The sequence below is a fragment of the Leifsonia sp. Root112D2 genome, assembly GCF_001424905.1.
GTDB lineage: Bacteria > Actinomycetota > Actinomycetes > Actinomycetales > Microbacteriaceae > Root112D2.
Map to the genome: position 1 here is coordinate 398,900 of NZ_LMCU01000002.1, position 50,398 is coordinate 449,297.

A 50,398-nucleotide genomic window follows, 5' to 3' on the forward strand; every position below is an offset into this window, starting at 1 on the left:
ACCTGCACCGAGACGGTGCGCCCCGGTCGCACCGTCACCTCGTCCTCGACGGCCACCGGATTGCGGGCGCCGTCGAGCTTGGCGGCAATACCGACCCGCACGATGCCGCTCGCTCGAGCGCCGAGCGCGTCGACGACGCTGTAGCCAAAGGTGTCTGTGCCCGCGGAGTATTCCCCGGCCTGGTAGTCGATCCAGTCCGTGCCCACGCCGGTGACCGCGCCCTTGCTCGGGTTGCTGTCCTGGCCGATCAACTGCACCGAGTCACCGTCGGGATCGATTCCGCTCAACGGGATGGGAATACGCACCGTGTCGCCGGCGAGCACCCGGGCCGTGACCGTCTTGGGCACCGGCGGGTTGTTCGTGGACTCGTTGAGCTCGCGCACCGCGATGGTCACCTGCGCGCTGGCCCATTGACCGTCGGGAGCCGTCACACGATAGGTCGCGGTGAAGTTACCGGTCTTCTTCGGTGCCAGGTAGCGCAGCACATCTCCGGAGGCGAACAGCAGGCCCGCGCCCTCGGGCAGCGGCTTCACGAGCGTGGGATCGAGGGTGAGATCGTCGCCGTCGGGCTGGCTGTCATTGGCCAGCACAGGAATGTCTATGGCATCGCCGACACGCACCGACACCGTATCCGGGTTGGCAATAGGGGGCTGGCGCACCGCGGGCTGCGGAATCTGAATGACCGTGACGGTGCCCTGGGTCTCGGCCAGACCGTTGCTGATGCGGTAGTTGAAGTCCACCGGTGCGTCCAGGGGCCGGGTCAGCGTCACGCGCAGAATGCGCTGCTGCAGAATCTCGACGCGCAAACCGGATGCCGCCGGCACGTTCGACACACCGGTGATCAGCAGAACACCACCGGCTGGGTCGATGTCGCTCGCGAGAACGTCGACCTCCTGCGTGCTCTGCGCGTGGATGAACGCCGTGTGCGGAACGGCGATGGGCTGCGTCTTCGCCTCGGGCGGCGCCTGAACATCGACGCGAACGAGGCCGGTGGCCGTGGTGACGCCGTCGGTCACCGCGTAGTCGATGTAGTGCGTACCGACGCTCGTGCTGGAGAAGCGGAACGTGCCGCCCTCGTAGTCGGGGGTCAGCGTCGCATCCGTCTTGGCGGGCACGGAGCTGAGCCGTACCGTGCCGGTGCCGCCGCGCACGTGGCTGAGCGGGGAGATGGTCTTCTCCTGGCCGGAGATCACCGGCACCGCGAACGGCTCCGCGATGATCGGAACGCTGCCGGCCGGCCGCACCGTGACGGCGAAGACGCCCGTGCCGTCTGCCCTCGAATCCGAGACGACCAGGTTCACGTTCTTGAGCGTGCCGCCCTTGCCCTTGTCGGAGTAGACGACAGTACCTTGCGGGGTGAAGGTGACCGAATCGGGTGCGGCAACGCTGGCCACGGCGAGGTAGAACGGGTCACCGTCGGGGTCGTACCAGTCGCCGAGAACCTGCGAGGTGATGCGTCCGCCGGCCTGCACAAGACCCTTGGTGCGCCGAATCTGCACGGGCGGCGAGTTCTCGTCGGGTGTGCGCACGGTCACGCTCACGTGTGCGGTCGCCGAGCCGCCGCGCCCGTCGGTGATCGTGTAGTCGAAGCTGATGACGCCGCTGGCTGTCACGGGCAGGGTCAGCTGCAGTTGCTGCCCGCTGTTGACCACATCGAGCCGACCGGTCTCGGCGGGGATGCCCGTGGTCGAACTGATCACCAGCACGTCGCCATTGGGGTCGTAGTCATTCATGAGAACCGGCAGCGGATTCACCCGGCCTGGGCGCGCGCCCAGCTTGTCATCGACGGCGACGGGCGGCAGCTGGTTCTTCTCATACTGCGGCGGGGTATCGACGTTGTTCTGCTCGATCTCCTGGGTCTTGTCTTTCTTGACGACGAGCTCGTCCCAGTTGTCGATGAGCGCATTGCCGCTCTGTACCGCCCAGGAGGTGCCGCTGGCCGTGTCGTTGAGCACGGCGTGTGCCCCGTTGATGCGAAAGGAGAGCTCGGCGTTGGCCGGCATCTGCGGCAGCGTGTCTCGTGTGCCGTCGCTGGGCTGGCCGCAGCTCTTCCAGCTCTCTCCGCCTGCCCAGGCCGCGTACATGCATCCGCCGATCTCGATCGGCTGCGCGGGGCTGCCCAGGGTTCCCGCGGTCACGACTCGTGCGCCGCCGTCGGCGAGCCCCACCGCGATGAGCCCGTTCGAGGAGGCGATATACACGGTGTCGCCGGCGACGCTCGGCTTCTGAAGCACCGCGCCGGATGCCCCGTCCAGCGCGGCAGAGAGATCCACCGTTCCGCGCGCCAGGTAGAGCTTTTTCTCACTGGCAGAGAACAGCGCCCACTGGCCATTCACGCTCGTGAGCGTCTCGTCACCCGGGCTCGCCGCACTGTTCAGTGTGGCCACCGACTGCACCGCCTGGCTCGTGGCCGTGTCGACCCGCCGCAGCTGGTGCGTCTCGGGCAGGTAAGCGTAGAAGGTGCCGTTGTTGTCCATCGACATGATTGACTGGCCGCCGAGATCGAAGGTCGGCTGCCCGACGGCGCTGAACTCGGGCAGCTGGCCCACGCCGGTCATCCAAACCTGCCCTGTCGCCTCGGAGCCGATGGACACCCGGTTGCCGGCCAGCTGCACGACGGGCTCGCGCGGGGGAAGCGGAACGCTCTTGCCCGCCGTGGACGTGGCGGGGTCCACGCGACCGACCGTGTTGTTGCCGAGGTCGACCATGAGCACGTTCTCGCCGCTCTGTACGACGTCGACCCGCTTGCTTGCCGAGGCCAGCACGGTGTTCAGCTGGCTGATCTCCGTATTGGCTCGCCCGAGCAGTTCCCGCGACTGGCTGGTGACCCAGACGGCCGCGTCACCGAGATCCAGACGCTGAGCCGGATAGCCCCCGGAGACGAGTGCGACCGTCGTCACCAGCGCGACGACGGCCGTTCCGCTGACCGCGGAGACGGCGAGCGATTTGTGGGCGGCAAGCCACGAGCCGATCATGAGCCGCCCGCCGGGTTGACGCACTTCTGCGAGCTCGCCGGCCCGGTTCGGCCGTCACGGTTCACGGCGATGGTGATGCACACGGGGGTGGTGCCCGTGGCATCCACCTGAAACTGGGTGCCACGCTGGATGCTGGGCGGGGCGTCCCCGACCCGTACCTGATAGCTGTCCTGGGTCAGCAGACCGGGGTCGTCCCAGGAGAAGACGATGGTGCGCCCCGAGAGGTGGCCCGAGACGTCGCGCACCGTGGGAATGTCGTTCACCGATGCGGCGCGCACGAGCACGACGGTTGCCGTCGCCCCGAGCGCGAGTACGAGCACCGCACAGGCGACCAGCGTCCATACCAGGGTGCGCATGTGCCCGCTGTGCACCTCGATGGGTGTTCGGGAGCCGCTGGCGGCGGCGCTGCCCGCGCTTTCCTTCGTTCTCGGGCGAGTAGTCATGCGTGAGACGGTCGGCTTCGGCTTGCGGGTACGCCGACGCGGGCCGGAAGGGTCGACACTCACGAGGCCCTTGATGCGGGTGCGGTCTTCCGGGTCGGCGACGGTGGCGAGAGCCCAGTCGTCCATCGCTACCTCGATGGGCGTCTGCGCGAGGCCCAGTTCTGTCTCGACCGATTGCAGTTCGCGAATCAGTTCCAGCACGCTGCGCTGGCGGGCATCCGGTCGCTTCGACATGGCTCTGGCCAGGATCGTCTCGAGCCGGGCCGGCACGTCGTCGCGCCCGAGTGGCGCTACCCTGGCCTTGGAGATGCGGCCGATCAGGTCGGCCGGGGAGTTGTTCTTGCCCACGATCTCGAACGGCGAGTGCCCTGCCAACAGCGAATACAGCGTGGCCCCGAGAGCCCACACCTCGCTCGCCACGCTTCCTGGGGTGTCGTCGAGCAGCACCTCGGGCGCCGACCACGGAATGGAGAGCCCGGCCGCTTCGGTGAGTTCGACCTCCCCCAGCGTGGCGGCGATGCCGAAGTCGCTGAGCACCGGATGCCCGTATGCCGTTGTCAGAATGTTCGACGGCTTGATATCGCGGTGCAGCACCCCGGCGCGGTGAGCGGTCTCGACTGCGCTGGCGACCCGGATGCCGACGCTCAGAACTTCGGGAACGGCCAGCGGCTGCGCGCGGTAGCGTTGGCCGATCGAGGCCGAGCACAGTTCCATGACGATATACGGGCGACCGTCGGACGACACGCTCGCCTGATAGACCGTGAGAATCGATGGGTGCGTACTGAGCTGCGCCATCAGGTTGGCCTCGGCCTGGAACATCTGCCGCACCTGCGTGGTGGCGACCTCGGCGAGCATCACCTTGACAGCGACCTGACGTCGTGGCATGTTCTGCTCATAGAGGAACACGTCGGCGAATCCGCCGGAGCCGAGCACGCGCACATAGGAGAAGCCCGGCAGAACCGGCGGCTGCGAAGGCAGTCGTCTGGTCATGTCGTCACCCCCGCAGGCTCAGGCACGAACGCAATAATGTACTCCCAAAGTCGCTCGACGGCGTCGGCCGCACCGCAAGCGCTTCCCCATTCTAGGCAGGCGCATCCCGCCTTTTGTCTCGTAATCCCGCACTGGGGACAACGCGACACACCCCCAAGACGGGGGTCATCTGGTTCAGTGCCGGCGCGAATCGCCCCGTGCCTCGGCATCGACGCGCTCACCATCGGGAGCCCCGAGCACGTCAACGACTATCACCGTGACGTTGTCGCGGCCGCCGTTGCCGAGAGCCGCCTCCATGAGCAGCTTCGCCGCGGCGAGCGCCGAGGTTCCGTCGGTGAGGAAGTGCCGAATGCCATGCTCCGTCAACTCCTTGGTGAGTCCGTCAGAACACACCAGCAGGCGCGCGCCCTCGACGATGGGAATCAGCCAATAGTCCGGAATGGGCTCCTCGTTGAACCCGACCGCCCGCGTGATGACGTTACTGTGTGGATGCACTTCCGCCTCGGCCGGCGTGATGGCCCCCGAGTCGATCAACTCCTGCACTATCGAATGGTCGATGGTGAGCTGATCAAGCACGCCGTCGATGAGCTGGTAGACGCGTGAGTCGCCGATATTGAGTACCAGCCAGTGGGCCACGCCGTCGACAAGGGTGAGGGCGATGCCCGTCACGGTGGTGCCGGTGCCCAGATCTGTCGTGCCCACACCCCTGGCGATGTCATCGACGGCGGCATGCAGGGCCTGGTTGATGGCCTCGCGCCCGACGAAATGCTCGGAAACCTTCTCGGCCAGCCGCGTGACGACGGCGGCGCTGGCGAAGTCACCGGCGGTGTGGCCGCCCATGCCGTCGGCCACCACGAAGAGCGGGGATCTGGCGAGCAGGCTGTCCTCGTTGGCGGCCCTGCGGTATCCGGTATCGCTGAGCGCGGCCCAGGCCAGGCTCACGCGACCACCTTCCGGTGCGGGCACGAGAACGTTGTGACGCCTATTGCTGCGTCCGATCTGGGTCACACGAGTCCTCTCGCCATGGGGGAAGGCGGACAGGCAGTCATTTCTCGTGTCGGGGGGACACAATCTCGATGATATTACCGTCGCCGATGTCGACCGTCGTTCCGGGAAGCACCACCCGCGACTCCCCCGGCCGCAGGCGGGTGCTTGGGATGCCTGGTCCGCTCACAACCGTACCGTTGGTTGAGCGCAAATCGGTCACCACAACCGAATCTCCCGATTGTTCGATGCGTACATGCGTGCTCGAAACCTCCTGGGTGGGCGAACTGACGGTCACCAGTCGTGGGGTGACACCGGATGCTATCGCCGGCGTGCGCGGGCTGCGACCGAAGAAGGTGGGGGCGTCGAGTTCGTAGCTGTCTCCCGGAACGATGCGAAAGCCGAACCGGCACGGCTCGGCGGCTCGCGGGGTCGCGGGTGCAATAGCGACGGCAGGAGTGGCCGGGGCCGGGCCGGGGCGAGTGACACGAGGCGGAGTCGAACGGGGTGCCTGCGCGGGAACAGACGGCTGGGTGGCAACAGGCGTGGGAGTCGCGGCCGGTCGCTCGTCACGAAGGATCGTGTCTTCGTCGGCGGCAGTCGGGTCGACGGAAGTCACGTCGACGGCGCTCGAGCCGACGGCCGGTGAGTCTACGGCGCTCGAGTCGATGGCGCCCACGCGGCCGCGAATGATGGTCTCGTCGAGATCGACATCGTGCTCACTCGATTCGGGAGTGAGAGCAATCGAGCCGCGCCGAAAGACCACCGTCCTCTCGAGTTCGACGATGTCTGTCTGCCTGCCGAGGCCGATGGCGGCGAGTTCCTTCTCGGGTTCGTTCTGTGTCCAGAATGCCCTCGCGGTGCGCACCACTCCTTCGCCCAACGGGAAGGACGCCCCGGTTGCGCGAGCGGTCAGCGCGGCGGGCGCGTTCTCCGCGCCCATCACGAACCCTGTCACGGAGCGGAAGTCGGCGAGCACCCAGGGCTGCACGCCCGCGGCGGAAAAGCGCCGCGCCCCGCCGACGGAAACGACGTCAACGCAGGCCGTACCCCGCACCACGGCGGTAACGGTGCAGCCGTCGGTGCCCGAGACATCCGCCGGAAGGCTCACGATGGCGAACGATCGCACACCGCCCTCGCCGGTGAGCGGGATGGCTCCCACGACGGATTCGATGCGTGCCGATGCCTGGCGACCGAGTCGCCACAGCTCGTCGAGCACGTTCGCTGGGGCGCCTGCCGCGAGACCGGCGATGAAACTCCGACCACAAATGAGGGTCCACGATGTCTGGTCTTCCGCAGGCACATACTGCGTATACCCGAGAGTCACCAGCGCATCCTCGTACAGTTCTCTTTCGCTCAGTTGCACGGTGTTGAGACGAGGGCCACGGCCCCTGCGCTGAGCTACACCATGAGGTGACTCATGATGTGACTCGCGACGTGCTTCACCCGAGTGTAATCTTCGACGCCATGTCTGCGGGCTATTCCCCGCCCTCCGGAATCGTAAAGGCCCACTCCGGCAGCATTCCCGTATCAAGAAGCGTCGCCAACAGTTGCGCCATGCCGTAGTGTTCGTCGATCGTCAGGGCGTCGTCGATGAAACGGCCGGCCACGCTGCCACGCCCGAGACTCCAGCTCAACCAGGCGAGCATGCACAACGGGGCCGGTCGGTTGCTGCGGGGAGCCAGCGCCACAAGCTTCTTGAGCAGCTCGATCGCCCGCTTCACCCGGTCGACGTTCGGGCGCTCGCCCGTCTGGCCCATCATCATCTCACCGATGAGGCGATCGTCAGGGTGCTGGCCCTGGGCAGAGTCGATTTCGGCGGCCACGATGTCATCCATGGACTTTCCTGTGGCCCGCTGGATGTCGGCGTGCTCCCGATTGGAGCGTTCGGCCGCCGCCCCGACGCCAGCGCCGAAGGCGAATTGAAGCATCGTCGCATCGCGGTTGGGCGGCCCTTGCAGTACGAAGATCATGACGGCGGCCCGCACGGCATCCAGTGTCTCGGGGTTCCAGCCGAGCGCCTGCTCGGCCAGGTTCACCGGGTCGAAGAGTGGCCCTGCCTCGTCTTCGAGCTCGTCCAGGGCCGCGGCAAGGCTCAGCGGAAGCGTCGCCGCTTCTTCATCGCCGACCTCCACGCTGAAATCCAGCAGCCTGCGAAGTTGCTTCATTGCGCGGGCGACGTTCTCGGTCTCGGCGAGATTCACGGTGGGAAGTCGGGCGAGGTCGTCGGGGGTGGAGAGCGCGGTGAGTGCAGACGGCGGCAGGCGATCGGCGACGGACGACTCGGCGATCAGCGACAGCGGATGCCCGTGCTCGGGTAGTTCCGCATCCAGGTAGGAGCCCCACCCATCCGCGGCCACGCAGAGCGCATCGCGCACGGCAAAGCCGCCAAGCTCGGCCCGGTCGATCAGCTTGCGCACGAGTTCGTCATGCGGGAGCGTGCCGCGGGTCTCGACACTCTCGTCGGTGTAGATGACCGGCACCACGGCATCCGCACCACGAATCTTGCAGACCATGCCGATGAGGGTGTTCGCGATGCGCTTGTGTACGGCGCGCGCGCCTGATTGCGGAAGATCCAGACGCAGGGTTCCGCAGGTGCGGTTTCCGCGGAACGCGACAAGCACGAGGCTGCGCTCGGGTCTGAAACTGACCAGGCGCGGTACGAAGGCGAGAAAATCCTGGGCGTCGGAGGCTTTGACGATGCTGTGCATTCCGCCATGTTGCCGTTGATGGTCGATATCGAGGTGGCGCATCGGCCGATCTGTGGAGAACGGCCTCAACTCATCCGCTGTGGATAACCATCGTGGCTCGCCGTGTGCAGCCTGTTGCTACCAGTTCTCCTCGAGAATTGCGGCGCGGCGGCGCAGCGCGGCGATCACAGAAACGACGGAAGAGACACCGCTCGGCACGCTGCGGCGACCAGCCGGCCCTTCTCCCGGGCTGCTCAACTCCTCGCGAAGCGCAGCGTGACCAGTTGGAACGGTCTCAGCAGCAGCGACACCGCATCCGCCGATGTCAACGTCATCGCCCGCGGGCCCGAATCTCGCTCGAGCAGGTCGGTCTCGCTCACCGCCGTCCAGGCGAAGCCGGGCACGACGGCCACGCGCGCCCGGGTGCCGAACGCCTCATACAGGCGCACCACCATGTCGCCGGAGCGGTCGCCTGCGAGCTTCACAGCCTCCACCACGACCGCAGGGTTGTCCACGCTCAGCAGCGGATCAATAGCCACAGCTCCGCGCAGGCGGCGCAACGGCAGGTTGAGGCGGTAGCCCTGTGCGACAGCCTCGGCGATGTCTGCACCGACGCGCAGCGACACCGTGAACTCGTGCTCACCCTGATCCGCATCGGGGTCGGGAAAGAGCGGTGCGCGCAGCAGCGAGACACGCACGACCGTTGCCGTGCCGCCGCTCGCAAGCGCGGTGCTGCGGATGTCGTGTCCGTAACTGGCATCGTTGGCTATCGCCACACCGAATCCCGGCTCTCCGACATGCACCCAGCGGTGCGCGGCGGTCTCGAAGCGAGCGGCATCCCATGAGGTGTTCATGTGCGTCGGTCGAAACACGTGACCGAATTGCACCTCGGATGCCGCACGCTCGGCGCGCACATCGAGCGGAAACGCCAGCTTGAGCAGCTTCTGTTTCTCGTGCCAATCAACGCGCGTACGAATGTCAATCGCGCCCGATTCGGTGTGCAGGCTCACCCGCTGTTCGATGCGGGAGTCACCCGTGGTTCGAACTATCACGACGGCGTCACCAGTCTGCGCGATCTGGATGCTTTCCGCGTCGGTCAACTCGCGAACGGTGCGCTTGTCCTCCTCGTCGATGTCCCAGGCATCCCACTGCCGCGGTGTGTCCCGAAAGAGCTGCAACAGGTTCGCCGGCGCGTCCTCGGGTATCGCCTCGCGCCCGCTTGCGAGGTCGATGGCGGAGACGAGCAGGCCGCGCGCATCAAGGCGGGCGCGCACGCGAGAGTTCTCGAGCACGAAATATCCGTCGATCTCGCGCACCGTTCCAACTTCCGCGGGCGCCGCGTTCGTGTCCACTGCGACAGCGCCGAGCGCTGGTATTCCGTCGCGGGCATATGGGCCGGCATTCACCATCATGTCCGTCTCGCCGGGACCGGTGAGGCTCGCCAGAGACGAGGCAATCCGCGCCTCGAGCGTCTCGGCGACCTCGGCATACGCCCGCTCAGCCTCCTGGTAGACCCACGCGATGGAGGAGCCGGGCAGGATGTCGTGGAACTGCTGCAGCAGAACTGTCTGCCAAACGGCATCCAGCTCCTCATACGGATACGCGTCGCCGCGCCGTACCGCCGCTGTCGCTGCCCACAACTCGGCCTCACGCAGCAGATGTTCGCTGCGACGGTTGCCGCGCTTGGTGCGAGCCTGCGAGGTGTAGGTGCCCCGGTGGAACTCGAGATAGAGCTCGCCCGACCACACGGGCGGGGAGGCATATTCCGCCTCGGCCGCCTCGAAGAACGCCCGTGGGCTGCTCAGCTCGACCCGGGGCGAACCCTCGAGATCGTGCGCACGACGGGCCGCGGCCAGCATCTCCCTGGTGGGCCCTCCCCCGCCGTCGCCGAAGCCGAACGGCACGAGCGAACTGTTTGCGGCGCCCTTCTCCGCATACTGGCGCTCGGCCCTGGCGAGTTCGAGCGCGGAGAGCTCGGAGTTGTACGTGTCCACCGGCGGAAAGTGTGTGAAGATGCGCGTGCCGTCGATGCCCTCCCACATAAAGGTGTGGTGCGGCATGCGGTTGGTCTCGTTCCACGAGATCTTCTGGGTCAGAAACCAGCGCGATCCGGCCGCTGCCACGATCTGCGGGAGCGCCGCCGAGTATCCGAAGGAGTCGGGCAGCCACACCTCCTCCGGTTCGACACCGAATTCGTCGAGGAAGAAGCGCTTGCCCATGATGAACTGGCGCGCCATCGCCTCACCACCCGGCAGATTCGTGTCCGATTCCACCCACATGCCGCCGACCGGCACGAAACGCCCCTCGGCCACCCGCTCGGCGACACGCGCATAGAGCTCGGGGTAGTACTGCTTGAGCCAGGCGTACTGCTGCGCACTGGAGGCGGCGAAGACGAAGTCCGGGTCCTCATCCATCAAAGCCAGCACGTTGGAGAAGGTGCGCGCGACCTTGCGCACGGTCTCGCGCACCGGCCACAGCCAGGCGCTGTCGATGTGGGCGTGACCGACGGCGCTCAGACGATGCGCGCTGGCGTAGGCAGGGCTGGCGAGTACCTCGGCGAGGGCGGCACGGCCAGCGCCCGCGGTGCCTGCAACATCATCCGGATCCATCTCATCGACGACCCGTTCGAGCGCACGCAGAATCTGGGCCCGGCGCGGCAACCCGGCAGGCAGTTCGCCGACGAGTCCGGTGAGGGTGCGGATGTCCTGCAGCAGCTCCCACACGGTCTCATCCAGCAGGGCGAGTTCGAGGCGCCGCATGCGATACGCCAGCGCGGTGCCTGCCGTCTCGGGGTCGCCGAGTTCTGTGGGCGCGAACGTCCAGGCACCGGCAACCTCCGGATTTGCCGCCGCCTCGATGTACAGATCGACGGATGCGCCGGGCGCGCCCACCGGAACGTACGGGTTGCGCGGTTCCACCGCCTTCACGATGGTGCCCTCGGGCGTCCATGCCGTGGCTTCGGCCTGAAAGCCGGGTGCCGAATCAGAGAATCCCAGATCGAGCACGAGTTCGGGGCGCGTGCCCTCGAGCGCCCATTCCGCGGGAACCTCGCCGCGTACGCGAAACCATACGGTGCCCCATGGAACACCCCAGGCGTCTCCGACGGCAAAAGGCTCAAAGGATGCCTGCACGGCGTCGGCGAATGACACGGGTTCACCCGGCGCCGCCCATGCCGTCAACTCGACGGCGTGGGTGTCGCGGTAGAGCGCGGCAACAAGCCTCTCCCGCACAAAGCGGGCTATTCTCAGTTCGGCGAGCGCGGAATCATCGTGCACGGGCTGCCCCTTCCGTTCCACGGTGCCGCGCAGCGTCGTCGCCAGCCTTCCGCACCCAGTGCACTCAGACTAGCGACGCGCCTCGCGAGCTACACCTCGTCGGTGACCGCGGCCGCGAACTGCGCGTTGTAGAGGTTGTAATACGCGCCGCCCGCAGCCAGCAGTTCGCTGTGCGTGCCCTGTTCCACAATGCTGCCCGACTCCATCACGAGAATGAGGTCGGCGTCGCGAATGGTCGAGAGTCGGTGCGCGATCACGAAACTTGTGCGATCCTTGCGCAGCGCCGACATGGCGTGCTGCACGAGCAGTTCGGTGCGCGTATCGACAGAACTTGTCGCCTCGTCCAGGATGAGCACACTCGGCCGAGCCAGGAACGCACGTGCGATGGTCAGCAGCTGCTTCTCCCCCGCGCTCACGTTCGAGCCCTCGTCGTCGAGCACGGTGTCGTAGCCGTCGGGCAGCGAATGCACGAAGCGGTCCACATAGGTGGCCTTCGCCGCGTCGAGAATCTCCTCTTCCGTCGCATCCGGCCGGCCGTAGGCGATGTTGTCGCGAATCGTGCCACCGAACAGCCAGGTGTCCTGCAACACCATGCCCATGCGGCTGCGCAGGTCACGACGCGTCATCGAGGCGACATCCACGCCGTCGAGCGTGATACGCCCCGCTCCCACCTCGTAGAAACGCATCATGAGGTTCACCAGCGTGGTCTTGCCCGCGCCCGTCGGGCCCACGATGGCGACCGTTTGTCCGGGCTCGGCGACCAGCGACAGGTCGTCGATAAGGGGCTTGTCCTCGCTGTAGCGGAACGACACGTCCTCGAACACGAGGCGGCCGCGCGTGCCGACCGGGCTCTCGGCGGGCGAGGGATCTTCGGACTGCTCGTCGGCATCCAGCAGCTCGAACACGCGCTCGGCGGATGCGACACCGGACTGCAGCAGATTGGCCATCGAACCGAGCTGCGCCAGCGGCTGGGTGAACTGCCTCGAGTACTGGATGAACGCCGTCACGTCACCGAGCTGCATGGCACCGGATGCCACCTGCAGCCCGCCGACAACGGCGATCGCCACGTACATGAGGTTTCCCACGAACGTCATCGACGGCATGATCAGCCCGGAGATGAACTGCGCACCGAAGCTGGCCTGGTACATCTCCTCGTTCTTCTGGCGGAACAGCTCCTCCACCTCGCGATGCCGCCCGAAGACCTTGACCAGCGCATGTCCGGTGAAGGCCTCCTCGATCTGGCCGTTGAGCTCTCCGGTGTGCTTCCACTGGTTCACGAAGTGCTTCTGCGAGCGCTTGGCGATCAGCACCGTGATGCCCAGCGTGAGCGGAATGGTGATGATGGCAATGAGCGCCAGCAGCGGCGAGACCACGAACATCATGATCAGCACCCCTATCACCGTCAGCAGCGAGGTGAGCAACTGGCTCATGGTCTGCTGCAGGGACTGCGAGATGTTGTCGATGTCGTTCGTGACGCGGCTGAGCAATTCGCCGCGCTGCATCGTGTCGAAGTAGCGCAACGGCAGGCGGTTGATCTTGGTCTCGACGTCTTCGCGCAGGCGGTAAACGGTGCGCTGCGTGATGCCGTTGAGAATGTAAGCCTGCAGCCAGCTGAAGACGGATGCCGCGATGTAGAGCGCAAGTACCCAGAACAGGATGGCACTCAGCGCACCGAAATCGATGCCGAGGCCCGGCGTCAGGTGCATGCCGCTGAGCAGATCTGCCTGCTGACCCTTGCCATCGGCGCGCAGCCCGGCGATGATCTGCTCGGCGGGCACCCCCTTCGGCAGCGACTTGGAGATGGCTCCGGCAAAGACCAGGTTGACGCCGTTGCCGAGCAGCTTGGGCCCGAGCACCGAGAACGTGACACTGACCACGGCCAGCACGGTCACCAGGATGACTCCCAGTCGCTCCGGGCGCAGCCGCCCGACAAGGCGCTTAGCGCTCGGCCCGAAGTTCATCGATTTCTCGACAGGGCCGCCCATTCCTCCGAACGGTCCACCGCCGCGCCGCGCCGGCGGACGCACCGGGGCCGGGCGTTCTTCTTCTGCCGTGTCGCTCATGCTGCCTCCTCCGCGGTGAGCTGCGACGAGACGATCTCGGCGTAGGTCTCGGATGATTCGAGTAGTTCTTCGTGCGTGCCGCGTGCGACGATCCTGCCGTCCTCGAGCACGAGAATCTGGTCGGCATCGACGATGGTCGACACGCGTTGGGCCACTATGACGAATGTGGCACCCTGAACCTCGCGTTTCAGCGCGCGCCGCAGCCGTGAGTCCGTAGCCAGGTCCAGTGCCGAGAACGAGTCGTCGAAGATGTAGATCTCCGGCTTCTTCACGAGCGCACGGGCTATCGCCAGCCGTTGGCGCTGCCCGCCCGAAACGTTCGTTCCGCCCTGCGAAATTGGAGACTCCAGCCCGAGGGGCATGTCCTCGACGAAGTCCCGGCCCTGCGCGATTCGCAGCGCCTCCCACAGCTCGTCATCCGTGGCATCCGGCTTGCCATAGCGCAGGTTGCTCGCGACCGTGCCCGAGAACAGATACGGTTTCTGCGGCACCAGTCCGATGCGTGACCAGAGCAGATCGGGGTCGAGCTCGGCAACATCCACGCCGTCGACCATCACTATGCCGCTCGTCGCGTCGAAGAGCCGGGGCAGAAGATTGACGAGTGTGGTCTTGCCCGCACCGGTCGAACCGATGATGGCGGTGGTCTTGCCGGTCTCGGCCAGCAGGCTGATGTCGCTGAGCACGGGCTGTTCAGCACCCGGGTAGGCAAAGCCCACGTCGAGCAGCTCGATGGTGCCACGGCCGTTCAGCTCGGTGATGGGGTTCTCCGGCAGCCGCACACTCGAGTCGGTGTTCAGCACCTCGGCGATGCGATCGGCGCAGACCGCCGCGCGCGGCACCATGACGGCCATGAAGGTGGCCATCATGACGGCCATCAGAATCTGCATGAGATAGCTGAGAAAAGCGGTGAGGGTGCCGACCTGCATCGATCCATCCTCGACGCGGAATCCGCCGAACCAGATCACCGCGACGCTGGAAACGTTCAGCACCAGCATCACGATGGGGAACATGAGGGCGAACAGGCGCCCGGCCCGCAGCGCGGTATCGGTCACCTCGTCGTTGGCGACGCCGAAGCGCTTGGTCTCGATGTCTTCACGCACGAAGGCGCGCACCACGCGGATGCCGGTGAGCTGTTCGCGCAGCACCCGGTTCACGTTGTCGATGCGCTTCTGCATCAGCCGGAACAACGGAACCATGCGCACCACGATGAAGCTGATAGCAATGAGCAACACCGGCACGCTGACGGCGATGAGCCACGACAACTCGAGGTCCTGCTGCATGGCCAGCACGATGCCGCCGATGGCCATGATGGGCGCCGAGACGAGCAGGGTGCAGGTCATGAGCACGAGCATCTGCACCTGCTGCACGTCGTTGGTGTTGCGCGTGATGAGTGAGGGGGCGCCGAAGTGCGACACCTCACGCTCGCTGAACTCGCCGACGCGGTGGAAGATGGCGCCGCGCAGATCGCGGCCGAGGCGCATGGCGGCTTTGGCTCCGAAGTAGACGGCGGCGATGGAGCACAGAATCTGCAGAAGCGTGACCCCGAGCATGAGCGCGCCCGTCGACATGATGTAGCCGATGTCACCCTTGGTGACCCCGAAGTCGATGATGTCGCCATTGAGCTTGGGCAGGAACAGCGAGGAGACGGTCTGCACGAGCTGGAACACCACGACGGCGACGAGCAGCTTCCAGTGCGGCCGCAGGTAACGACCGAGCAGTTTGAGCAGCATGGAGCTTCTTTCTGTAGTGAGTATCAGGTGTCACGTTTCGAGGCGGATGCCGGCCGGCTGATTCCGTGCAACAGCAGGGCGGTGATCTCTGCGGCGTCGAACGGAGCGCCGTCGCTGAGCTGCGGCAGGGTTGCCGCGAGGGTGACCGAGCGAATCATCTGTGCAATGCGAACCGGTTCGAATGCCAGTTCGCGCTCGTGCGGTTTGAGCAGGCGATCAATGATGAAGGCGAAGTCTCGTCGCGCATCCGGTTCGGGCGGCCTGGAGAACTCGCCGAGGGCGGCCATGAGGTGGAAGACCGCCTCGAAGCGATACCGCAGCAGCGTGACGAGCGTAAACACCTTGTCGTCGAGGCTGAGGGACACATCGATGCGCCGCAGCTCGGCGCGAAACGGCTCGGGGTCGAGATGCTTGGCGGCGACCGCGGTGATGAGGCTCTCTTTGTCGCCGAATGCTCGAAAGATCGTGCCCTCGGCCAGACCCGCCGCCTCGGCGAGCTGCCTCGACGTGACGGCACGGCCGTATTCGATGATCACCGGGGTGACCGCCGCGATGATCATCTCCTGACGGTCCTCGACGGAGAGAGGCTGCGCGCGTCTGGTGGCTGGGGTCACCCGTTCACACTAAATGAGTGAGCGCTCACTCGCAACATGACAAATGTCACGAATCCGTGCCGGGCGGCCTCAGTACCAGTAGTCGTGGCGCAGCCGCGAGTATGCCCCGAGGTAGCGGTGCTCCTGCGTGTGCCACAGCTTCTGGGTGCCGCGCAGCGGCAGCTCCACGGCGGGCAGATAACGCACGGTCGAATCTGAGAACGCAGTCTTGAAGCGGTAGAGACCCGCCGACGAACTGGACTCCACCGCATCCGGAGCCGGGATGTTGCCCAGTTCGTAGCGCGTGACGCCCCTGTTGCGCAGATCCCGGATGATCTCCCACTGCAGGTAGCGCGGCGCCATCAGCTTGGGCTTGGACCGCGTCGAGCCGCCGTCTTTGTACCAGCCGGTGGTTCCATACGTGAACACGAAGGCGCCGGCGAGGATCTCGCCCTCGTGACTGGCGAAGTACAGCGCGCCCTGGTCGTGGCCGGCAAAGGCGTTCCACGCGGTGCTCAGATAGTTCCTGTCGCGAAAGAATGCGCCGGAGCGGTCCTTGGTCACGTTGACCAGACCGACCATCGTGGAGATGTTCTCCTCGGTGAGAGGCACGCGCTCCACCGTCACGCCCGCCTTCTCTGCCGAGCGCACCTCGTAACGCGCCCGCTTCTTGAAGCGAGCGAACGCCTCCTCCTCGGTGCCACTCACATCGAGCGCCACGGCAAAGCGATACTGCGAGGCCCGCGTGCGCATCCAGCCGTTCTCCAGAAAAGTGGCAAGCACCTCGTCGTCGTCATGCTGGAAAAACTCCAGCTTGACCGCGAAGTCCTTCGCGCTCGCGTGCCTGCGCACGGCCTCGGTGAGCGCGGGAACCGCATCTTTTTTCACCCCGGCCACCCGCGGGGCGTGCAGAAGCGTCCCGAGCGCGGGCACCCCCCGGCGAAAGAGCTGCACGGGCAGCGGTGACGCATCGGCTCCCAGCCGGGAAACCTTCCAGGGCGTGTGAACCTTGGTGTCGGCCCAGGCATCCGACTGCATGAAATGGGGGTCTGGCTGGCCGGCGAGCACCGCCGAATCCCAGGCCGAGGGTGCGGCTGGCGTCGTCTCAGACGATGTCATCGAGTGGTCTCCTCACCGTTCGCACGTTCGAGAGACACTACGCGAAGATCTGCGAGATGGTCGAAATCTGCTCGGCCGACGGATGCCACGCGGTGGCGGCATCCGCGTTCGCCGTGATCTGCTCGGGCCGGGTGGCCCCGGCAATCACACTCGTGAGCGACGGCTGGTTCAGCAGCCAGGCGAACGTGGCCTCGAGCATGCTCACGCCGCTGTCGTCGCAGAACGCCTGGTAGCGCTCGATCTTCTCCCACGGCGCGCCATCGAGCAGGTGCTTGCGCGTGTGCATGATGCGGCTGTCGGCCGGGCCGCCCTCGCGCGTGAACTTACCGGTGAACAGCCCGTTGTAGAGCGGAAAGAAGGGAAGAAAACCGAGACCATACGCGCCGACCGCCGGCAGAACCTCGCGCTCGGCGTCGCGAGCGAGCAGGCTGTATTCGTTCTGGGCCGAAATGAACTTCGGATGCCCGGCCGCCGCGGCCGTGAACTCGGCCTCGGCGATCTGCCAGCCGGCCAGGTTGGAGTGGCCGATGTAGCGGATCTTGCCCTCGGTGATGAGGTCGTCGAGGGTGGCGAGCGTCTCCTCGATGGGTGTGTTCGCGTCCGGGTGATGCAGCTGGTACAGGTCGATCCAGTCGGTCTGCAGGCGCTTCAGCGAGGCCTCGACGGCAAGGCGGATGTACCGCCTCGAGCCGCGCGCATTCCAGTCGGGGCCGTTGGCGCCGGCCATGTCCATACCGAATTTCGTGGCGAGCACGATCTTCTCACGCTTGCCCTTCAGCGCGTTGCCCATCAGGGTCTCGGAGAGACCGCGTTGCCTGCCGTAGATGTCTGCGGTGTCGAAGAGGGTGACGCCGGCCTCGATCGCCGCGTCGATGACGGCATTGGTGCCCTCCTGCGTTTCGGTGGCAGTCTTCTCGCGACCGAAGTTGTTGCAGCCGAGGCCGATGGTCGAGACGATGAGGCCCGACGGGCCGAGCGGACGGTATTCAATCTGAGCCATGCCCCCAGTCTATTTAGCTTTGGGCGACTGCCCCTCTCCTGCACAGCGGATGCCCACCCCGCTTTCTCGACAGGGGCCCCGCGCCGCGCCGACGCTGTCGGCGCCCGTCGTTACAGTGAAAGCACCGAGACCGAGGAGCACGCCATGACGACCGATCCCACCACCATTGAAGCCGTGAACACCGCGGATGCAAGCGATGCAGCCGCAGTACGGCCGGCACTGGTGACCGGCGCGGACGGCCGCGCGCGCTGCGCCTGGTCGGCATCCGATGACGAGTACCGCCGTTATCACGACGAGGAATGGGGGCGGCAGCTGCGCGACGACCGCGCCTTGTTCGAAAAACTCTGCCTCGAAGGCTTCCAGGCCGGGCTCTCGTGGATCACCATCCTCAAGCGCCGGCCAGCGTTTCGCGAGGTCTTTCACGGCTTCGAGGTCGAGCGGGTTGCCGACATGACAGAGGCGGATGTCGAGCGCCTGCTGGGCGACGCCCGCATCATCCGCCATCGCGGCAAGATCGAGGCCGCCATCGGCAACGCCCGAGTGACCCGCGAGCTCGGCGAGAGTCTCGCCGAGCTCATGTGGGGCTTCGCGCCGACCGCCGACGATCGCATCCGCCCCGCCGCCTTTGCCGACATTCCGGCCGTCACCGCGGAGTCGACCGCACTCAGCAAGGAACTCCGACGCCGCGGCTACCGCTTCGTCGGGCCCACCACCATGTACGCCCTGATGCAGTCCGCAGGCATGGTCGACGATCACGTCGAGGGCTGCTGGCGCGCGGCCTGACTGCGCCCGATTCACGTCGTTTTTGCAACGCATCCCCGCCCGGGCAAGGGTGCATTGCGAGACCGGGGTGAAATGTGCCCGCTGGCACGAAGTGAAGCCGGGCCGACGATGGCTTTGACGTTTCGCATGTAGACGCAATGAATGACCAGTGCCCGCTCGTGCCCGACCGCAGGCGGATTCGCAACTGTCACCACGTGCCCATGCTGTCAATCTCAGCGCGATTGGAAAACGCTGAGCCACCGATACGCCGGCCCGACAGTCTGTGGGAGGGGTATTTCGACCTGAAGTACCATCACAACGAGGGCGCTCAGGCATCATCTCCTTGGCTTCGCCCTCCTTTGGTCGGTGCACAGTGCTCAGACTGTGTTCGCGATGAGCCCTGATTGAGCATATCTCACTTTTCTGGCAAGAGCACTAGTCCCGGGCTAAAAAAGGTTCACAGCTTTCTGCGCATCGCCACAGGAATCATCGCCGAGGCTGGCGCGACCAGCTCCAACTCCCCCGCGGCGCCCCACGTGAGGTCGAAGCCGACTGACTGAGCCCAGTCGATCAGTTGCGGCACACTCTGCATGGCCACTCCGCCCTCCAGAAGCGCGCGGGCGAAAAGCCCCTTACTGCGCTTGTTGAAATGGTTGAGTGCCCGCCTGCCGTCGTCATCGCCCGAGACCACCCGCAGATACAGCGAGTTCTCGTGTACGGGCGCCGGACCAAGTTTCGTGTACCCCTCCGAGCGCAGATCCAGAACCAGTCCGGCTTCACCCTCGAAGGCGGATGCGACGGGGCGCGCCCACGTCGCCGCGAGCGAGAGTGCGTTCGAACCTATCGCCAGCCGTGAGTCCCAGGAGAGCCGATACGCGGGGATGCCGTCCAGCGCAGCGACCGGCCCCAGCAGCGCTGAGTGCACGACAAGGTGTTCATGCGCGAAAGCCCGAGCATGCTCGTTCAGGGTTGCCGGCTCCAGCGCGTCGAACAACACACCGGTGTAGCGGTCGATGGCGGGCATCGTCGGGGAGCTTGTGATGGCACGATTGCGTGCTACCTCGTCGTGCTGTCGCGGTCCGAGCTTCAGCGCGGCGATCATGGCCGCCTTATCGCGGGCCAACGCGCGCACCGAGCGCAGAACACGTGATCGCACCGGCGCGAGGCTGGCGAATCGGAGGCTCTTCAGCAGTAGTGGGGCGTCGACATCACCGCCGTCGCGTTTGGTCTCGGACGGCGGAAGCAGAATGAGCACGCGGTCAGCCGGTGAGGAAGGCGAGGGCGGTATCGACGTTCTCGCCAAGCGGGGCGACGGTGTCGACGGTTACCCGCGGCAACGCTGCGCTCTTGCCCTTCCACTCGTCATAGCCCTCGACGCTCTGCTCGACGGCTCGCCACGAGACTTCCTCGAAGTGCGGCAGATTGCGCACCCGCTTCTCCAGCCGAGCCCGATGCACATCCGCATCGGAGCAGACCACCTCGACCACCCGCAGCCTGACGCCGGCACGCGCGGCCAAGTCCCGCCACTGCAGCCTGGCCGGTTCCACCGCATTCACGGCGTCCACGACGACCGTGCGACCCGACGCAAGAGCCTGCTCTGCCATGGTCTCGGCGACCAGGTACGCCGCAAGCCCGGTCGGCTGGTCGGCTTCGATACCCGCGCTGAGAATGGCGGATTCGATCGGATCGACAGACACGATGACCGCGCCGAGCCGAGCACCGAGAACCTCGGCGATGGTCGACTTGCCCGTGCCGGGCAGGCCCGCCATGGCGACCAGAGTCGGAATGCTCAGATCTCCGAAATGGCGCTCGATCGCAGCCCCCGATGCGTCGGCCATGATCGGCTAGACCAGTTCTGCCCGACGGGCCACGATCGTGACCGTGTCGTTCTCTACGGAGACAAAGCCATCTTCGGCCTCAGCCTTGATTGCCGCGCCGTCCACGAGCGTGAGCCGCACCTCGCCGGAGGCGAGAATCGCCAGCAGGGGCTCGTGACCGGCAAGAATACCGATCTCACCCTCCACCGTCTTGGCGACGACCATGCTCGCCTCGCCGGACCACACCTCGTGGTCCGCCGAGACGACGCTCACCTTCAGGGGCGAAGCCATGCTTAGCCGTTCTCCTTCTGAATCTGAGCCCACTTCTCTTCGACGTCGGAGATCGCACCGACGTTGAAGAAGGCCTGAACCGCGACGCTGTCGAAGTCACCACGGGCGATGGCGTCGAACGACTCGATGGTGTCCTTGAGCGGAACCGTCGAACCCTCGACACCCGTGAACTTCTTGGCCATATAGGTGTTCTGCGACAGGAACTGCTGGATGCGACGCGCACGGTTGACCGTGACCTTGTCTTCCTCAGACAGCTCATCGACACCGAGGATGGCGATGATCTCCTGGAGTTCCTTGTTCTTCTGCAGAATCTGCTTGACCGTCGTGGCCACGCGGTAGTGGTCCTCGCCCAGGTAGCGGGGGTCGAGGATGCGCGAGGTCGAGGTGAGCGGGTCAACCGCGGGGTACAGACCCTGCGATGCGATCTCACGTGACAGCTCGGTAGTGGCGTCAAGGTGCGCGAAGGTGGTCGCTGGCGCCGGGTCGGTGTAGTCATCCGCCGGCACGTAGATGGCCTGCAGCGAGGTGATCGAGTGACCACGCGTCGAGGTGATGCGCTCCTGAAGCACACCCATCTCATCGGCGAGGTTCGGCTGGTAGCCCACCGCGGACGGCATGCGGCCGAGCAGAGTCGAGACCTCGGAACCGGCCTGCGTGAAGCGGAAGATGTTGTCGATGAAGAGCAGCACGTCCTGCTTCTGCACATCGCGGAAGTACTCCGCCATGGTCAGCGCAGAGAGCGCCACGCGCAGACGCGTGCCCGGCGGCTCGTCCATCTGGCCGAAGACAAGCGCTGTCTTGTCGAAGACGCCCGCCTCCTCCATCTCGTGGATGAGGTCGTTGCCCTCGCGGGTACGCTCGCCGACACCGGCGAACACCGAAACACCACCGTGGTTCTGGGCGACCCGCTGGATCATCTCCTGGATGAGCACCGTCTTGCCGACACCGGCGCCACCGAACAGTCCGATCTTGCCACCCTGCACATACGGGGTGAGCAGGTCGATGACCTTGATGCCGGTCTCGAACATATTCGTCTTCGACTCGAGCTGGTCGAATGCGGGTGCCTTGCGGTGGATGGGCCAGCGCTCGGTGATCTCGAGCTTCTCTCCCGGTTCGGTGTCGAGCACGTCACCGATCACGTTGAAGACGTGACCGAGAGTGACATCGCCGACGGGCACCGAGATCGGGGCGCCGGTGTCCCGCACCTCCTGACCGCGAACGAGACCGTCGGTCGGCTTCAGCGCGATGGCGCGCACAACATCGTCACCGAGGTGCTGGGCAACCTCGAGCGTGATCTCCTGGGAGTCCTCGCCGATGGTGACCGTGGTCTTCAGCGCGTTGTAGATGCCAGGGATGGAGTCATGCGGAAACTCGATGTCGACGACGGGGCCCGTGACGCGAGCGATGCGGCCCACTGCAGCGGCGTCGGACTCGGTCGCAGCCTGTGTTTCGGCGGGTGCGGTCGGTGTCATTGCTCTTCTCTTCTCTCTACGCCAAAGGTATTACTTCGATGAGGCCAGTGCATCGGCCCCACCAACGATCTCGGAAATCTGCTGGGTGATCTCGGACTGGCGAGCGTTGTTCGCGAGCCGGGTGTAGCTGGTGATGAGCTTGTCGGCGTTGTCGCTGGCCGACTTCATCGCCTTCTGGGTCGCCGCATGCTTGGATGCCGCCGACTGCAGCATCGCATTGAAGATGCGGCTCTCGATGTACACCGGAAGCAGCGCGTCGAGCACCGTCTCGGCATCCGGTTCGAATTCGTACAATGGCAACACATCGCTTTGAGCGGGCTCTTCCATGCCCTCGACGACCTCGAGTGGCAGCAGCCGAACGACCTCGGGAAGCTGCGTCAGCATGCTCACGAAACGGTTGTAGATGACGTGAATTTCGTCGACGCCGCCATCGGATGCCTCGCGCAGGAACGTTGCGAGCAGCGCCTCGCCGATCTCCTGGGCCGTGTCGAACTGCGGTGCGTCCGTTCCACCGATCCACGTGCGCTCGGAGGCACGCTGACGGAAGGTGAAGTACCCGGCCGGCTTGCGCCCCACGAGAAAGTAGATGACCTCTTTGCCCTGGCTGCGCAGAAGCTCAGCCAACTTCTCGGATTCCTTCAGCACGTTGGAGTTGAAGGCGCCAGCCAGACCGCGGTCGGAACCGAAGATGACTATCGCCGCGCGCTCGATCTTTTCCGGCTCGGTCGTGAGCACGTGCTCGACGTTCGAATACGTGGCGACGGCCGACACGGCACGAGTGATGGCGCGCGCATACGGGGTGGATGCCGCAACCCGAGCCTGCGCCTTCTGAATGCGCGAGGCCGAGATGAGCTCCATGGCCCGAGTGATCTTCTTGGTCGTCTGGGCAGACCTGATCTTCTGCCGGTAGACCCGAAGTTGCGCTCCCATGTCTCTCCCGTTGTCCTTAGTAGTTTGTTATTCGGTCCCTGAGCCTGTCGAAGGGCCTAGCGGCGGCCCTTCACGATCTTCTCCTGGTTGACGTCTTCCTCGTCGATCGCATCGAACTCTTCCTTGCCGGCCGAGGCGAGCGGCTTGCCCTCGCCCGTCTGGAACTCGAGCTTGAACTTGTCGATCTCGGTGCCCAGCGTCTCGACCGTCTCGTCGCTGAGCGCGTTGGTCTCGCGCAATGTGTCGAGCACCTGAGTGTTGCGCCGCAGGTGATCGAGCAACTCACTCTCGAAGCGCAGGATGTCTTCGACGGGAACCTCGTCGAGCTTGCCATTGGTGCCGGCCCAGATCGAGACGACCTGCTCCTCGACGGGGAACGGTGAGTACTGCGGCTGCTTGAGCAACTCCGTGAGCCGGGCGCCGCGGTCGAGCTGGCGGCGGCTGGCCGCATCCAGGTCGGAGGCGAACATCGCGAATGCCTCGAGCGCACGGTACTGGGCGAGCTCGAGCTTGAGCGTTCCCGAGACCTTCTTGATGCTCTTGACCTGCGCATCGCCACCAACACGAGAGACCGAGATGCCGACGTCGACAGCGGGGCGCTGGTTGGCGTTGAACAGGTCGGACTGCAGGAAGATCTGGCCGTCGGTGATCGAGATCACGTTGGTCGGAATGTACGCGGAGACGTCGTTGGCCTTGGTCTCGATGATGGGCAGACCCGTCATGGAGCCGGCACCGAGCTCGTCGGAGAGCTTGGCACAACGCTCGAGCAGACGGGAGTGCAGATAGAAGACGTCACCGGGGTAAGCCTCGCGGCCCGGCGGGCGACGCAGCAGCAGCGATACGGCGCGGTAGGCCTCGGCCTGCTTCGACAGGTCATCGAAGATGATGAGAACGTGCTTGCCGCTGTACATCCAGTGCTGGCCGATGGCCGAGCCGGTGTACGGGGCGAGGTACTTGAAGCCGGCGGGGTCTGACGCGGGGGCGGCGACGATGGTGGTGTACTCCATCGCACCGGCATCTTCGAGCGCACCCTTGATGCCGGCGATCGTCGAACCCTTCTGGCCGATGGCCACGTAGATGCAGCGCACCTGCTTGTTCGTGTCGCCGGACTCCCAGTTGGCCTTCTGGTTGATGATCGTGTCGATGGCGATGGCGGTCTTGCCGGTCTGGCGGTCGCCGATGATCAACTGGCGCTGTCCGCGGCCGACGGGGATCATGGCGTCGATGGCCTTGATGCCGGTCTGCAGCGGCTCGTGCACGCTCTTGCGCTGCATGACGCCGGGCGCCTGCAGTTCAAGGGCACGACGCGCATCCGTGGCGATTTCGCCGAGGCCATCGATCGGTGCACCCAGCGGGTCGACGACACGGCCGAGGTAGCCGTCGCCGACGGCGACGGAGAGCACCTCACCCGTGCGGGTGACCTCCATGCCCTCGACGATGCCCGCGAACTCACCGAGCACGATGACGCCGATCTCGTTCTCGTCGAGGTTCTGGGCCAGGCCCAGGGTGCCGTCGGAGAAACGAATGAGCTCGTTGGCCATGACGCCGGGCAGGCCCTCGACGTGCGCGATGCCGTCAGAGGCGTCGATGACGTGGCCGACCTCGGTGGCCGCCGCCTTGTCCGGCTCGTACGAGCCCACGAAGTCCTTGAGAGCGTCGCGGATCTCATCGGGGCTGATCGTTAGTTCTGCCATCTTTCGTTCCTCTTCTTATTTGGGACCGTGTCCCGCATGCGTGTGTAAATACCGGAATGACCTTGGGCAGGTCAGCCCGCAAGTTTGAGTTTGACGTCGCCGAGGCGCGAGGCGATGGTGCCGTCGATCACGTCGTCGCCGATCTGCACGCGCAGCCCGCCGATGACCGCAGGGTCGATGACCTGGTTGACGGTGAGATTCGCCCCGTATCGCTTCGACAGTCCAGATGCGAGTCGCTCGAGCTGAGCGGGCGCGATGGCCGTCGCAGAGGTGACGGTGGCGATGGCTTGACCGGCCTGGTCCGCCACGATGGCCGCCGAACGCTGAAGAGCGACGCGCAGGCGCCGTCCCCGCGGCTGCGACACGAGCTGTCGCACGATCGCCAGCGTGCCATCGGCTGCCTTGCCCGACAATAGCTTCTCCAGCACCGCCGTCTTGGCCGAGGGATCGCCCAGCTTGCTGCCCAGTGCGAGCTCAAGCTCAGCATTGGAGGTTACTGCCGCACCGAACGCGAACAACTCCGACTCGATCGAGGTGTCTTTGCGGGCCGAGGCGGCAACCGCACGAATACCCAACTCCTCGATGCCGGCAAGCACATCGTCCTGGTTCGACCAGCGCTGTGCTGCCACGGTTTCCAGCAGTGAGACGGCAGGCTTGGAGAGCTGCGACGCGAAGATACGCGAGATAAGCGCGGACTTGCCCGCCGCATCCGCCGACGGGTCACTGATCACCGCACGCAACTGCGCAGAGTCGCCGATGGCCCGAGCGGCCGCAAACAGATCTTCTGCCGTCGCCAGATCGGCCGTGGTGCCCAGTGCGGCCAGAGCCGCCTTCGAGCCGGCCAGTGCTTCTCTGGTGGCGCTGCCCATTAGTTACTCGACCCAGCCTTATTCGAGCCCGCCTTGCGTGCCTCGTCGGCCTCGATCTCGGCGAGGAACCGGTCAACAATGCCCGATGCCTTCGAGTCGTCGTTCAGGCTTTCGCCGATGACACCGGATGCCAGGTCAAGCGCGAGCGAACCCACCTCGCTGCGCAGCGAGACCACTGCGGCCTGACGCTCTGCCTCGATCTGGGCCTGGGCGTTCGCCGTCACGCGGGCGGCCTCTGCGGTCGCCTGCTCCTTGAGCTCGGCGAGAATCTTCTTGCCGTCTTCACGGGCCTGCTCACGAATCTGACCGGCCTCGACCCGCGCCTCGGCAAGCTGAGCGGTGTACTCCTCGAGCACGGACTCGGCCTTCTGCTGGGCCTCGTCAGCCTTCGCGATATTGCCTTCGATGGCCGCCGAGCGCTCGTCGAGCAGCGTGATGAACTTCGGCAGCGCGATCTTCCAGAAGAAGAACAGGATGACGAGAAAGCACAGCGTCGCCCAGATGAGGTCAGCGGGCTCCGGGATCAGCGGATTGTGCGTTGCCTCCGCTGTCTTCAGTAGCGCGTGAAACATCATGTCTCCTCTAAGAATGTCGATAAAAGGGTGCGCGGCTTTACGGCATGAAGAAGTAGGTAGCGATACCGATGAACGCGAGCGCCTCGGTGAATGCGATACCGATGTACATCAGAACCTGCAGGCGACCGGCGAGCTCAGGCTGGCGAGCAACGCCCTCAATGGTCTTGCCGACAACGAGGCCGATGCCGACACCGGCGCCGATGGCCGAGAGACCGAATCCGATGGTTCCGACGTTTCCGCTGACGGTGTTGGCCGCAGCGAGAATGGTTGGGACGTCCACGTGATTTTCCTTCCGTAGTGATGAATGCGGCGGTTGCCGAATTCTTCGTTAGTGCTCTTCAGCCAGCGCGAGCTGGATGTAGACGGTGGTGAGTATCGCAAAGATGTAGGCCTGCAGAACGATGATCAGCAGCTCGAACACCGTGAAGGCGAAGCCGAAGACCAGCGTTCCGGCGCCGAACAGCTTGAACAGACCGGGTGCCTCGAAGAGGAACCACTGGGTGCCGGTGAAGAACAGCACGAGCAGCAGGTGCCCGACGATCATGTTCATCACGAGACGAAGCGTGAGGGTGAACGGCCGCACCAGGAAGGTGGAGACGAACTCGATCGGGGTGATCAGAACGTAGAGCCCCTTGGGAACCCCGGGCGGGAACAGCGCGTTCCTGAAAAAGTTGCCCGGGGACTTCTTGACGCCCGCGTAGATGAATGCGATGTATGCCACGACGGCCAGCAGCAGCGGCACACCGATGACGGATGTTCCCGCGATGTTGAGCAGGGGAATGACGCCGGTCACGTTCATGGCCACGACCATGAAGAACACCGTCGTGATCAGGGGCAGGAAGCGACGGCCGTCTTTGCGACCGAGCAGGTCTTCCACGATGTTCACACGAACGAAGTCGAGACCCATCTCGACGATGCTCTGGCCACGGGTCGGAACAACCTTCATGCGCCGCGTACCGAGCCAGAACACGACAAGGATCAGGGCAACCGCAAGGAAGCGGATGATCATGATGCGGTTGATCTCGAAGGCGGTGCCCTCGAAGAAGATGGCAGGCGGGAAGAACTCATTGATCGAGGGACCGACGAAGGGCGGAACGTCATTCGCGGTCTGGACCAGCAGGTTCACAGCGTTAGCTAACAGCGCTATCTCCTGTTTCAGGGCGTCGAGCTAAAGCTCAAAGCGACGATGAGTATTGTGACACCGCGAGCATCCATTTGTGACATGGAACGTGGTGGGGAAACTCCGTTTACTCTACAAGAATTTCGGGCCGAGAACGAATCGAAGTGCTTCAGCCGCGCTTCTCGTCGCCCGGCAACCGCGCGTCACTGGCATACGGAAGTCGACTGCGCATGATGACGATCAGGTCGACGGCAAGCGAGCCGATCACCCCCGCCACGAGGCAGATGAAAGTCACGGTGGGATTCAGCCAGGGCTGCCCCTTCAGGCTCACGAGCAGCACGAAGAATGCGACGAATTTCACCATCCAGGAGCCGAGCACAATGCCAAAGAAGGCCCCGAAGAACATCTCGGATCCCATGAACCGATTGGCTATCAGGATGCTGATCGCCGTGATGCCGAGAAAGACGACGGCCATCGCCGTGCCCACGAGCGCACCGGCGACTCCCGTCCAGCCGACGAAGATGTAGCCGAGAACGGCGCCGACAACGGCGATGCCCAGCGCGAGCAGCGCTCCGTACCGCAGCACACGGGCCAGCACCGCGTTGGAGGCCGGAACAATCCTGGTGGGGGCCGCAGGCGTGGTCGGTGGCCCGGCGTCTGGTGCGGGTGACGGTGGGGGCTGGGTCATGAGGTCTCCTTGTGGGCGGATGCCGCGGCATCCGTCTGCGGCGCAGTCGTTGCGACGGCGGGCTCGGGGGCCTTCTCGAGTGCATCGAGATGGGCGAAGGCGGCTGTCTCGAGGGTGTCAAGCGGGGCGCGCTCGGCTCGTATCTGCTCAGCCTTGCGGCGGCTCAGTGGAGCGAAAGTAATGACCGCACAGATCACGAGGCCGACCGCCATGAAGGCGATGGCCATCCAGTACGGGGGAAAGAAGAACAGCAGGCAGCCGATTGAAAGCACGGCCGTCCAGCCGTAGAAGATCAACACGGCGTGCAGGCGCGTGTGCCCCATGTCGACAAGCCGGTGGTGCAAATGCTTGCGGTCGGCACTGAACGGCGATTTTCCCGCCCGCAATCGCCGGAACACCGCGAGCGCGAAGTCCAGGATCGGCACGATCAGCACCGCCAGCGGCAGGATGATCGGGATGAAAGCGGGAACCAGCTGCGAGCGACCGACCTCGGAGAACGCCGATGGGTCGATGTTGCCTGTCACCGAGATGGCGGATGTCGCCATCAGCAGACCTATCAGGTATGCCCCGGCATCGCCCATGAATAGCTTCGCCGGATGCCAGTTCAGTGGCAGGAATCCCGCGCAGGCACCCACGAGAATCGCCGCAATGACCGAGGCGAGGCTGAAGTAGTTGCTCGGGCTGGTCTCGCGGTTGAGCAGGTAGGTATAGACGAGGAAGACGCCGTTTGCGATGAGGCTCACGCCGGCGACCAGGCCGTCGAGGCCATCGATGAAGTTGATGGCATTCATCACGAAGACAATGGCGAAGACGGTCATCGCCAGGCTCATCCACGAGGATCCGACGGTGCGTTGCCCGCCGATGGGCAACGAGTAGATCTGCACACCGAGCCAGGCAACGAGTCCCGCCGCCACGAACTGTCCGGCGAGCTTGGTCACCCAGTCGAGATCCCAGATGTCGTCGGCCACACCGATGACCACGATGAGCAGTGCGGCGCCGAGAATGGCGAACACGGGCGACGGATCGGCGAAGACCACGTTGAGGGTCGGAAACTGCGACGCGATGGCGAAGGCCACCCCGAACGCGCAGAGAATGCCCACGAACATCGCAATGCCGCCGAGCCGCGGGGTCGGCAGCGTGTGCATGTCACGGGCCCGGATCTTCGGGTACAGCTTGTACTTGAGGCTCACCCGGTACACCACTATCGACAGGCCGAAGGTGATGACGCCCGTGAGGAGTGCGAGAACCAGGAGAAGGATCACGAGGTGACCGGGTCTTCTCGCACCGCGTCCTCGCCGTCGGTGTCTTGATCGCCGGTGCCCTGATCGTTGTCGGTGTCGTCGCCGGCAGCGCCCTGGTCGTCGTCGCGCTCAAGGGCGTCGCCGACGACAGCGCGGATTCGCTCGGCCGAGATCGTGCCGTGACGCAGAATGCGCAGGGGGCCCTCGCCCGCTGCGAACGCCGTCGCGTCCACGATCGTGGACGACAGGCCGATGACGGCATCCGGGTCGACTTCGGCCGGAACGGTGCCCTGCAGGTAGACCTCGACCGCGTCACCGAGCATGGCCTCGGCGCCGGCGGCATCGATGGCGGCAGGCTGGCCGGTCAGATTCGCGGATGAGACGGCCAGCGGCCCCGTCTCGGCCAGCAGCTCGAGCGCCAGCTTGTCTGCCGGCATACGCAATGCCACCGTTCCCCTGGTCTCCCCCAGGTCCCATGACAGCGATGGCTGTGCGGGAAGCACGATAGTGAGCCCCCCGGGCCAGAACTCGGCGACGAGGTCTCTCACGACATCCGGAACGCTCGCGGCGAGCGCGTCGAGCGTCGGCAGGCCAGGGATGAGTACGGGCGGCGGCGACTGGCGACCACGACCCTTTGCATCGAGCAGCCTCTGCACGGCCTGCGGGCTGAATGCGTCAGCGGCCACACCGTAGACGGTGTCGGTGGGGATCACGACGAGCTCGCCGCGACCGATTGCGGTGCGCGCGAGCCTCATACCGGTCAGGAGATCTGCCTCGAGGGAACAGTCGTAGATGGGAGCCATGTCGGGCCTAATGATAGTTGGTGAACCCGGGCCGATCCTGTCAACTGTGAGACTGCGGCGCGCCCGGGGTGAGTTTTCGCCGCCGTTCAGGGTTGGGCGTTCCAGCGCTCCATAACGCGCAGCCCGTGTTCGAAGCCGAGCTCGCTGAGCGCGGCGGTACTGAGCGTCAGCAGCGCGCCGTCGGCTGCCGGCAACCCCAGCCAGCGCGCCGCCAGAATGCGCAGCACGTGAGCATGGGCGAACAGCAGGGCATCCTCGCCCGCCGCCAGCACCGGCGCGAGACGATCAATGACCGCGTCGACTCTCGCGCCGACATGCTCGACCGTCTCCCCCGCAGCGGGGTATGTACTCGTTCCGCTCTTCCAGACGGTCCAATCCGCTCCAAGATCTGCCTGGATCTCGCCGGTGCTGCGCCCCTCGTACACGCCGTAATCCCACTCGACGAGGTTCGCATCGGTCTCGGCACCAGCGAATCCGGCCAGCTCGGCGGTGCGGACGGCGCGTCGGCGCGGGCTGGTGAGCACGACGCCGAAGCTGCGGCCGGCCAGTGCGGCGCCCGCCCGCCTGGCCTGCTCCTCGCCTGCCGGGGTGAGGTCGATATCCGTGACGCCGGTGTGCCGGTTATCGCGACTCCATTCGGTTTCGCCGTGCCGCACGAGCACGAGGCTTCCCGGTTCAGGTGTCGTCGCCGGCAGCCTGCTGTTGTCACTCACGATGATGTTCGCCCCTGACGCCGTACTTTCGAAGCGGCAGCGTGAGTACGCCGCCGCATCTGCGAGCTTAATCGATTCGCTTCGTCGCCGGTTCGGCTATTGCGTATCGCATATACTGTGTGTATCGTATACTGCGTACGGAGCACACTGTATATGACGCACACAACAGAAAGGGAGAGCCATGACATCCGACGCCATGATCGTCGCCACCGGTCTTCGCAAGTCCTACGGCGGCCACGCCGTGCTGGACGGAGTCGATATTCGCGTGAACCGAGGCGAGATCTTCGCCATGCTGGGCCCGAATGGCGCCGGCAAGACCACGACCGTGAACATTCTCACCACCCTGATCAAGCCGGATGCCGGAACCGCACGAATCGCGGGCCACGAACTGGCCCGACGCTCCGCGATGGTACGCAGCGCGATAAGCCTGACCGGCCAATATGCCTCGGTAGACGAGTTCCAGACCGGCGAGGAAAACCTGCGCATGATGTGCACCCTGGCTCATCTCGGTGGCCGCGCGGCCAAGGCGCGCACCGCCCGGCTGCTCGCGCAATTCGAGCTCGTGCACGCCGCCAAGCGCCTGGTGAGCACATATTCGGGAGGGATGCGACGACGCCTTGACCTGGCCATCAGTCTCGTCGCGAGCCCGTCTGTCGTCTTTCTCGACGAGCCGACCACCGGACTCGACCCGCGCAGCCGCGCGCAGATGTGGGAGATCGTGCGCGAGCTCGCCGCCGAAGGAACGACGATCTTTCTCACGACCCAGTACCTGGAGGAGGCAGACCAGCTCGCGGACCGCATCGCGGTACTCGACGGTGGTCGTGTGATCGCCGAGGGCACTGCCGACGAATTGAAGTCGCGACTCAGCGGCGAGCACGTCGAGTTCGCCTTCGACGACGCCGCGAGCTTCGCCGCGGCAAGCGCGCTGACCATCGTCGGTGCTCACGCCGACCCCGAGACCCTCAGCCTGCGTGTGCCGACGACCAACCCGGTGGAGACCATCGGCAGCGTGCTGGCCCATGCCGGTGAACGCGGACTGACCATCGCCAACATCACCATCATCAAGCCGAGTCTCGATGACGTCTTCCTGGCGCTCACCGGGCACGCGGCATCCACCGATACCGCGGCTGCAGGGCAGTCCGCCGAGACCGAGGAGGTCGCAGCATGACCGCAGTGAGCACACCCACCACCAGCACCGGCAGCGCCGGCACAGGCATCGGCTTCTCCACCGCCTTCACCGATGTCGGCGCCATGGCGGCCCGCGAACTGCGGCGCACCCTGCGCAGCGTGGACGCGATAGTCACCGCCCTGGTGATTCCGGTCTCGATCATGCTCGTTTTCGTCGTGGTCTTCGGCGGGGCCATTCAGCAGGACGGCGGCTACATCAACTATGTGGTTCCGGGAACACTGATTCTCTGCGCCGGATTCGGCTCGGCATCCACCGCCATCGCGGTGGCGCAGGACATGAAGAGCGGCACCATCAACCGGTTCAAGACGCTGCCGATCTTCGGGCCTTCCGTGCTCGTCGGGCACGTGGTGTCGAGCGTCGTGCGCAACCTCGTGGCGAGCGCTCTCGTCACGGCGGTGGCGCTCGCCCTCGGTTTTCGGCCACACGCCGAGCTGGCCGGCTGGATCGGTGCCGCCGCCTTCCTTGTGCTCGTCATTCTGGCCTTCACCTGGCTGAGTTGCGCGGCAGGCCTCGTGCTCAGCGTGGATGCGGCGGGCAGCATCAACTTCGTGTTCCTGTTCCTGCCCTATATTTCCAGCGGTTTCGTCGCCACCGACACCATGCCCGACTGGCTCGGCGGCTTCGCGAAGTACCAGCCGTACACGCCCATCATCGAGACCCTGCGCGCGCTACTGAACGGCACCGATCCCGGAGCACAGCTCTGGCCGGCGCTCGCCTGGCTGGTGGGGATTCTCGTGGTCGGCTACGTCGCATCCGTCGCTCTGTATCGGCGTCGCACGGCGCACTGACCGCACGGGAGAGGGACGGACGCGACGCGAAAGTGTCGCGCCGTCCCTTTCGTGGCCCCCTCATAGGATGGGGGCGAAACAATCGCGGGAAAAGGGGAAACCATGGCCGACGCACTCGAAGGCGGCCTGCCCCACGCCGTCGCACTCACCTGGGGCGTCGCGGAGATGCCGCAGCGCGGGCCCAAGCGCGAACTCAGCATCGAGCGCATTGTGGATGCCGCGATCGAGATCGCCGACACCGAGGGCCTGGCCGGGGTGTCGATGAGCCGGGTGGCGACATCCCTCGGCTTCACGACCATGTCGTTGTATCGCTACGTGACGAGCAAGGACGACCTGCTGTTGCTCATGCAGGACACGGCCTGTGCCGTGGCGATTCCGCCCGCGACGGATTCGCCGCCATGGCGCGAGGGGTTGCGCGAGTGGGTGCGGCTCACCATGGGCGTCTACCGAGATCATCCGTGGTTCGGCGACGTTCCGGTCTCCAGCGTTCCCATGACACCGAACAATCTGCTGCTGATCGACTGGGGGCTGCGCATCATGCAGTCTGTGCCGCTCACCGGCCAGGAGAAGATGTCAGCGCTGCTTCTGCTCAGCAGTTATACCCGCGTCTTCGGCGGCTTCGAACGAGATATTGACCGCGCGGTACGACAGGGCAGCGCGCCCGGCGGTGTGGCCGCGGAGGCTCTGAAGGAGCTCGTGACTGCTGCACGCTTTCCGCACCTCTACCCGCTTGTGCAATCCGGTGAATATGCGGATGACGAGACGGCCGGCACCGAGCGATTCGATGACTTCGCGTTCGGCATCGAACGCATTCTCGATGGGATCCAGGCGCACATCGATGCGACGGCCGGCGGCGCAGCGACAGAGGCACCCGCGAAGGAGGCGACCGCGCCAAGCGGGCCGGATGTGACACGCGACAAGGGTGTGCGCGAGGCCGCAAAGGCCAGGCGCGAGGTCGAGGTGAAGTTGCGCGAGGCGCTCAAGCGCGAGAAAGAGGCCGTGGGCAGGGCCCGCGAGCGCGCCGCCAAGGCTGGTTGAACGGAAGTGCTCAGCGCAGGGCCGTCGTGGCCCTGTCGCGCGTCGTGTAGTCGGGGTGCGTGGCGGCGGCGCGCCATCCGTCGGCGGTGAGCAGCGCGCGAATCTCGGCGCCCTGCAGCTCGCCGTGCTCGAGCACGAGCACGCCGCCCGGGTGCAGCAGCCGCATCGCCGTGCGCGAGACCGCACGCACCACCTCGAGGCCGTCCTCTCCCCCGTACAGCGCGTGCGCCGGGTCGAAGAGCCGCACCTCGGGGTCGCGAGGTATGGCGGCCGCCGGAATGTATGGCGGGTTGGAGATGACCACGTCGACGCTCCCGTCGAGCTCGCCGAGGGCATCCGCAAGATCAGCGAAGACGAGCCGGGCGTTCGGGGCGGCCACCTCGGCAAAGTTGCGCTCGGTCCACGGGTAGGCCTCGGACGAGTTCTCCACGGCGACGATGGTGGCGTGCGGCACCTCGGTGGCCATGGCCAACGCGATGGCGCCGCTTCCTGTGCCCAGGTCGACGCCGAGTGGTCCGTCCGTTCCCGGCGCCGCAACCGCCTGCCACAGGGCGTCGATGGCGAATTGCGCCACCTGCTCCGTCTCGGGTCGCGGCACGAAGACCCCCGGGCCGACGGCGAGTTCGAGCTGCCGAAAAGGCGCACGGCCGGTGATGTGCTGCAACGGCTCGCGAGCGGCTCGGCGGGTGACCAGCTCGGTGACGGATGCGGACTGCTCAGTCGTGAGTGCGGCATCCGTCACGACAAGGGACTGCACCCGGCCGCGGCTGACGCCCAGAACGTGGCCGATGAGCAGTTCGGCGTCGACATCGGCACCGTCGATGCCCGCGCCCTCGAGGGTGCCGATGATCTGATCGCGCAGCGCGCGCACGGTTACCGGAGTGGGCCATGGCCGTAATTCTTCAGGAGTCATGAAGTAATAAGAATAGGCTGAAGCCCATGAGCGCACACATCTACTCCGACATCACCGAGGCCGTTGGCCGCACGCCGCTTGTGCGGCTCAATCGGCTGGCCAGCGACACCGACGCCACCGTTCTGGCGAAACTCGAGTTCTACAACCCCGCCGGCAGCGTGAAGGACCGCATCGGCGTCGCGATAGTCGACGCGGCAGAGGCCGCCGGTGCACTGAAGCCCGGCGGCACCATCGTGGAGGGAACCAGCGGCAACACCGGCATCGCTCTCGCGCTCGTGGGCGCCGCACGGGGCTACAAGGTGATTCTGGTCATGCCCGAGACGGCCAGCAAGGAGCGACGCATACTGCTCCGGGCATATGGCGCCGAATTGGTGCTCGTGCCCGGCGCCATTGGGATGAGCGGCGCCATCGAGAAGGTCAAAGAGATCGTCGAGAGCACGCCGAATGCCGTGTGGGCCAAACAGTTCGCCAACCCGGCCAACCCCGATATTCACCGCGCGACCACCGGCGAGGAAATCTGGGCGGACACCGACGGTAACGTCGACGTCTTCGTTGCGGGCGTGGGCACGGGCGGCACCATCACGGGTGCCGGCCAGCTGCTCAAGGAGCGCAACCCCGAGCTGCGCATCGTGGCGGTCGAGCCGTCGGACTCCCCCATTCTGAGCGGCGGCGAGCCCGGCCCGCACAAGATCCAGGGCCTCGGCGCCAACTTCGTGCCCGACGTGCTCGATACGAAGGTATACGACGAGGTCGCCGATGTGACGCTGGCGGATGCCCTCGCCACCGCACGCGCGCTGGCCGCCCAGGAGGGCATCCTGGCGGGCATCTCCGGCGGCGCCGCCGTCTCGGCCGCGCTCGAGGTCGCCCGACGCCCGGAAAGCGCGGGCAAGACCATCGTGGTGATACTGCCCGACTTCGGCGAGCGGTACATCTCGACTGCCCTCTACGAAGACCTGCAGGATTAGCAAATCGTGAGTGTCATCGCTCGGCTGCGCGAGGACCTCGCGAATGCGAGGCGCCGCGATCCGGCCGTGCGCAGCAGCGCTGAGGTGCTGCTCGGCTACTCCGGGTTGCACGCGATTTGGGCGTACCGCGTCGCGCACCGCTGGTGGCGCGCACCGGGGCTCAAGCTGGCCGCCCGGCTGCTCTCGCAGGCCGCGCGAGCGGCGACGGGCGTGGAGATCCATCCCGGGGCGCGCATCGGCCGGCGATTCTTCATCGATCACGGCATGGGTGTGGTGATCGGCGAGACGGCCATCGTCGGCGACGACGTGATGCTCTACCACGGCGTGACGCTCGGTGGAAAGAGCGGGGGCCGCGGCAAGCGGCATCCGACCATCGGCGACGGCGTCGTGGTGGGGGCCGGCGCCCAGATACTCGGTGACATCACCATCGGCGCGGGCAGCGTGGTGGGGGCCAACGCGGTGGTCGTGCATTCCGCCGGGCCGGCATCCGTGATCGTGGGAATTCCTGGCGTGGCCCGGCCGCGTAAGGGCGCGACGGGTTCTGCTGCCGTGGGCGCCGCCGATACGGATGCCGAGGCGTGGCTCGACCCGGCCATCTATATCTGAGGCGTGTCTGCCAACCGAGCAGACGTGGGAGGGTTGAGGGGTGAGCCCGATCGTGCGCAACCCCGAACCCGACACCCATGAGGATGTTGGCACGCAGCTGGCGAACGCCTTCGGCGTGCCGTGGGTGACCATCGTGTGGAACGACCCCGTGAACCTGATGTCGTACGTCTCCTATGTGTTCCGCACGTACTTCGGCATGTCGGCCGCGGAGGCCGAGCGGCGCATGCTCCTTGTGCACACCGAGGGGCGCGCCGTCGTTGCCACGGGAAACCGTGAAGAGATGGAACGGCACGTCGAGGCCATGCACGGCTACGGGCTGTGGGCCACGCTGACGAAGGCCGACACATGAGCGGCTTTCAACGGCGACGCGACGGCGAGCTTCAGGCGCACTTCGCCGAGACCGAGCGCAATCTCCTGGCGAGCCTCGCCGGCCAGCTCATTGTCCTGCTCGAGGGCGCGAGCGAGTCGGCCACGGCGCAGTCCGAGGACCCTGCGCTGCTGCGGCTGTTGCCGGATGCCTACCCCGACGATCCGGAGGCATCCGCCGAGTTTCGCAGGTTCACCGCCGAGGGCATCACCGCGGCGAAGATCGCCAACGCTCACGCCGTGATCGCCTCGCTCGAGAGCTCGAATGCCTCCGCGCCGCCCGAGACGCCGCTCGACGACGCGGCGGCCCAGTCGTGGCTGCGCACGCTGACCGACCTGCGGCTCACGCTCGCGGCCAGGCTCGGCATCGAGCGCGACGGAGACGAGGGCAACAGGGATCTCGAGGCGATCCCGCTGCAGGAGTTGTACCTGTGGTTCGGCTACCTGCAGGAGTCGCTACTCGAGGCGCTGGAGAACCGCGCCGGCTGAGGGGCTCAGGCGTCGTGGTCGCCGATGTCGGCCAGGCGCGCCTCTTCGTCGAAATGGATGCACGATTCCACGAGAGGCTCGAGCGCGCCGTTCATGACGGCATCCAGGTTGTATGCCTTGTAGCCGGTGCGGTGATCGGCGATGCGGTTCTCGGGAAAGTTATACGTGCGGATGCGCTCGGAGCGATCCATGGTGCGAATCTGCGTCTTGCGCGCCGCACTGTCGAGCGCCGCCTGCTCCTCCTGCTGACGGGCCAGGATGCGGGCGCGCAGCACGCGCATGCCCGCCTCGCGGTTCTGCAGTTGGCTCTTCTCGTTCTGCATGGCCACGACGATGCCCGTCGGCAGGTGGGTGATGCGCACCGCGGAGTCCGTGGTGTTCACCGACTGCCCGCCGGGGCCGCTGGAGCGGTAGACGTCGATCTTGAGGTCGTTCTGGTTGATCTCGACCTCCTCGGGCGCATCCACCTCGGGAAAGACGAGCACGCCCGTCGTCGAGGTGTGGATGCGACCCTGCGACTCGGTGGCGGGCACGCGCTGAACGCGGTGCACGCCGCCCTCGTACTTGAGGTGCGCCCAGACGCCCTGCGAGGGGTCCGTGGCGTTCGACTTGATGGCCACCTGCACGTCTTTGTAGCCGCCCAGATCACTCTCGGTGCGCTCGAGCAACTCCGTCTTCCAGCCCTTGGACTCGGCGTAGTGCAGGTACATGCGCAGCAGGTCGGCCGCGAACAGCGCGCTCTCCGCGCCGCCCTCGCCGCCCTTGATCTCCATGATCACGTCACGGCCGTCATCCGGGTCCCGCGGAATCAGCAGCCGACGCAGCTTCTCCTGCGCGGTGGCGAGCGATTCCTGGATCGCCGGAACCTCCTCGGCGAACGCGTCGTCCTCCTTGGCCAGCTCCCGCGCGGCGCTCAGGTCGTCGCCGAGCGCCTGCCAGTGCTCATAGGCGGCCTTGATCTGGCTGAGCTCGGCGTAGCGTCGGTTGATCTTCTTGGCGCGCGCGGCATCCGCGTGCACGGCAGGGTCGGAGAGCTGCGTCTGCAGTTCCTCGTGCTCCTCAAGAAGAACACTGACTGATTCAAACACGCGTTACGCCTCTTCCCCCGCCGATCTTCAGCGGTGGTCGTTCTCGTGACCGTGCGTGTGAGCCGTGCCGTGGCCGTTGACGGGCGCCGCGGGCATCGACTTCTGCACCTGCATGAGGAACTCGACGTTGCTGGTGGTCTCCTTGAGCCTGCCGAGCACGTTCTCGAGCGCCTGCTGCTGGTCGACACCGGCGAGGGCGCGTCGCAGCTTCCACGTGATCTTGACCTCGTCGGCGGCCATCAGCATCTCTTCGCGGCGGGTACCGGACGCGTTCACATCCACCGCGGGGAAGATGCGCTTGTCGGCCAGCTGGCGCGAGAGGCGCAGCTCCATGTTGCCGGTGCCCTTGAACTCCTCGAAGATGACCTCGTCCATCTTGGAACCGGTTTCCACGAGCGCGGAGGCGAGAATCGTGAGAGAGCCGCCGTGCTCGATGTTGCGCGCGGCACCGAAGAACCGCTTCGGCGGGTACAGCGCGGATGCGTCGACACCGCCGGAGAGAATACGACCGGATGCCGGAGCGGCCAGGTTGTACGCACGGCCGAGGCGGGTGATGGAGTCGAGCAGCACGACCACATCGTGGCCCAGCTCGACCAGGCGCTTGGCGCGCTCGATGGCCAGTTCGGCAACAGTGGTGTGGTCTTCGGCGGGGCGGTCGAAGGTGGAGGCGATGACCTCTCCCTTGACCGTGCGCTGCATGTCGGTGACCTCCTCGGGCCGCTCGTCCACGAGCACGACCATGAGGTGCACCTCGGGGTTGTTGATGGCAATCGCGTTGGCGATCTGCTGCATCACGATGGTCTTGCCCGCCTTGGGCGGTGCAACGATGAGGCCACGCTGGCCCTTGCCGATGGGCGAGACCAGGTCGATGATGCGCTGGGTGAGCTTGCCCGGCTCCGTCTCGAGGCGCAGACGCTCCTGCGGGTAGAGCGGGGTCAGGCTGCCGAACTCGACGCGCGCCGCGGCCTCTTCAACGGTCTGGCCGTTGACGGAATCGACCTTGACTATCGCGTTGTACTTCTGGCGGCTGTTGTTCTGGTCGCCCTCACGCGGCTGGCGAATGGAGCCGACGACGGCGTCGCCCTTGCGCAGGTTGTACTTCTTCACCTGGCCGAGCGAGACGTACACGTCGCTGGCGCCGGGCAGGTAGCCGGAGGTGCGCACGAAGGCATAGTTGTCGAGAACGTCGAGGATGCCCGCGACGGGAATCAGCACATCGTCGTCGGTGATCTCGGGCTCGATGTCGTCGCCGCCCTGGCCGCGACGCTTGCGGTCACGGTAGCGCCCACGGCCGCCACGCTCGCCATCGCGGTCGGCCTGCGCGTCGCGCTCGTTCTGGCCCTGGTTCTGGTTCTGGTTCTGGTTCTGGTTGCGATTGTTCTGGTTGCCCTGACCGCGGTCGTTCTTCTGGTTGCGGTCGTTCGGGGTGCGCTCAGTCTGACCGTCGTGGTCGTTCTGCTCGCGGTCGGTGCGGTTGCCCTGGCTGCGCTCGTTCTGGTTGCGCTCGTTCTGGCCGTCGGCGTTCTTCTCGCCGTTGTTCGATTTGTTGCGGTTGCGATTGCGGTTGCGACCCTGACGGGGCTGCTCGCCGTTCTCGCCCTGCTGGCCGTCGCCCTGCTGGGCGTCGTTCTGCGAGGCGTCGCCCTGCTGAGCATCGGCCTGCGGCTCATCGTCCCGGCGGGGCTCATTCTGCTGGGCCTCGTTCGACTGTGCCTCGTTCTGCTGGGCAGCATTCGACTGTGCAGCGTTGCGCTGGCGACCGTTCTGCTTCGGACCACGGTTCTGTGCTGCGCCACGATCCTGCGGCTCACGCTCGTCGGAGTCGGAGGCGATGGGATCCACGCCGGTGTTGCCCGCATTGATGTGCGAGGCGGCCGGAACGTTCTCCGCGGCGGGGGCCGTGACGGCATCCGCGCTGGTGGCACGCCGCGGTGCGCGCTTGCGAGGCGCCGTTACCGGCTCCGTGGCAACGACGGCAGCGTCGGCCTGATCGGCGATGACGGCCTCGACAACAGCGGATGCGACGGGCGCCTCGGCAGACGCAGCGACCGTGGGCTCGGCCGCCGTGGGGGCGACGGCTGCGGGCTCAGAGTCCGCTGCAATCGACGGGTTCTGAACGGCGGAGAGCGCCTCGACGAGTTCGCCCTTGCGCAGCTTGGCCGCACCGGGGATGCCCGCCTGAGTGGCAAGAGCCTGAAGCTCGGCCACGCGCAGGGTCGTCAGGTTGATACTGGGATCCACACCGGTGGCGTGGAGATTGACATTGGTCACGATTGAGGGGTTCCTTCCCTCCCGGCGCCGAAATATTCGGGTGCGTCAGGAGCGCTGGTCGCGTGAACTGCTTTCTGCTTGCGTGCGTTCTGATCCACACGAAGCCGGTACGAATGCGCACAAGCGCAGGTACACGAGCAGGGGCAACAGCAAATGGTTACTTGGATGATGCACCCGCGGACCAGATTCGCTCGTTACGCGGTTTCCACGGGGTGCGCTATGAGCCTAGCACCTTCGCCGGTTGAACCCGGTATCCACGTCTCACAGCCCTTGGCAGTACGGTTGGCTCGATGAACGTCGAACGAGTCTGGTCCACCGCGCTGACCGAGAATGACGATGTCGGGCTGGCCTCGCTGTTCGACAGCGAATATCTCGAAGGCTCAACCATCGATCTTCGGGGCCTGCCCTGGTAGCGCGTCGCGTCTGACGTTCCGCTCAGCGGCCAACCGATCCCGGCCCGAGCAGCACAGCCAGAAACACGACAGCCGATCCGATGAGGAAGAGCACGACAGCGCTGCGGATGGTGATGACCTTGTTGCGGTCGGAGGTGGGTACGTCGACCTCGAGTACGGGGCACCCCGACCAGGCGAAGCAGAAGACCCCCAGAGCCAGCACGGCACAGCCGATCCACCAGAGCACGGCGAGCCCCGCAGGAAGCTCTGTCGGTCGCCATCCCGAGATCAGGAGCCCTGCAAAAGGCACGGCGACCGCGATGATCGATGCGCCGAACCAGATGGTGCCACTGAAAATGATGCGCTTGACTTCTTCTTCGCCCGATGTCATGGAGTCACTCATGACTCCACTTTTCCCCCATCGCTGGCCGTCGGCAAGGGTGTCGATGCCCATCGGTGGCGCGGGTGCTTCTGACGCACGAAGCCGCTGAGGGGCAAGTTTTGGCCCCTGAAACCGAGATTTAAGGGGCCAAAGCTTGCCCCTCACAATGGAGGGAGGCTCGCGGGGTCTCGATACGCCTCCTCCGGTTCGTATCGCACTGCGTGCGATCGCTCTTGTTCTTCGATGCTGACGCATCGAAGCGGCTACTCGACCAGCGGGACGGGGCGTCCAATGAGTTCAGGAACCGGGGAGCGCGGATGCCGCCAGATCGGTGACCGAGACCGTCGCACCCTTGAAATCGACAGCCAGCATCAGTGCCTGCCACCGGCTTTCGGAGTTCGACGCCACGAGCGCCGCCGCGGCCAGCCGCTGGCCCGGGTCGCTGCAGAGCACCAGAACGGATGGCCCGGCGCCGGAAACAACGGCGGCGAATCCGTTCTCTCGCAGCATCGTCACAAGCCGGTGCGTCTCCGGCATGGCCGAGGCGCGGTAGCTCTGGTGCAGCTTGTCCTCGGTGGCCGCGAGCAGCAGCTCAGGGCTCTGTGTGAGTGCTGCAACGAGCAGCGCCGATCTCGAGAGGTTGAACACGGCATCCGCGTGGGGAACCTGCAGCGGCTGCAGGCTGCGGGCCAGCGCCGTGGACATGACGTGCTCGGGCACGAAGACCAGCGGCGATACCCCGCGGTGCACCATGAGCTTCTTGCTCTGCGGGCCTTCGGGCGTGACCCAGGCGATGGTGAGGCCGCCGAAGAGGGCCGGGGCCACGTTGTCGGGATGCCCCTCCATCTCGGTGGCGAGGGCGAGCAGTCCGAGCGCGTCGATGTCGACGATGCCCCTCAGCAGGCCCTTGGCCGCCATGATGCCCGAGACGATTGCGGCACCGGATGACCCGAGGCCGCGCCCGTGCGGAATCGCATTGCGGGCAACCACATCGATGCCCGGCATCTCTCGACCGAGCGAACGGAAGGTGTGCGCGATGGCCGTGACGACGAGATTGGTCTCGTCGGTGGGCACCTCGCCGGCACCGATGCCGATGACCTCGACGTGCGCTCCCGGCTCGTCGCGAACCGTCACGGTGAGCTCGTCATACAGCGACAGCGCGAGGCCGAAGGTGTCGAAGCCCGGGCCGAGGTTCGCCGAGGTGGCGGGAACCTGAACCGTCACCGACCGTCCGCGCGGAGCGGAAGCAGCGTGGCTCATGCGGCGTTCCCGGAACCATTCGGCACCAGGGCGAGCACCTCCGCGATAGTGGCCGTGTCCACGGGAACGACCGTGGGCTTCACGTCGGATCCGTCGGCGGTACGCAACGCCCACTGCGGATCCTTGAGTCCGTGTCCGGTGACCGTGAGCACAACGGTGGCGCCCTTCGCAATCGCTCCGGCATCCGAGCGCTCGAGCAGACCGGCGACGCTGATGGCGGATGCCGGCTCCACGAAGATTCCGACCTCACCGGCAAGAATGTGGTACGCCTCGAGGATCGCGGCGTCGTCGATGGCACCGAAGTATCCGTCGGTCTGTTCGCGGGCGGCGAGCGCGAGCTGCCACGACGCGGGGTTGCCAATGCGGATGGCGCTGGCGATGGTCTCCGGGTTCTTCACCGGGTGACCGACGACGATCGGCGCGCTGCCTGCGGCCTGAAAACCGAACATGCGCGGCAGCTTCGTGGTCTCACCGCGCTCCAGCTCCTCCGCGTATCCGCGCGAGTACGCGGTGTAGTTGCCGGCGTTTCCGACGGGAACGATGTGAAAGTCGGGCGCATCCCCCAGAACCTCGACGACCTCGAATGCCGCCGTCTTCTGGCCCTCGATACGGTCGGGGTTCACCGAGTTCACGAGGTGCACCGGGTAGTTGTTCGCCAGGTCGCGGGCGATCTCGAGGCAATCGTCGAAGTTGCCCTGCACCTGCAGCAACTGGGCGTCGTGGGCGATGGCCTGGCTGAGCTTGCCCATCGCGATCTTGCCCTCGGGCACCAGCACAACTGCCTGAATGCCCGCGTGCGTGGCATACGCGGCCGCAGACGCGGAAGTGTTGCCGGTGGAGGCGCAGATCACGGCCTTGGCGCCGGCCTCCATCGCCTTGGAAATGGCCATGGTCATGCCACGGTCCTTGAACGAGCCGGTCGGGTTCATGCCCTCGTACTTGACCCAGACATCCGCACCGGTGCGTGCCGACAGCGCGGGCGCGGGCAGCAGCGGGGTACCTCCCTCGCCGAGCGTGACAATGGGCGTGGCATCCGAGATGTTGAGACGATCCGCATACTCGCGCAGCACTCCGCGCCACTGACGACTGTTGGGTTTTGACGGCATTACGATCCTTCGACTCGGAGTATGGATGCGACGGAACTCACCACATCGCTCGCCGCGAGAACCTTCACCGTGGCGGCAAGGGCTGACTCGGGGGCTGCGTGGGTTCCGATTACAAGGGTAGCGGTGGGCGGGGCGTCCGCTGCAACGGTATGACCCGGCGTCTCATCAGGCGCCGTCGCGACCGACTGCTGCACGGTTTCGACCGAGACGCCGCCGTCGCTGAGCAGACGCGCAATGGTGGCGAGCACGCCCGGCTGGTCGACGACCTGCAGGGAGATCTGGTAGCGGGTGGTGACGGATCCGACGTCGAGCACGGGCAGTTTCGAGTGCGTCGATTCGGCGACGCCCGGGCCGCCGACGACGTGTCGGCGGGCGGCCGAGACGAGGTCGCCGAGCACCGCGGATGCCGTCTGCACTCCCCCGGCGCCTGCACCGTAGAACATCAGGTCGCCAGCAGCGGCGGCCTGCACGAAGACGGCGTTGTGGGCACCGTGCACCGAGGCGAGCGGATGCTCCCGGCTGATCAACGCGGGATACACGCGTGCCGAGACGCCCTTCTCGCCGGTCGTGGCATCCGTCAGCCGCTCGCAGATCGCCAGCAGCTTGATCACGTAGCCGCCCGCGCGGGCGGCGTCGACCTGCTCCTTCGTGATGGAGGTGATGCCCTCGCGGTACACGGATTCGATCGGCACGGTGGTGTGGAAGGCCAGGCTGGCCAGAATGGCCGCCTTCTGGGCGGCGTCATAGCCTTCGATGTCGGCGGTCGGGTCGGCTTCGGCGTAACCAAGTTCGGTTGCCGTGGCGAGCGCCGATTCGAGCGTGTCGCCGTGCGTGTCCATGCGATCGAGAATGAAGTTCGTGGTGCCGTTGACGATGCCGAGAATGCGGTCCACGCGGTCACCGGCGAGGCTGTCGTGCAGCGGCCGGATGATCGGAATCGCGGCGGCGACGGCGGCCTCATAGTCGAGCTGGGCACCGACCTGCTCGGCGGCCCGAAACAGCTCGGGGCCGTGGGTGGCGAGCAGCGCCTTGTTAGCGGTGACGACATCCGCGCCCGAGTTCAGCGCCTGCAACACGAGTGTGCGCGCCGGTTCGATGCCGCCGATGAGTTCGATCACGATGTCGGCGCCCAGAATCAGGGACTCGGCATCCGTGGTGAAGAGGTGCTGCGGCAGCTCGACCGAGCGCGGCGCATCGACGTCGCGCACGGCGATGCCGATGAGCTCGAGGCCGGCGCCGACGCGAGCGGTGAGCTCGTCTTTCTGCGAGAGCAGCAGACTCGCCACCTGCGCGCCGACGGAGCCGGCGCCCAGCAGGGCGACCCGCAGGTTTCTGTACTCGATCATGCGTGCTTTCCACTCCGTGTAATGCCGGCGTCGCGCGCCAGCAGGTCTTCTTCACTCTCGCCGCGCACTATCACGCGGGCGACGCCGTCGCGCACCGCCACCACCGGCGGGCGACCCAAGTAGTTGTAGTTGCTCGACAGCGACCAGCAGTACGCGCCCGTGGCGGGTATCGCGACCAGGTCCCCGGGTGCCACATCGCCGGGCAGGTAGTCGGCGTAAACCAGAATGTCGCCGGACTCGCAATGTTTCCCCGCGATGCGCACGAGCACCGCTTCGGCGTCGGATGCGCGACTCGCGATGCGTACGGCGTAGTCGGCACCGTAGAGGGCCGGCCTGGCGTTGTCGCTCATGCCGCCGTCGACGCTCACGTACTTACGGGTCGCGGTTCCGGGCGCTTCGGCAGGCTCAGCAATCGTCACTTCGACGTCCTTCGTCGTACCCACCTCGTAAAGCGTGAACGTGGACGGCCCCACGATCACACGACCCGGCTCGAACGCCACCACCGGCAGCGGAACGCCGATGCGAGCGCACTCGGCTGCCACGATGTCGGCGATGCGCGCGGCGAGTTCGTCGAGCGGCGTCGGCTCGTCCGCACTTGTGTATGCGATGCCGAAGCCGCCGCCGAGATTCAGTTCGGGCACGGGTCCGTCGGCAAGCAGCGCCGCGTGCACCGCAAGCAGCCGCGACGCGGACTCGGCGAAACCCTCCACCCCGAAGATCTGGGAGCCGATGTGGCAGTGCAGTCCCAAGAATTCCAGGGTGTCGTGCGCTCGGATCGCCGCAACGGCATCCGCTGCGGCATTCAACGGAAGGCCGAACTTCTGATCCTCGTGCGCCGTGGCAAGAAAGTCGTGGGTATGCGCGTGCACGCCGCTGTTGACCCGCAGGCGAACGCGCTGGCGGCGACCGTGCCGAGCCGCGGCATCCGCGACCCTCTCGATCTCCTGCAGGCTGTCGATCACTATCGCGCCGACGCCCACGGAGACGGCGCGATCGATCTCGGCGAGCGACTTGTTATTGCCGTGAAAGCCGAGTCGCGCGGGATCGACTCCCGCGGCGAGAACGACGGCCAGCTCACCGCCGCTGCACACGTCGATGTTCAAACCGGCCTCGGTGACCCAGCGCGCCACCTCGGTGCTGAGAAAGGCCTTGCCCGCGTAATAGACCGTGGCGCTTGTTCCCACGCGAGCGAACTCGCGGCGAAAGGCGTCGAGGGCGCCCGCGGCACGGGAGCGCAGGTCGACCTCGTCGACCACGTACAGAGGCGTGCCGAACTCGGCGGCGAGCGCCGTGGCGGCAACACCGGCGATGGCGAGCGCCCCCTGCGCATCACGGGCGACACCGCTCGACCAGAGCGCGGGCGCGAGCTCGTTGGCGTCGCGCGGCTCGGCGAGCCAATCGGGGGCGAGAGGGCTGACGGCCACGAATGAAACCTCACAGGATGGGTCGAGTAGGTGTCTCACTGTGGCGAGCGGACCCGGGTTGGCCCCTGAAGCCAGTGATTCTGACGCAAACCGCCGTAGGCGGGCGCAGACGTGCAAAAGTCTACAGAAATCGGGTGCCGGCCCTGAAATCCGCCGAGCTGCTCAGCCGCAGCTGCCCTTGGTGCTGAACGTCTGTGACGTCAGCGCGAGGTCGGCGGCGTGAAAGGTCACCGTGGCGGCCTTCGGGTTCACGTCGATCTTCGTCACGTCAACGCCCTTCGGCAGGTATTGCGCCACGCAGACGGGCAGCGGCTTGGCCCCGAGAAGCTTGGTGACGAAATCGGAGAGGTCGAGTCCGGCCGGCCCCGCCGTGACCTTCGCCGCCGTCGGGGTCAACTCGATGGTCGTGCCCGCCGCCTCCGGCTTAGCCGTGGCATGGTATTTCACCGTGAAGCCGAGCAGGCTTTGAGCCCCGTCGAAACTCAGCGTTCCCTCACCCAACGTGACACCGGATGTCGCCTGCGGCACCTTCAGAAGCGCGTTCAGCGCATCCTGGCTCATCTTCACCGTCGCGGTGACGTCACGCACGGGCGTACTGAGATCGGTGGAGACGCCGCTGGCCACAACATGGGCGGGTGCGGGAATGCCGTTGACGGCGAGCGTCGGGGCATCCAGTTCGACGTGGTCGAACGAGCCGGAGAGATACTGCAGGATCACGGAACCGCCGCCGATGTGCACATCAACCGCGCCCGTCACATTGTCGGGCAGCCTCTGTTCGATCTGGTCGGCCGCCACCGATTCGGCGGCGGAGCGTAGCCCGTTGTCGACGAGCACGGCGGCGATGCCGAGCAGAATGATCAGCCCGCCGACGATCCAGGCCGCGATGATCCAACCGCGCCCGCGTTTGCGCGCCGGGCGACCACCGTCGGGAGCCTCGAAGAACCCCTCGATCGATGCCGTACCGTCCCCCTGGCTCATGTGCCTACATGCGCTCCGGGGCGCTCACTCCGAGCAACTCGAGCCCGTTGCGAATGACCTGTCCCGCCGCGTCGTTGAGCCACAGCCGGGTACGGTGCACGTCTGACACGGGCTCGTCGCCGAGCGGAATCACGCGGCAGTTGTCGTACCAGCGGTGGTACAGGCCGGCGATCTCTTCGACGTAGCGGGCCACGCGGTGCGGCTCGCGCAGTTCGGCCGCCTGGGCGACGATGCGGGGAAACTCCTGCAGTCCGCCCAACAGTGCCGATTCGCTCTCGTGCGTGAGCAGCTCGGGCGCGAAGCTGCTGCGGTCAACGCCTGCCTCGGCCGCATTGCGCGCCACCGAGCGGGTGCGCGCATGGGCGTACTGCACATAGAAGACGGGGTTGTCGTTGGTGCGCTTACGCAGTTGCTCGGGGTCGAGCGCGAGCGGCGAGTCGGCCGGGTAACGCCCCAGGGAGTAGCGCAGCGCATCCGTTCCCAGCCACTCGCGCAGGTCGTTGAGCTCGATGATGTTGCCCGCCCGTTTGGAGAGCCTGGCGCCGTTCACGCTCACGAGCTGACCGATGAGCACCTCGATGTCGCGCTCGGGATCGTCGCCGGCCGCCCCGGCGAGCGCCTTGAGACGGTGCACATAGCCGTGGTGATCGGCCCCGAGCAGGTAGATCTTGTGCTCGAAACCGCGGTCGCCCTTGTTGAGGTAATAGGCGGCATCCGCGGCGAAGTAGGTATAGACGCCGTTCGAGCGGCGAATGACCCGGTCTTTGTCGTCGCCGAAGTCGGTGGTGCGCACCCACACGGCGCCATCGTCGTCGAAGACGTGGCCCTGCGCGCGCAGGCGGTCGACGGCCTCGTCGATGGGGCTCGTGCCGTCGGCTCCCGGCGCGTGCAGCGTGCGTTCGCTGAAGAACACGTCGAAGCCCACGTTGAAGCGGGCCAGCGACTCACGAATCTCGGCCAGTTGCAGCGCGTACGCGCTCTCACGGGCGATGGCGAGTGCCTCGTCGCTCGACCTCTCGAGCAGATCGGGATGTTCGGCAAGCACAGTCGTCGCCAGTTCGGCGATATACGCGCCCGGGTACCCGTTCTCTGGTGTGGGCTCGCCCTTGGCCGCTGCGAGCACTGAAAGCCCGAAGGTGTCCATCTGGTTGCCGGCGTCGTTGATGTAGTACTCGCTGGCCACCTCGGCACCGGATGCCTTCAGCACCCGCGCAATCGAGTCGCCGAGCGCTGCCCAGCGCGTGTGGCCGATGTGCAGCGGCCCGGTCGGGTTGGCCGAGACGAATTCGAGGTTGATGCGCTCGCCTTGCCGAGCCTCATTGTGTCCGTAGCTCGCGCCGGCATCCACGATCACCTTCGCGAGTTTGCCCGCCGCGGCGGCGTCGAGCCGCAGGTTGATGAATCCAGGGCCGGCCACCTCGGCGGATGCGACGCCATCGATCGACTGCGCGGCATCCGCGATCTCGCCCGCCAGCTCACGGGGATTGACGCCGAGGCGCTTGCCGAGCCGCATCGCCACGTTGGAGGCCCAGTCGCCGTGGTCGCGGTTCTTCGGGCGCTCGAGGGTGACGTCTGCGGGGCTGAGCTCGATGGCCGTCGTCTCGCCGACATCCGGCTCGCTGGCGCTCGCGCGTCGACGCTCCACGATGGTGTTGACGATGTCGTAGAGGGATGCGGCGAGTTCAGCGGGAGTCACGAGCATCGATTCTATCGGGCGGCGCCTGCGCGGTGGCTGCGGTGCCTGCCCGAGAGCTTTCCGGTCGGCGTTCATGGTGATTCCGATTTCGGTTCCGCAACGGTTCGGCAACACTTCCTCATCGGCCTGGCTCGGGCACGGCAATTGTGCGTGCAGCCTTGATATGGTCGCTAGACACTCAACCGGGCTGTCTGCCCGCACAACTTTCGCTCTCGATCCCCCACAGGAGAGTCACCGCATGGTTGCACCGTTCCGCGCTCGTCACCGCGTTCGCGCCGCCGCCGTTCTCGCGGCTGTCGCGACCGTCACGCTGCTCGCATCCTGCTCGGCCGAACCCGCGCCGTCGCCGTCGCCGAGTCAGACTCAGAGCCACAGCGAGACGCCGAGTGCTTCGACGCAGCCGACACCGAGTTCGACCCCGACGGCAACGCCGACCCCGGTCACCCTGACGTGCGATCAGGTCATCACGCCCCAGCAGCTCTATACGTACAACTCGAACGTCGGCGCGAACCCCAGCTATACGGCCACGGAAGGCTCACTTGAGGCCCGGGCCGTTGCGGCCAAGGGAGTGGCCTGCGGCTGGCTCAACCAGAGCAGCAACGAGACCATGCAGTTCGCCGTGGCCAAGCCGACCCCGGCCCTGCTGAACGAACGGGCGGATGCCGCGGTCACCTCGAGCACACCGGTGCCCACCTACGGCGCTCCCCCGAGCGTCGAGGGTTACTTCTCCGTCGCGGGCAACAAGGGCGAGGTGCAGGTCTTCACAAACGGCTACTGGATCGTCGGCACCTCGAGCTGGTTCCTGGAGCCCGGCGACGCCGCCACGCTCGTGGCAAACATCATCGCCAACCTGCCCAAGAGTTAGCGGCGGCCGCAGCGCCTTTCGACCGATACGGAGCAGATCACCCTGTTTTCGCATTCCGCCCACCCCTGGGCGCGGGCGGAATCACAAAAGCAGGGTGATTCGTGAACGCTAGGCGCGTGCCGAGCGCGGCATCTACTGACGGCGAGGTGGCCATCGCTGATGTTAGTCTGTACGGGCACTCCTGGCCCCCATAGCTCAGGGGATAGAGCGTCTGCCTCCGGAGCAGAAGGCCGTAGGTTCAAATCCTACTGGGGGCACTTTTGTCACGTGACACCCTAGTTCGGACTTTTGCCACCTAGTTGTTCTTCCCATTGACGTTGTGAACGCGGTCGATGGGTGATTTGCCGCCGATGCCGGTATGGGGTCTGTGGTGATTGTAGCTGTGGATCCAGTCCTGGT

General features: G+C 66.0%; 45 protein-coding genes, 1 tRNA gene and 1 pseudogene (1 of these 47 only partly in view). 11 read left to right on the plus strand and 36 right to left on the minus strand.

The features are described from left to right. The 11 genes and pseudogenes from ASC63_RS15695 to ASC63_RS15745 form a co-directional block, all read right to left on the minus strand. On the minus strand, positions 1-2,975 hold the 5' portion of the coding sequence (locus ASC63_RS15695) for a fibronectin type III domain-containing protein (protein ID WP_055816493.1). It extends 2,971 nt beyond the left edge of the window; only the first 2,975 of its 5,946 coding nucleotides appear in the window; the start codon lies at positions 2,973-2,975; the stop codon falls past the left edge of the window. After that, entirely contained in the window at positions 2,972-4,408 is a 1,437-nt protein-coding gene (locus tag ASC63_RS15700) for a serine/threonine-protein kinase (RefSeq protein ID WP_055816495.1), read from the minus strand. Before ASC63_RS15700 ends, ASC63_RS15695 begins: the two co-directional genes overlap by 4 nt. Positions 4,409-4,582: 174 nt before the next feature. Further along, positions 4,583-5,416, minus strand: a complete 834-nt coding sequence (locus tag ASC63_RS15705; RefSeq protein WP_055816498.1) for a PP2C family protein-serine/threonine phosphatase — start codon at positions 5,414-5,416, stop codon at positions 4,583-4,585. 37 nt (positions 5,417-5,453) lie between these two features. Further along, positions 5,454-6,719: an FHA domain-containing protein gene (locus tag ASC63_RS15710; RefSeq protein ID WP_157487741.1), complete on the minus strand. Its 1,266-nt coding sequence runs from the start codon at positions 6,717-6,719 to the stop codon at positions 5,454-5,456. A 151-nt stretch (positions 6,720-6,870) separates the two neighbouring features. Continuing rightward, the gene (locus ASC63_RS15715) at positions 6,871-8,103 is read right to left on the minus strand and encodes a DUF4192 domain-containing protein (protein ID WP_162242911.1); all 1,233 of its coding nucleotides are present in this window, start codon (positions 8,101-8,103) and stop codon (positions 6,871-6,873) included. 233 nt (positions 8,104-8,336) lie between these two features. Next, entirely contained in the window at positions 8,337-11,357 is a 3,021-nt protein-coding gene (locus ASC63_RS15720) for an alpha-mannosidase (protein WP_055816664.1), read from the minus strand. A gap of 89 nt (positions 11,358-11,446) precedes the next feature. Then, entirely contained in the window at positions 11,447-13,420 is a 1,974-nt protein-coding gene (locus ASC63_RS15725) for an ABC transporter ATP-binding protein (RefSeq protein WP_055816503.1), read from the minus strand. After that, positions 13,417-15,150: an ABC transporter ATP-binding protein gene (locus ASC63_RS15730; protein WP_055816505.1), complete on the minus strand. Its 1,734-nt coding sequence runs from the start codon at positions 15,148-15,150 to the stop codon at positions 13,417-13,419. The genes ASC63_RS15725 and ASC63_RS15730 overlap by 4 nt, the downstream gene beginning before the upstream one ends. 431 nt (positions 15,151-15,581) lie before the next feature. Further along, positions 15,582-15,710 (minus strand): annotated as a pseudogene (locus ASC63_RS16880) (TetR family transcriptional regulator); the annotation flags it as partial. A 123-nt stretch (positions 15,711-15,833) separates the two neighbouring features. Next, positions 15,834-16,862, minus strand: a complete 1,029-nt coding sequence (locus ASC63_RS15740; protein ID WP_055816510.1) for a lipid II:glycine glycyltransferase FemX — start codon at positions 16,860-16,862, stop codon at positions 15,834-15,836. Between the two features lie 37 nt (positions 16,863-16,899). Beyond that, complete coding sequence (locus tag ASC63_RS15745) at positions 16,900-17,862, minus strand: aldo/keto reductase (RefSeq protein ID WP_055816512.1); 963 nt, start codon at positions 17,860-17,862, stop codon at positions 16,900-16,902. Positions 17,863-18,006: 144 nt separating this feature from the next. Between ASC63_RS15745 and ASC63_RS15750 the strand changes: the two genes are divergently transcribed. After that, positions 18,007-18,645 (plus strand): DNA-3-methyladenine glycosylase I, encoded by a 639-nt coding sequence (locus tag ASC63_RS15750; protein ID WP_055816514.1) that lies wholly within the window; start codon positions 18,007-18,009, stop codon positions 18,643-18,645. Positions 18,646-19,081: 436 nt separating this feature from the next. Here the strand turns inward: ASC63_RS15750 and ASC63_RS15755 are convergent, their stop codons facing one another. The 14 genes from ASC63_RS15755 to ASC63_RS15820 all read right to left on the minus strand — a co-directional run bounded on the left by ASC63_RS15755 (position 19,082) and on the right by ASC63_RS15820 (position 30,837). After that, complete coding sequence (locus ASC63_RS15755; RefSeq protein WP_055816516.1) at positions 19,082-19,879, minus strand: YaaA family protein; 798 nt, start codon at positions 19,877-19,879, stop codon at positions 19,082-19,084. 4 nt (positions 19,880-19,883) lie between these two features. Then, complete coding sequence (locus ASC63_RS15760; protein ID WP_055816518.1) at positions 19,884-20,462, minus strand: AAA family ATPase; 579 nt, start codon at positions 20,460-20,462, stop codon at positions 19,884-19,886. Between the two features lie 6 nt (positions 20,463-20,468). Beyond that, on the minus strand, positions 20,469-20,732 hold the full coding sequence (locus tag ASC63_RS15765) for a F0F1 ATP synthase subunit epsilon (protein WP_055816520.1): 264 nt from the start codon (positions 20,730-20,732) through the stop codon (positions 20,469-20,471). A gap of 2 nt (positions 20,733-20,734) precedes the next feature. Further along, positions 20,735-22,204 carry a F0F1 ATP synthase subunit beta gene (atpD, locus tag ASC63_RS15770; RefSeq protein ID WP_055816522.1) on the minus strand — a complete coding sequence of 490 codons (1,470 nt, stop codon included), beginning with the start codon at positions 22,202-22,204 and terminating at the stop codon, positions 20,735-20,737. Between the two features lie 30 nt (positions 22,205-22,234). Then, positions 22,235-23,134 carry a F0F1 ATP synthase subunit gamma gene (locus ASC63_RS15775; RefSeq protein WP_055816525.1) on the minus strand — a complete coding sequence of 300 codons (900 nt, stop codon included), beginning with the start codon at positions 23,132-23,134 and terminating at the stop codon, positions 22,235-22,237. 56 nt (positions 23,135-23,190) lie between these two features. Then, on the minus strand, positions 23,191-24,828 hold the full coding sequence (atpA, locus tag ASC63_RS15780; protein WP_055816527.1) for a F0F1 ATP synthase subunit alpha: 1,638 nt from the start codon (positions 24,826-24,828) through the stop codon (positions 23,191-23,193). 71 nt (positions 24,829-24,899) lie between these two features. Beyond that, positions 24,900-25,697: a F0F1 ATP synthase subunit delta gene (locus tag ASC63_RS15785; RefSeq protein ID WP_055816528.1), complete on the minus strand. Its 798-nt coding sequence runs from the start codon at positions 25,695-25,697 to the stop codon at positions 24,900-24,902. Next, positions 25,697-26,269 carry a F0F1 ATP synthase subunit B gene (locus ASC63_RS15790; RefSeq protein WP_055816665.1) on the minus strand — a complete coding sequence of 191 codons (573 nt, stop codon included), beginning with the start codon at positions 26,267-26,269 and terminating at the stop codon, positions 25,697-25,699. The genes ASC63_RS15785 and ASC63_RS15790 overlap by 1 nt, the downstream gene beginning before the upstream one ends. A 40-nt stretch (positions 26,270-26,309) precedes the next feature. Then, positions 26,310-26,552: an ATP synthase F0 subunit C gene (gene atpE / locus ASC63_RS15795; RefSeq protein ID WP_055816530.1), complete on the minus strand. Its 243-nt coding sequence runs from the start codon at positions 26,550-26,552 to the stop codon at positions 26,310-26,312. 48 nt (positions 26,553-26,600) lie between these two features. Then, positions 26,601-27,398, minus strand: coding sequence for a F0F1 ATP synthase subunit A (gene atpB / locus ASC63_RS15800; RefSeq protein WP_055816532.1), 798 nt, complete (start codon positions 27,396-27,398; stop codon positions 26,601-26,603). Positions 27,399-27,561: 163 nt separating this feature from the next. After that, positions 27,562-28,080: a hypothetical protein gene (locus tag ASC63_RS15805; RefSeq protein ID WP_082487924.1), complete on the minus strand. Its 519-nt coding sequence runs from the start codon at positions 28,078-28,080 to the stop codon at positions 27,562-27,564. Next, positions 28,077-29,342, minus strand: coding sequence for an MraY family glycosyltransferase (locus ASC63_RS15810; protein WP_055816534.1), 1,266 nt, complete (start codon positions 29,340-29,342; stop codon positions 28,077-28,079). The genes ASC63_RS15805 and ASC63_RS15810 overlap by 4 nt, the downstream gene beginning before the upstream one ends. Next, the gene (locus ASC63_RS15815) at positions 29,339-30,124 is read right to left on the minus strand and encodes an L-threonylcarbamoyladenylate synthase (protein ID WP_082487925.1); all 786 of its coding nucleotides are present in this window, start codon (positions 30,122-30,124) and stop codon (positions 29,339-29,341) included. The genes ASC63_RS15810 and ASC63_RS15815 overlap by 4 nt, the downstream gene beginning before the upstream one ends. An 86-nt stretch (positions 30,125-30,210) precedes the next feature. After that, a complete protein-coding gene (locus ASC63_RS15820; protein ID WP_235492372.1) occupies positions 30,211-30,837 on the minus strand; it encodes a histidine phosphatase family protein in 627 nt (208 codons plus the stop codon). 181 nt (positions 30,838-31,018) lie between these two features. On the opposite strand from ASC63_RS15820, the gene ASC63_RS15825 reads away from it, so the two are divergent. From ASC63_RS15825 to ASC63_RS15835, 3 genes are all read left to right on the plus strand, one after another. After that, on the plus strand, positions 31,019-32,005 hold the full coding sequence (locus tag ASC63_RS15825; RefSeq protein ID WP_055816536.1) for an ATP-binding cassette domain-containing protein: 987 nt from the start codon (positions 31,019-31,021) through the stop codon (positions 32,003-32,005). Continuing rightward, positions 32,002-32,814 (plus strand): ABC transporter permease, encoded by an 813-nt coding sequence (locus tag ASC63_RS15830; protein WP_200936949.1) that lies wholly within the window; start codon positions 32,002-32,004, stop codon positions 32,812-32,814. The genes ASC63_RS15825 and ASC63_RS15830 overlap by 4 nt, the downstream gene beginning before the upstream one ends. A gap of 102 nt (positions 32,815-32,916) precedes the next feature. Next, positions 32,917-33,852 carry a TetR/AcrR family transcriptional regulator gene (locus ASC63_RS15835; RefSeq protein WP_055816538.1) on the plus strand — a complete coding sequence of 312 codons (936 nt, stop codon included), beginning with the start codon at positions 32,917-32,919 and terminating at the stop codon, positions 33,850-33,852. Between the two features lie 10 nt (positions 33,853-33,862). On the opposite strand, the gene prmC is transcribed toward ASC63_RS15835, so the two are convergent. Next, positions 33,863-34,765, minus strand: a complete 903-nt coding sequence (prmC, locus tag ASC63_RS15840) for a peptide chain release factor N(5)-glutamine methyltransferase (RefSeq protein WP_055816673.1) — start codon at positions 34,763-34,765, stop codon at positions 33,863-33,865. 26 nt (positions 34,766-34,791) lie between these two features. Here prmC and cysK point away from each other — a divergent pair, with 26 nt between their 5' ends. The 4 genes from cysK to ASC63_RS15860 are packed head-to-tail and all read left to right on the plus strand — an operon-like array spanning position 34,792 to position 37,191. Beyond that, positions 34,792-35,730 (plus strand): cysteine synthase A, encoded by a 939-nt coding sequence (cysK, locus tag ASC63_RS15845; protein ID WP_055816540.1) that lies wholly within the window; start codon positions 34,792-34,794, stop codon positions 35,728-35,730. 6 nt (positions 35,731-35,736) lie between these two features. Further along, positions 35,737-36,336 (plus strand): serine O-acetyltransferase EpsC, encoded by a 600-nt coding sequence (gene epsC, locus ASC63_RS15850; protein WP_055816542.1) that lies wholly within the window; start codon positions 35,737-35,739, stop codon positions 36,334-36,336. Between the two features lie 52 nt (positions 36,337-36,388). Further along, positions 36,389-36,685, plus strand: coding sequence for an ATP-dependent Clp protease adapter ClpS (clpS, locus tag ASC63_RS16390; protein ID WP_055816675.1), 297 nt, complete (start codon positions 36,389-36,391; stop codon positions 36,683-36,685). After that, complete coding sequence (locus ASC63_RS15860; protein WP_055816544.1) at positions 36,682-37,191, plus strand: DUF2017 domain-containing protein; 510 nt, start codon at positions 36,682-36,684, stop codon at positions 37,189-37,191. Before clpS ends, ASC63_RS15860 begins: the two co-directional genes overlap by 4 nt. A 5-nt stretch (positions 37,192-37,196) precedes the next feature. Here ASC63_RS15860 and prfA read toward each other — a convergent pair whose 3' ends face one another. Next, positions 37,197-38,279 (minus strand): peptide chain release factor 1, encoded by a 1,083-nt coding sequence (gene prfA, locus ASC63_RS15865; protein WP_055816546.1) that lies wholly within the window; start codon positions 38,277-38,279, stop codon positions 37,197-37,199. A 27-nt stretch (positions 38,280-38,306) separates the two neighbouring features. Further along, on the minus strand, positions 38,307-40,550 hold the full coding sequence (rho, locus tag ASC63_RS15870; RefSeq protein ID WP_055816549.1) for a transcription termination factor Rho: 2,244 nt from the start codon (positions 40,548-40,550) through the stop codon (positions 38,307-38,309). A gap of 290 nt (positions 40,551-40,840) precedes the next feature. Here rho and ASC63_RS16760 point away from each other — a divergent pair, with 290 nt between their 5' ends. Further along, positions 40,841-40,963: a hypothetical protein gene (locus ASC63_RS16760; protein WP_268765210.1), complete on the plus strand. Its 123-nt coding sequence runs from the start codon at positions 40,841-40,843 to the stop codon at positions 40,961-40,963. Between the two features lie 22 nt (positions 40,964-40,985). Here the strand turns inward: ASC63_RS16760 and ASC63_RS15875 are convergent, their stop codons facing one another. The 7 genes from ASC63_RS15875 to argS all read right to left on the minus strand — a co-directional run bounded on the left by ASC63_RS15875 (position 40,986) and on the right by argS (position 49,134). Continuing rightward, entirely contained in the window at positions 40,986-41,345 is a 360-nt protein-coding gene (locus ASC63_RS15875) for a hypothetical protein (RefSeq protein WP_055816551.1), read from the minus strand. A 276-nt stretch (positions 41,346-41,621) separates the two neighbouring features. Then, entirely contained in the window at positions 41,622-42,584 is a 963-nt protein-coding gene (thrB, locus tag ASC63_RS15880) for a homoserine kinase (protein WP_055816554.1), read from the minus strand. Next, positions 42,581-43,690: a threonine synthase gene (thrC, locus tag ASC63_RS15885; protein ID WP_055816556.1), complete on the minus strand. Its 1,110-nt coding sequence runs from the start codon at positions 43,688-43,690 to the stop codon at positions 42,581-42,583. The genes thrB and thrC overlap by 4 nt, the downstream gene beginning before the upstream one ends. Next, positions 43,690-45,036 (minus strand): homoserine dehydrogenase, encoded by a 1,347-nt coding sequence (locus ASC63_RS15890; protein WP_055816557.1) that lies wholly within the window; start codon positions 45,034-45,036, stop codon positions 43,690-43,692. Before ASC63_RS15890 ends, thrC begins: the two co-directional genes overlap by 1 nt. Further along, positions 45,033-46,460 carry a diaminopimelate decarboxylase gene (lysA, locus tag ASC63_RS15895; RefSeq protein WP_055816559.1) on the minus strand — a complete coding sequence of 476 codons (1,428 nt, stop codon included), beginning with the start codon at positions 46,458-46,460 and terminating at the stop codon, positions 45,033-45,035. The genes ASC63_RS15890 and lysA overlap by 4 nt, the downstream gene beginning before the upstream one ends. Before the next feature lie 162 nt (positions 46,461-46,622). After that, positions 46,623-47,438, minus strand: coding sequence for an LmeA family phospholipid-binding protein (locus tag ASC63_RS15900; RefSeq protein ID WP_055816561.1), 816 nt, complete (start codon positions 47,436-47,438; stop codon positions 46,623-46,625). 4 nt (positions 47,439-47,442) lie between these two features. After that, positions 47,443-49,134: an arginine--tRNA ligase gene (gene argS, locus ASC63_RS15905; protein ID WP_055816677.1), complete on the minus strand. Its 1,692-nt coding sequence runs from the start codon at positions 49,132-49,134 to the stop codon at positions 47,443-47,445. Between the two features lie 238 nt (positions 49,135-49,372). On the opposite strand from argS, the gene ASC63_RS15910 reads away from it, so the two are divergent. Then, complete coding sequence (locus ASC63_RS15910) at positions 49,373-49,999, plus strand: hypothetical protein (RefSeq protein ID WP_055816563.1); 627 nt, start codon at positions 49,373-49,375, stop codon at positions 49,997-49,999. Positions 50,000-50,183: 184 nt separating this feature from the next. Beyond that, positions 50,184-50,256, plus strand: a tRNA-Arg gene (locus ASC63_RS15915). A gap of 38 nt (positions 50,257-50,294) precedes the next feature. Here the strand turns inward: ASC63_RS15915 and ASC63_RS16395 are convergent. Next, on the minus strand, positions 50,295-50,398 hold a 104-nt coding region (locus ASC63_RS16395; protein WP_157487743.1), incomplete at its 5' end, for an integrase core domain-containing protein.

Bases quoted from the DNA above. Each gene is read 5' to 3' on its own strand.
- ASC63_RS15730 (WP_055816505.1), bottom strand. From the start codon at position 15,150: ATGCTGCTCAAACTGCTCGGTCGTTACCTGCGGCCGCACTGGAAGCTG.
- ASC63_RS15700 (WP_055816495.1), bottom strand. From the start codon at position 4,408: ATGACCAGACGACTGCCTTCGCAGCCGCCGGTTCTGCCGGGCTTCTCC.
- cysK (WP_055816540.1), top strand. From the start codon at position 34,792: ATGAGCGCACACATCTACTCCGACATCACCGAGGCCGTTGGCCGCACG.
- ASC63_RS15815 (WP_082487925.1), bottom strand. From the start codon at position 30,124: ATGGCTCCCATCTACGACTGTTCCCTCGAGGCAGATCTCCTGACCGGT.
- thrC (WP_055816556.1), bottom strand. From the start codon at position 43,690: ATGCCGTCAAAACCCAACAGTCGTCAGTGGCGCGGAGTGCTGCGCGAG.
- ASC63_RS16760 (WP_268765210.1), top strand. From the start codon at position 40,841: ATGAACGTCGAACGAGTCTGGTCCACCGCGCTGACCGAGAATGACGAT.
- ASC63_RS15765 (WP_055816520.1), bottom strand. From the start codon at position 20,732: ATGGCTTCGCCCCTGAAGGTGAGCGTCGTCTCGGCGGACCACGAGGTG.
- ASC63_RS15860 (WP_055816544.1), top strand. From the start codon at position 36,682: ATGAGCGGCTTTCAACGGCGACGCGACGGCGAGCTTCAGGCGCACTTC.
- ASC63_RS15785 (WP_055816528.1), bottom strand. From the start codon at position 25,697: ATGGGCAGCGCCACCAGAGAAGCACTGGCCGGCTCGAAGGCGGCTCTG.
- ASC63_RS15805 (WP_082487924.1), bottom strand. From the start codon at position 28,080: ATGACCCAGCCCCCACCGTCACCCGCACCAGACGCCGGGCCACCGACC.
- ASC63_RS15715 (WP_162242911.1), bottom strand. From the start codon at position 8,103: ATGCACAGCATCGTCAAAGCCTCCGACGCCCAGGATTTTCTCGCCTTC.
- atpD (WP_055816522.1), bottom strand. From the start codon at position 22,204: ATGACACCGACCGCACCCGCCGAAACACAGGCTGCGACCGAGTCCGAC.
- ASC63_RS15725 (WP_055816503.1), bottom strand. From the start codon at position 13,420: ATGAGCGACACGGCAGAAGAAGAACGCCCGGCCCCGGTGCGTCCGCCG.
- ASC63_RS15825 (WP_055816536.1), top strand. From the start codon at position 31,019: ATGACATCCGACGCCATGATCGTCGCCACCGGTCTTCGCAAGTCCTAC.
- ASC63_RS15890 (WP_055816557.1), bottom strand. From the start codon at position 45,036: ATGATCGAGTACAGAAACCTGCGGGTCGCCCTGCTGGGCGCCGGCTCC.
- prmC (WP_055816673.1), bottom strand. From the start codon at position 34,765: ATGACTCCTGAAGAATTACGGCCATGGCCCACTCCGGTAACCGTGCGC.
- thrB (WP_055816554.1), bottom strand. From the start codon at position 42,584: ATGAGCCACGCTGCTTCCGCTCCGCGCGGACGGTCGGTGACGGTTCAG.
- ASC63_RS15835 (WP_055816538.1), top strand. From the start codon at position 32,917: ATGGCCGACGCACTCGAAGGCGGCCTGCCCCACGCCGTCGCACTCACC.
- ASC63_RS15875 (WP_055816551.1), bottom strand. From the start codon at position 41,345: ATGAGTGACTCCATGACATCGGGCGAAGAAGAAGTCAAGCGCATCATT.
- ASC63_RS15910 (WP_055816563.1), top strand. From the start codon at position 49,373: ATGGTTGCACCGTTCCGCGCTCGTCACCGCGTTCGCGCCGCCGCCGTT.
- ASC63_RS15750 (WP_055816514.1), top strand. From the start codon at position 18,007: ATGACGACCGATCCCACCACCATTGAAGCCGTGAACACCGCGGATGCA.
- atpA (WP_055816527.1), bottom strand. From the start codon at position 24,828: ATGGCAGAACTAACGATCAGCCCCGATGAGATCCGCGACGCTCTCAAG.
- ASC63_RS15900 (WP_055816561.1), bottom strand. From the start codon at position 47,438: ATGAGCCAGGGGGACGGTACGGCATCGATCGAGGGGTTCTTCGAGGCT.
- ASC63_RS15745 (WP_055816512.1), bottom strand. From the start codon at position 17,862: ATGGCTCAGATTGAATACCGTCCGCTCGGCCCGTCGGGCCTCATCGTC.
- ASC63_RS15830 (WP_200936949.1), top strand. From the start codon at position 32,002: ATGACCGCAGTGAGCACACCCACCACCAGCACCGGCAGCGCCGGCACA.
- ASC63_RS15790 (WP_055816665.1), bottom strand. From the start codon at position 26,269: ATGTTTCACGCGCTACTGAAGACAGCGGAGGCAACGCACAATCCGCTG.
- ASC63_RS15775 (WP_055816525.1), bottom strand. From the start codon at position 23,134: ATGGGAGCGCAACTTCGGGTCTACCGGCAGAAGATCAGGTCTGCCCAG.
- ASC63_RS15740 (WP_055816510.1), bottom strand. From the start codon at position 16,862: ATGACATCGTCTGAGACGACGCCAGCCGCACCCTCGGCCTGGGATTCG.
- ASC63_RS15760 (WP_055816518.1), bottom strand. From the start codon at position 20,462: ATGGCCGACGCATCGGGGGCTGCGATCGAGCGCCATTTCGGAGATCTG.